This is a genomic window from Micromonospora sp. H61 (assembly GCF_018070325.1).
Lineage (GTDB): Bacteria > Actinomycetota > Actinomycetes > Mycobacteriales > Micromonosporaceae > Micromonospora > Micromonospora salmantinae.
Window position 1 is genome coordinate 1 of sequence record NZ_JAGPXY010000035.1, and the last position, 57,240, is coordinate 57,240.

A 57,240-nucleotide genomic window follows, 5' to 3' on the forward strand; every position below is an offset into this window, starting at 1 on the left:
GGTGGTGGAGTTCGGCTCACCGGCGCAGGTGCTCCCGTCCTGGCAGGCGGAGCTGGCGGTGGGCGCCCTGCGCGGCCTGTCCCTGCGGATGCTGGCGATCGCCGGGGTGGGGGTGGTCGCCGGTGATCTGACCTGGCGGGGGTCGAGCTGGAGCGGCGGCCCACGTCCCCCGGCCGGCTACCTGCTGCTCTCCAACTCGGTCGACTGGATCTGGATGAGCGCGCTGGTGCTCTCGGTGGCCGGTCTGCTGGTGGTCTGGGCGACCGCGCGGGCGCCCCGGCCCGGCCTGGCCCTGGCCCAACGCGCGGTGGGCACCGGTCTGACCGGTGTGCTGGCGCTCGGCATAGTGACCGGCAGCGCCCTCTTCACCTGGTCGCTCAACCTCTGGGACGCGGCGGCGCACTGGCCCCCGATGATCATCGGTGCCGTGTTGGTGGGCGGCGCCTACTTCTCGCTGACCCGCGCGGCGCGCGGCTGGCTGCTGGCCACCGCCCGCTGATCGGCGGCGGATCCGAGCGGGTCAGGCCGGGTTGGGCGGGCTGCCGGGATCGAGGAACCGGCCGACGGTCAGTTGGAACTCACGCCAGCCGGCCCGCTCCCCGGCCAGCGCCCGCCGGCCGGAGTCGGTGAGCTCGTACGTCCGCCGTTCCCGGCCGCTGACAGTGCTCCAGGTGCTCGCCACGTGACCGGCGCGTTCCAGGCGACGGAGCGCCGGATAGATGGTGCCGGTGGGCAGATCCAGACTGCCGTCACTGCGGGCGCGCAGCGCCTCGATGATCGCGTAGCCGTGCAGCGCGCCCTGTTCGAGCACGGCGAGCAGCAGAGCGTCGAGATGGCCGTGCAGTTCCTGGGCCTTCATACGTAGCTACGCTACTTGTCGAACCGCCGCTTCGCCAGCGGTGACGACCAGCAGGTCGGACCAGTGCGCCAACCGGCCACCGGGGTGCGGGCATCGGTCACCCAGGGCTGCCGACTAGGGTATGTGCCCAGAGTCACTCGCCGGTCAGAGACCCCGGTGGGTGGGCAACCCGAAGCACACGGAGGTCAGCGTGGCCCGCCAGTCGCCCCAACGGCCCGACGCCGACGAGCCCGAGCTCGACGACACCACCGGCGCGGCCGAGCCAGACGAGACCGAGACCGACCGCCCGTCGGCGTCGATCGACCGCTCACTCTGGGACGAGCTGCGCATCGACCCAGTGGAGATCGCCCTGCCCGCCGGCACCGGCTTCACGCTCCGGGCGTACCGACCGGCCAGTTCGCTGACTCCGACCGACGTGACCGAGCGCGACCAGGACGACCCGTTCCTCGCCCGCCGCCAGGCGATCGAGGAGGAGGAGGACGACGAGACCGTCGTCATCCTCGACGAGGAGTTGGCCCAGGAGTTCGCCGACGAGGACGACGAGTCGAAGCGCCGCCGGGACGGCGCCGCCACCGACACCGAGACCGACGACGAGTCGGACGAGGCCGTCACGGACGAGGCGGACGACGAGGAGGTGCCGGTCTTCCTCAGCAACCGAGGCAAGCTGCTGCTGTTCAAGACCCCCGAGTCGCTTGTCAGTTTCATCCGATCCGGTGCGCCAAACGATCTGTCCCAACTGGACAGCTGGAATGAATTGTCCGAACGGGTGGAGCCGGCAGACATCGCTCCGCTCGACGAGGACACCTACGAGCTCGACCTGGTCGTGGAGAACCTGCGCGGCGGGCACGACACGTGGGATTCGACCCTGCTGATCGAGGCGGGTGAGGCCGCGCGTGACCTCTCGTACGCATTGCGGCTGCCTGCGGTACTCGACATGCTCTCCGCCGGCTCCAGCCTCGACGACCTGGACGAGGCTCTGCGTGGCACCGCCAACGGTGGGATCGGCGCGTTCATGGCGCGGCGACGGCTGAAGAAGATCGGGGCGCAGACCGCAAGTTTGGGTTGGCGCACCATTGTCGGCAAGATCTCTGCGGTGGTGGACTGGCGCGACTGACCCGTACCGGGGAGCATCAGTTGCTGGCAGAGGAAAGACCTGTCCCGGGAGGAGGACGACGCCGTGGCGCTCGTGCGCGTTTACTGCGGTCTGGCCTCGGCGGATCCGGCTGACCGACCGGCCTCCGCCGGTTCGACGCTGACGTCCGCTGTGGTCGACGACGCAGGCCGTCTGCTGCATGTCTGCGAGATCAGCGATGACGCCGCTGGCTACGCCCAGCTCGTCGCGCTGCTCGTGGAGCGGTCGGGCGGGCCGAGCGGTGCGGCCATCGCCGCCGACAGCGACGACCACACGGTCACCTCGCTGCTGAGCGCCGCGGGGCGACCCCTGGCCATCGCTGACGACGACTCGGTGGACGACTTCGCCGAGCGATTCGCCGATGACGACTCCCTTGAGGAGATGCAGTCGCCTCCGGCCGAACGACGGGCGGTCGGCCTCGCCCGCGCGTTGCAGGCGGGGGCGCTCTCCGCTGTCACCCTGCCGGCACCTCGGGACCTCGCCGGTTACAAGCAGGTGCTCTCCGCGCACGCCGCGCTGGCCAGTGGTCGACACTCCGCCGCCGTGGCGCTGCGCGAGGTTCTGCGTGAGCTCTACCCGGCGGCCCTGCGCGCATACCCGGACCCGGCCGAGCCGGTCTCTCTGGCCGTGCTGGACGCGCTGCCCGAGCCGGGCATGCTCGGCGGCACCGTGGCCCGGGGCCGCGAGGTCTCGGTCGCGGCGGATGCCATCGCCGCGCACCTCGCCGCGGACGGGGTCGCCGATGCCGAGGAGATCAACGAGGCGGTCACCGCCCTGCGGGTCGCCATCTCCGAGACACCCCGACGTGCCGCTGTCAACCGGGCGCTCACGTCCGCGGTGGCCGAGACGGTCCGCCAGGCCGTCGCCTCCGTACGGGCCTGCGACGCCGGTTGTGAGGCGCTGGTCAGCGCGCTCAGCTCACGGGTCACCACTCCTGTCCAGGCACCCGGCCGCCGGGCCGCGGCCCGCCGTGGCGAGTCCGTCGGCGAGTTGACCGGCCTGGCCGGCGCCAACGCCGGGTTGACCGGTCGGGCCGGCACCAACGCCGGGTTGCGGTCGGTTCGACCCACTCCGCCGGCCGCCGACCCGGCACCCGCTGTCGGGCGGCGCAGCCGCCCCGAGCCGGTCCCCGGTAACGCGCCGTTGGCGTCGCCCCGCCCGCTCGGGCCACCGCCGGTCGCCCCCGCGCCGGTCACGCCGCCGCCGGTAGCACCCGCGCCGATGACTCCGGCGGCGATGGCTGGTCCGCCTGCGTCCACGCTGCCCAGTCGCAGCGAGCCGCTCCCCAGCCGGATCGACGGCCCGACCAACCGGCCCGTCTCCTCGCCGCCGCCTCCGCCGCCCGGGATCACCCCGATCGCGCCGGCGCAGCGCGGCATGGTGCCGCCGGCCGAGGCCGGTGAGCCGTTCCGGCCGACGCTGACCACTGCCGCGATCAACAACGCGCGGGCCGAGCGGCAGCGGACCGTCATTCCGCCCCGCCCCAAGACCAACGGCGAGCCCCGGCCGAGCCACCAGCAACGCCCGGTCGACGAGCCACCCACCGGCGGGTTCAGCGCCACCGATCTCAGCATTCCGGTGCCGACCCCCCGGCCGGGTCAGGAGACCGCACCGCCCGGCTCCCGTGCCAACTGGCCGCTGGTCAACAACCCGGAGGACCCGTCCGACAGCTCACCGAACAACCCGGTGGCCTACTCGTACGGCGGCAGCCGCGGTGTCGACGCCCCGACCGACCCGGGTCGGGCCGACGGTCGGGTCACCCCGCCGTGGTTGGCGGACGACCTGCCACCGGAGCCGCCGATGCTGCGGCTGGTGGAGCCGCCGCCGCTGGCCGACCGGGCGCTGCGCGAGGGGCTCAACCCTCCCGCGGACCAGCACCTGGAGACGCCGCCGCTGCGCCTGGTCGACCGCGAGCAGGCCGCTCGCAACGGTCGGGCGGCCGCCCGTACGGAGCGCGCCCCCGAGCACCGGCCGCCGCCCCCGGTCGAGCACCGGCCACCGCCGAGGGAGCACCGGCCGCCGCCGGTCGCCGACGAGGGCGACGGCGATCTGCTGATCTTCGCGCAGGCCAAGTCGGCCTGGTTCGTGGGGCAGCCCGAGGAGTCCGACCTGGACTGGTCGACCACGGCCGACACCGGTTGGCAGGCCGCGGAGCAGGCCGCCCGCCCGGCGGTGGGCGCCGAGACCAACGCCGGGCTGCCGAAGCGCGTGCCGCAGGCCAACCTGGTGCCGGGTTCGCCGCTGCGCGAGGAGCGCCCATTGCGGATAGTGCGTGATGCGGCAAGTCTCGCGGAGAACACGACCGGCTACTTCCGTGGCTGGCGTCGCGGCCAGGAAATCGGCGGTTTCGCTGTGGGTGGTCGGCCCGGTCGCGAGGCGGCCGGCGGTTGGGACTTCAGCCGCGACCACGGTGACCGCGACGACGACCGGGAGTACGAGTACCGCTCGGCGGGCTACCAGTCCTGATCCGTCAGCACATGCGGGAGCGCCCCCAGCCGGCTGGCTGGGGGCGCTCCCGCGTCAGCAGGGCGGTTCCCCGGGTACGCAGAAGCCGCCTCGTGAGGACCATGGGTGAGCTCGTGCCCCGGACAGGGGCGGACAGCTTCCAGGTCACCAGGAGGCGGCTTGGCGGCGCGCCGGCTCGTCCAGGCGACGAGCCAGCGCGGTGGGACTCACCGGGGCGGCTGGCAGCGCCCGGTGGCGGCCGGAGCCACCACCGGGGCGTGGAGCGCCGCGATCAGGCCGGGGCGACGGCGCGCGTACGGCGCATGGTGAGCACGTACTCGACCAGCGAGATCAGCACGTGCTTCGTCGACTCCCGGTTACGGGCGTCACAGGCCACCACCGGCACGTCGCTCGAGATCGCCAAGGCGTCCCGGACGTCCTGCGGGTCGTGGTACTGCATCCCGTCGAAGCAGTTGATCGCCACCAGGTACGGCAGGCGTCGGTGCTCGAAGAAGTCGATCGCCGCGAAGCAGTCGGCCAGCCGGCGAGTGTCCACCAGCACGACCGCACCGATCGCACCCCGCACCAGTTCGTCCCACATGAACCAGAAACGGGTCTGACCCGGCGTACCGAACAGGTACAGGATCAGGTCACGGTCGATCGAGATCCGGCCGAAGTCCATGGCCACCGTGGTCGTCGTCTTGCCCGGCACCTGCCGGGTGTCGTCGACGCCCACGCCAGCGGAGGTCATGATGGCCTCGGTGGTCAGCGGCGTGATCTCCGAGACCGAGCCGACCAGCGTCGTCTTACCGACGCCGAATCCACCGGCGATAACGATCTTCGCCGACGTCACGCGGCCGCTCGGGTTCGGCGGGCGGTGCGACATGTCAGAGCCTGCGAAGTCCACTCAGCACCCTCTCCAGCAGTTCAGTGCCCACCGCGTCGTCGGAGTCGTCCAAAATGGTCGGCTCGTGGACCGCGACCAGGCCGTCCGTCGCCATGTCGGCGATGAGCACCCGGGCCACACCGAGCGGGAGCTGCATCCGCGCCGCGATCTCCGCGAGCGATTGCACGCGACCGTCACACAGCGCGGCGATGTACTGGTGTTCGCGGCCACCACCGTTGCCATTGGCAGCGGTACGGCCGCGCACCGTCGTCTCGACGAGCGCCTCCAGCGCGATGTCGAGCCGGGGACGGGTGCGACCACGGGTCACGGCGTATGGACGGACCAACGCTCCGGTCGGTTCGTCACGATCGGCCATCTCGCCGCTCACCTCCTTCGCACCCGTTACCGGCTCCCACCGGTGAAACCCGTCGTTGTCGTTGTTGCAGTCGTGCCGACCTCACGATCGGCTAGACGTCAGCCCAGCATGCCCGCAGCCGCGCGCGGCTGCGGGGTCAGTGCGTCGCCCACCCGGTCGACCAGCAGCGCCATCTCGTAGCCAACCTGGCCCACGTCGGAGCTGCGGGCTGCCAGCACGGCGAAGGACGAGCCGTCCGAGATGGACATCAGGAACAGGAAGCCATTGTCCATCTCCACGACGGTCTGCAACACCGCGCCTCCCTCGAAGCAGCGTGCTGCCCCCTGGGTCAGGCTGACCAGACCCGACGAGATCGCGGCGAGCTGGTCTGCCCGGTCGCGCGGCAGATCCCGTGACGACGCGAGGAGTAGGCCGTCCGCCGATACGGCGACCGCATGCGCGACGCCGGGCACCCGGTCGGCGAAGTTGGCCAGCAGCCAACCAAGATCCTGCGTAGTTGTCATCCTTCTTGCTCCTTCTGCCCGCTCCCGGCCACCGGGCCTGAGCCAGACTGCGAGGATTGCCCTCCCGGAGTCGCCTCCGGGCTGGTCGGGTTGTCCGAGGTGCTACGCCCTCGCTGCACGCCCCGGTGGTAGGCGGAGAGCAGGCCACGAACCGCCTCCGGGGAGCGCCGCTGGACCGAGGTGGTGGGCTTCTCTACCGCACCGGGTACCAGCTGCGCCATCGGCTTGCGCTTCGGCAGACCGGTCGTGGTGGTCTCGCTCACCGGCGCCGCGCCGGCCGCCGCGGAGGCAGCACGCCAGCCGTCGTCGGCAGCGGTCTGCCAGCCGTTGCTCTGCGGTTGGGGCCGGCGGTTCGGCAGGCTCTCGGCGAGGCTGGGGCGGGTGCCCTCGTTCGCTGTGGAGCCGTTGTCCCGCGGCGCTCCTCCGACCGTCGGAGTGTCTGCCATCGGTGTGTTACCTGTCGTCCCGGGTGGTGTCTTGTGGACTGCCCGACCGGTGGCCTCGACCGTGGCGAACTGCTGGGTCGCGGAGTCGCCGTTCGTCGCTGGCTGGGCGCCGGCCGCGGTCTCCTCGGAGCCCGGGCGACGGGTACGGAACCAGGCCGACTCGAGCTCCCGGAAGATCGGCAGCTCCATCGTCTCATCCGCGTACCGCTGACGGTTCTGCGCCTGCGGCTGCTGCGGCGTTGGCCGAGTCTGCGGCGTTGGCCGAGTCTGCGGAGCCGGGGTCGGCGCAGGAGCCGGAGGCTGGGCTGCGGCCGGCTGCTCGCCCGGTCGCGGCACCCGCGGCAACTCCGTCGTCATGTCCAGCGCGGCGGCGAGCCGCTCGGGCACCGGCGGGGTGGCCGTGTCCCGGTCGCTACCCGGCACTGGCGGCCAGGCCGGCGGCGCCGGGGCGTTGGGTGCCTGCGCGGGCGGGGCGGATCGGGGCGCGAAGCCGCTGAACGACTGGCTGGACGCCGGCGGCGCCGAGTACGGCTGGTTCGAGTACGGCTGCCCGGACGCCGGCGAGGCCGAGACCGGCGCCGCGGACACCGGCGGACCGGCGTACGGCTGCCCGGAGGCCGGAGCGGCGGACACCGGCGCGCCGCCGTACGGCGCACCCGAGTAGGGCTGCCCGGAGTACGGCTGGCCGGATGCCGGCGAGGCGGAGACCGGCGCACCGGAGTAGGGCTGCGCGGAGACCGGCGGCGCCGAGTACGGGTGCGCCTCGGGGCTGCTCGGCAGCTGACGCGGAATGGCCGGCTGCTGGCCGGTGGTCGGGGTCTCGTCCCCGGCCCGGCGCTGCGGCAGCGGGTCGGTGCCCTGGCCGTTGGCCGACCGGGGGGTGAACCCGTCACCGCCGTTCGTCCCGGCCGCGCCGGTCAGGTCGGACCAGGCCGGCATCGACCGGTACGCGCCACCGTTGGCCGGGGCGCCGGCACCGTTGCGCGTGGCGGGGTCGAACGGGCGACCGCCCAGGGTGACCTGGTTTCCGGACTCGCTCGGGCGAGGGCCGTTGCCCAGCGCGGGCAGCGCGCCGAACACCGGTGCGGGCCCACCGGACTGCGGACCACCGAACTGGGGAGCGCCGGCCGCCGGCAGCGCCGGAGGCTGCTGCACCCGACCGGAGAGCGCCCGGGGCACCAGCACCGAGGTGGGCAGGGTCACGTCGGCGACCGTGCCGCGATCGTTGCCGGGGCGGAGTTCGACCCGGACACCGTGCCGGGACGCCAGTCGGGCGACCACGACCAGGCCCATCATCCGGGACACGGCCACGTCGACCTGCGGTGGCGTCGCGAGCCGCTCGTTGAGGTCGTGCAGCTGCTCGGCGCTGATGCCGATACCGCGGTCCTCGACGTACAGCGAGGCGCGGTCGCCGACACGCCGGGCCTCGACCATGACCTGCGAGTCGGGCGGGGAGAACGCGGTGGCGTTGTCGAACAGTTCCGCGACGAGGTGCACCAGGTCGTTGACCGCGTGCGCGGCGACCTCGATGTCGCGGTCGATGACACCGAAATCGATCCGGGTGTAGTGCTCGACCTCGGACTGCGCGGCGCGCAGCACGTCGATGAGGGCGGCCGGCTCACGCTGCACGCGGGTGGAGTCGGCACCGGCGAGCACCAGCAGGTTCTCGTCGTTACGGCGCATCCGGGTGGCCAGGTGGTCCAGCTGGAACAGCTCGGCCAGCCGGTCCGGGTCCTCCTCGCCGCGCTCCAGCCGGTCGAGGTGCCCGATGAGGCGGTCGACCAGGATCTGGGAACGACGGGCGAGGTTGACGAACATGGTCGCGACGGAGGCACGCAGTGCCGCCTGCTCGGCGGCCGTGCGGACGGCTTCCAGGTGGACGGCGTTGAACGCCTCGGTCACCTGGCCGAACTCGTCCTTGCTGCGCACCGGCAGTGGTTCGGCGATCTGGTTGGCCAGCTGCACCGGGGAGAGCTGCCCGACGACCTGCGGGTCGCGCAGACGGGCCACCGCCTGTGGCAGGCCGTACTGGGCCACGGAGAGCGCGCCCTGCCGCAGCTCACGGAGTGAGCGGGCCATCGAGCGGGCCACCAGGTAGGCGAAGAGGATGGCCAGCAGCAGCATGCTGAGCAGTAGGCCGGTCTCCAGGAAGACCTGGCGCTGGACGTCCGAGCGGAGGGTGTCGGCCTGGTTGACCACTTCACTGTCGAGCTTCCGCTCGACGGTGCGGATCAGCTTGGCGTTGGCCGTCATGGCGGCTTCCCACTGGTCCGGGCCGAACGGCGCACCGCGCATGTCGCCGGTGGTGTTGCCGTCGATCCAGCCGGTGTAGTTCTGTGCCTGCCGGCGGTCGCCGCCCGCGACCGTCTGGTCGTGGAACTTCGCGTCGTCCGGGGTGGCGACGGCCTTGAAGCTCTGCAGGGCCTGCTGCTGGCCGGTGTCACTGGCGACGTAGTCCCTGCGCAGTGCCGGGGTCAGGCGCTGTCGGCCCTGAACGCCCAGTGCGCGGTGCACGACGACCCGGCGTACGGCCAGGAACTCCTTCTCCCGGGCGACCGCCGCGGCGGCGCGCATCCGGTCGCTCAGTTGGTTGTCACCGGCGAGCTGCGTGGACGAGTCGCGGATGGCGAGCAGGTCACTGATCAGACCCTCGTACGCCTGCACGGTCTCGGTGAGCGCGAGCTTTCCGTTGAACACCTGGCTGCGGACGCCCGCCAGGTCCTGCAGGTTCTGGTCGATGCTGTCGAGCAGACCCTCGAGGCTGCTCGGCAGGTCCTCGATCTCGGCCCGCTGCTGCCGGTAGGGGGCCGCGTCCTGGTCCACCCGGGAGTTCACCCGGTTGTAGGCCTCCTGGTACTGCGCCGTCGGCTGCGTCCCGTTCGCGCCCAGCAGCAGCACGGCGGCGGTCCGCTCGTCCTGCAGGCTGTCGACCAGGTCACCCGAATAGCTCGACAGATTCGCCAGGTCGCCAGCTCGGTTGGCATTGTTGAGCGTCTCCACGTGGTCGATAAGACCACTGGTGCCCACCACGACCGTGGCGATGGTCGGCACGATCATGATGAGACCGAGCTTGGACCAGATCGGCATGTCCCGGAGCCGGCTGGCCGGCCGGCGCAGCCGCGACAGGAAGGAGCCCGCCGTCTTTGGCCGTTTGCTCACGTCACCGCCCTCGCGATTACAGCTTGAACGCGTTGCCCCGGGCAACGCCCAGCGACCGACCCGGCGGGTCGGACCCCCGAGATTCCATCACGCCGGTCGACAAGAAGAAAGCCCAGGTTGTCCCGGACCGAAGGTGTGATGAGATGTTGATGCGATTTGATAGCAGTCTGTCTGGCCGGAGTAACTGAAGGTAATGGAACATCCGCACCGTGTTGTCCTACTAGCCGGCCCATCGGGGTCCGGAAAGTCGTACATAGCGCAGCAAACCGGCTTGCCGGTGCTGTGCTTGGACGACTTCTACAAAGACGGCGATGACCCTACGTTGCCGAGACGAAACGGCCAGGTGGATTGGGAATCGCCGCACTCCTGGGACGCCCCCAGTGCGGTGGAAATCATTGCCCAACTTGCCCGCGAGGGCCGAGCCGATGTGCCGGTTTATGCGATCGGTGCCGATCGACGGGTAGCCACCCGGCCATTTGATGTCGCCGGATCGCCACTTTTCGTGGCCGAAGGGATCTTCGCCGCCGAGATCGTCGAGGAGTGCCGTCGCCGTGGCCTGCTCGCCGGGGCGTACGCGCTGCGCCGCCCGCGCGGGGCCACCTTCCTGCGCCGACTCGCCCGCGACCTGTCCGAGCAGCGCAAGGCGCCTCGGGTGCTGATTCGGCGCGGGGTGACGCTGCTACGGGCCGAGCCCGCGGTGCTGCGTCGGCAGATGGGCCTCGGCGCGGAGGCGGCCCGGGCCCGGGAGGTGCTGCGCCGGGTGGCCGGGCTGCTCGCCGGCCACCCACATGGTTGAGCTCAGGCCATCAACTTCGCGTACGCCGGCTTGATCACGTCGTCGATGATCCGCAGCCGCTCGTCGAACGGGATGAAGGCGCTCTTCATCGCGTTGATGGTGAACCACTGCAACTCTTTCCAGCCGTAGCCGAACGTCTCCACCAGCAGCGACATCTCCCGCGACATCGAGGTGCCGCTCATCAACCGGTTGTCGGTGTTGACGGTGGCCCGGAAACGCAGGTCGCGCAGCAGGCCGATCGGGTGGTCCGCGATCGAGGCCACCGCGCCGGTCTGCACGTTCGACGAGGGGCACAGCTCCAGGGGGATTCGCTTGTCCCGGACGTACGCGGCCAGCCGGCCGAGTGAGCCGTCGGGCGCGATGTCGTCGACGATCCGCACCCCGTGGCCGAGCCGGTCCGCCCCGCACCACTGGATCGCCTGCCAGATCGACGGCAGACCGAACGCCTCGCCGGCGTGGATGGTGAAGTGGAAGTTCTCCCGTTGCAGGTACTCGAAGGCGTCCAGGTGCCGGGTGGGCGGGAAGCCCGCCTCGGCGCCGGCGATGTCGAAGCCGACCACCCCGGCGTCCCGGTGCCGCACGGCCAGCTCGGCGATCTCCTGGGAACGGGCGGCGTGCCGCATGGCGGTGAGCAGGGTGCCCACCCGGATGGTCAGGCCCGCCTCGACCGCCTGGGCGGTGCCCTCGGCGAACCCGGCCAGCACCGCCTCGACCACCTCGTCCAGGCTGAGGTCCCGTTCCAGGTGCTGCTCCGGGGCGAACCGCACCTCGGCGTAGACCACGCCGTCGGCGGCCAGGTCGAGGGCGCACTCGCGGGCCACCCGACGCAGCGCGGGCGCGGTCTGCATGACCGCCACTGTGTGCGCGAACGTCTCGAGGTAGCGCTCCAGCGAACCGGAGTCCGCCGCGTCCGCGAACCAGCGTCCGAGCGCCTCCGGATCCGTGGTGGGCAGTCCGTGGCCCACCTCGGCAGCCAGGTCGACGATCGTCGCCGGCCTCAGCCCGCCGTCGAGGTGGTCGTGCAGCAGCGCCTTCGGGACCTTGACGATGTCCTCGTACCGGATAGTTGCGACCATGCTCAGACCCTAGTCAGCGGCCTGGCCGGACCGGTACGGGACCGGCCGGGGCGTCACGGCCGCCAGCCGTACACCCGGTGCACGTCGAGCCGGATCACGAGCCGCCCGTCGGCGACCATGGCGGCCCGGTAGTCCGCCCAGTCCGGGTGGTCGCCGCGAATCCGGCGGTAGACCTCGACCAGTTCGTCGACCGTCTCGTCGGTGGTGGCCACTGCCGGTTCGCTGAGCGTCACGGTCCCGTCCGCGACCGCGTACGCGCCGCCGTCCGGCGTGGTCACGTGGAAGCTGGCCCGGGGGTCGCGGCGCAGGTTGCGCACCTTTGCCCGGTCCCCGGTGGTGGAGCAGCGGATCAACCCCGGCTCGGCCAGGTAGTCGAGGTTGGACAGCTGGGGCCGCCCGTCCCGGCGCAGGGTGACCAGCACTCCGCGCCCGCGCTGGCCGAACAGCTCCCACAGTCGGTCGCCCGCGGCGGCGGTCGGCGCGCTCCGCCGCTGGAGAGGATTGGTTGACATGTCATCGAATCTAAGACCAAGTCGATGACATGTCAACGACAGCGTTAGACTCGACGGATGGACGTACCCCGGTGGCTGGACGAACGGGAGGACCGCGCCTGGCGCGGCTACCGCCGGATGCGTCGACTGCTCGACCTGGAGCTGGCCCGGGAGCTGACCCAGGACGCCGGCCTCTCCGAGGCCGACTACGACGTGCTGTCCGACCTCTCCGAGACACCGCAGGGGCGGCTGCGCCTGCGGGAGCTGGCAGACCGCATGCTCTGGTCGCGCAGCCGGCTCTCCCACCACCTGACCCGGATGCAGCAGCGCGGCCTGGTGACCCGAGAGGAGTGCGCCGACGACGCCCGGGGCTCGGTCGTCGTCCTCACCCCCGCCGGTCGGCGGGCCATCGAGTCCGCCGCCCCCGGTCACGTGGCCGCCGTCCGCCGGCACCTGATCGACCTGCTGACCCCCGCGGAGGTCGACGCCCTCGGCGCGCTCACCCACCGGGTGGTCGACCACCTCGGTGGGCGGGCGCCCCAGCCACGCCACGATGCGGAGCTCTGACGTGGACCCCCGCATCCTCGACCGGCTGCGCTGCCCGGTCTGCGGCGAGCCGCTGGCCGAGGCCACCGCCGGCACCTCCAACGCGCTGCGCTGCCCGCGCCGGCACAGCTTCGACATCGCCAGACAGGGGTACGTCAACCTGCTCGCCGGGCGCGCCCCACACGCCGGCGACAGCGCCGAGATGGTCGCCGCCCGGGCGGACGTCCTCACCGCCGGGCACTACGACCTCATCTCGGCCGCCCTCTCCGATGCCGCGACGGAAGCCGCCGGTCGGCCCCGCGCGACGCCCGACCTCGAGGCGTACCCCCTGGTGGTGGATGCCGGCGCCGGCACCGGCCGGTACCTCGGCGCGGTGCTGGCGGCGCTGCCGGACGCCGTGGGTCTGGCCCTGGACGTGTCCAAGCCGGCGCTGCGCCGCGCGGCCCGCGCGCATCCCCGGGCCGCCGCCGCGCTCGCCGACACCTGGCAGCGACTGCCGCTCGCGGACGCCTCGACCGCCGTGCTGCTGAACGTCTTCGCCCCGCGCAACGGCCCGGAGTTCCACCGGGTGCTCGACCCGGCCGGCGTGTTGCTGGTGGTCACGCCCGACACCGACCACCTCGCCGAGCTGGTGGACGTCCTCGACCTGCTGCGGGTGGACCCGGACAAGGCCGACCGGGTGGCCGCCAGCCTGGGCGGGCACTTCACGCCGGTCAGCTCGGCCGTGCACCGGGCCGAGCTGGCGCTGACCCGGCCGGAGGTCGCCACCCTCGTGGGGATGGGCCCCAGCGCCTGGCACACCGACCCGGCCGCGCTCGCCACCCGGCTGGCCGCGCTGCCCGAACCGGCCCGGGTCACAGTGGCGGTCCGGCTCGACGTCCTGCGACCTCGCTGACCTCAGGTGGAGAGGTCGACCTCTTCCCAACCGGGCGGCTCGTCGTGGTACGGCCCGCGCAGAATGACCGCCCACTCCAGCGCCCACCGCCGCTGCCCGATCGCGTTCGCGTCGACCAGGCCGGGCGCCCGCCGGCCGCCGCGCTCGGTCTCCAGGTACGCCCAGTCCAGGCAGTAGTGCAGGTCGAGCAGGGCGGCCGCGTCGGCCGGGTGCTGCGGCGCGGTGAGGATCCGGGAGCGCCAGTGCGGGAAGGTCTCCCCCTCGGCGATGTGCGGCAGCCGCTCGACCAGCCGCTCGTCGACGGCCAACGTCGGGTCGAGCTGTTTGCTCAGCCCGAGTACCCAGGCCAGCGCGAAGAGAGCGTCGTGATGCAGCACGAACGACCGGTGGTCGCCCTTGCCGCCCATCACGAACTGCCACTCCGGCGGGGTGACCATGTCGACCAGGTGCGAGCCGAGCAGCCAGCTCATCGCCGCCTGTGGGGGCATCCCGAAACAGCGGGCCAGGATCAGGTGCAGCACCGCGATCCGCGCCTCGATCTCCGCGGTCGGGCGCAGGTCGATGTGGTCACCCGGCTCCCACACGAGGGGAAACTGGGCCGGCGGCAACGGCAGGCCGAGCCGGGACAGCTCGTCCAGGCTCGCCTCGCGCACCTCACGTGGGTCGGGGGCAGCAACGGTCACGGCGGATCTTCCTGTCTGCTCGCGCCGGCTCAAGGCCGGTTGTCCCCCCTTGGCCTGCGACAATAGCGCTCCCAGGTGACCGGCACCACGCCAGGGCGACGCCGGTTCGATCAGCCGATGCGTTCGATGACCAACGACGTCGCCGCCGGGGCCGTCGGCGCGATCCGCACCGCGTTTGCGGCCTCGGTCAGCGCGGCCGGAATCCGCGTCGCATCGTCGGCGCGCAGCTCGTAGAGCGGGTCACCGGCCCGCACCTCGTCACCCGGCCGCTTGTGCAACACCACACCGGCCGGCACGCTGACCGGGTCCTCCTTGCGCGCCCGACCCGCGCCGAGCCGCCACGCCGCAACCCCCATGGCGTACGCGTCGACGGCCGCGACGTACCCGTCACGCTCGGCGCGGACCACCTCCACCTCGGCAGCCGTTGGCAGCGGCGCGTCCGGGTCACCGCCCTGCGCCCGAATCATCGCCCGCCAGGAGTCCATGGCCCGGCCGTCGCGCAGCGCAGCAGCCGGATCGGCGTCCGGCAGACCGGCGGCGTCGAGCATCTCCCGGGCCAGTGCGAGGGTCAGCTCCACCACGTCGGCCGGTCCACCACCGGCCAACACCTCGACCGACTCGGTCACCTCGACCGCGTTGCCGATCGCCAGACCGAGCGGGGTGGACATGTCGGTGAGCAGGGCTACCGTCCGCACCCCGTGCGCACCGCCCAGCTCGACCATGGTGCGCGCCAACTCGCGGGCCTGGTCGACGGACTTCATGAAGGCGCCCGAGCCGACCTTGACGTCGAGGACCAGCGCCCCGGTACCCTCGGCGATCTTCTTGCTCATGATCGAGCTGGCGATCAGCGGGATCGCCTCCACGGTGCCGGTCACGTCGCGCAACGCGTACAGCTTGCGGTCGGCGGGGGCGAGCCCGGCACCGGCCGCGCAGATCACCGCACCGACCTCGTCCAGCTGGGCGATGAACTCGTCGTTGCTCACCGTGGCCCGCCAGCCCGGGATGGACTCCAACTTGTCCAACGTGCCGCCGGTGTGCCCGAGACCCCGGCCGCTCAGCTGCGGCACTGCCGCGCCACACGCCGCCACCAGCGGGGTGAGCGGCAGAGTGATCTTGTCACCGACGCCGCCGGTGGAGTGCTTGTCGACAGTCGGCCGGCGTACCGCCGACAGGTCCAACCGCTCACCGCTGGCGATCATCGCGGCGGTCCACCGAGCGATCTCCGGCCCGGTCATGCCGTTGAGCAGGATCGCCATGGCCAGCGCGGACATCTGCTCGTCGGCGACAACCCCCCGGGTGTACGCGTCGACCACCCAGTCGATCTGCGCGTCCGACAGCACACCCCCGTCCCGCTTGGCCCGAATAACGTCAACAGCAGTAAAAGCACTCACCGTGTGGTTCCTTCTCACGTCGTTGCGTTCAGGGCTGCGCCGCCGTGCAGTGCCCTCATGGTCGCGCTCGAACCATGAAGTAGTCCCCTGGCGCGTTGAGGTGGGCACTACTTCCAGGACAACGCCGTTGCGTTATGCGTTAGGGCTGCGGCCGGCAGGTCAATCCTCTGCTGGAGAACGGACTCGTGGTAGATCAACGTGAGCCGAGCAAGAGGACCGCGCCGATCTTGCAGTTTCTGTTGTTGATATGGGTGGATGCGCCCCTTGCGTCGGGACAGGAAGTGCAAGATCGCGGAGCAGGCAGGGCAGCCCTCGCAGTGGCTCACGGCCCTGAGATGTGATGGCTGCGGCCTTGGGATCAACCAGCAGCCCAGCGCACCGGGATCTCCGCAGGCGGTTCACCCTCGCCGGCCCAGAAGATGGTGCCGGTCGCGTCGACCACCACCACCCGTGGTGTCCGGGCCAGGCCCCAGGTAATCGCCTCGGCCGGCTCGTCCCAGCTCGGCGCCTCCTCCAGCACCCCGGTCTCGGCGCCGACGTCGTCTCCGGCCGACCGCTCCCAGTACGCGGTCCAGACCTGCTGCCCGGCGGACATGTCCGGGTGCACGAAGACGGTGCCGCGCCCCCGCCAGGCGGCCAGTCGCTCCGGCACGACCGGCACCGGCGTCTCCCCGGTGACGGCTTCCAGGTCCTCCACGCCGAAGGCGTGCGGCAGCAGCTCGGCCATCCGCAGCGGGCGGGTCCTGCTCTCGATCAGGCACTCCGGCCCGCCGTGTTCCCAGAGCAGCTGCCGGCAGCGACCACACGGCATCAGCGGCTCACCAGTGGCGTCGACGCAGGAGAGCGCGACGAGCCGACCGCCGCCGGTGGCGTGCAGGCTGGAAACCACTCCGCACTCGGCGCACAGCGTCACCCCGTACGCGGCGTTCTCCACGTTGCAGCCGACCACGATGCGGCCGTCGTCGACCAGCGCGGCCGCGCCGACCGGAAACGTCGAGTACGGCGCGTACGCGTGCCGCATCGCGTCGGTGGCAGCGGCGCGCAGCCGCGCCCAGTCAATGTCGGTCATGCCACCATTCTGCCCAAGTAGCCCAGGTCAGAAGTGGGCAGGGCCGGATGCACGGGCAGCCTTCGGAAACTCGGCCGCGCCACCGCACCCGCTCCGGTGATTTAGTTCGGGTCCCGGCTCCGAACCGCGCGGTGCCGAGGCGCCGCCGGGAAGCATCTCGACGAGACCGCGCACTTCACACGCTGCTAAGGACCGGACTATCTTCGATACGCACTCACGCTGAATAACTTGCCGCACACTTTCGGTGAGCAGCGCTGGGCAACCCCGAGAAGCATGCCGATGAGATTAAGCAGGGAATGAGGAGCCATGGGCAGCGTGATTGCAGGGCGGGTTCATCCTGGCTACCCAGACTGATGGCTCGGTGGTCGCCCACCTTGACCACCAGGTGCGAGCACAGATAGTCAACAGCGCCGATGACCTTGCTACCCTCCAGGCGACGTGGGAGGTGGTCAGAGGCGAGGCCCTCTCCCGCCGGCAGTCACTCGAGCTGATCAAGGAAGCGGCGCAGACATGGACATGACCGGTGCCAGGTGGCACAAGTCAACTCGCTCCGGCTCCAATGGCGGGTCGTGCGTAGAGGTGGCCGACAACCTGCCGGACGTCGTGCTCGTGCGCGACACCAAGGACCGCGATGGCGGCGTCCTTCTCTTCAACCCGCAGACGTGGCAGTCGTTCGTCGGCCTGGCCAAGCAGATCGGGCCGCTCGGCTGACCCTGCAACAGCCGGGAGGAGGCTCGCCAGCCGACGGTCACTGGTGGTCTTCGTTGTCTGCACAGCTGCGTTCACCGTGCGCCACGTTCAGGCGTACCCCTGGGAAGGGCTGGATGGGCGCGAAGCGTGCCCGGCGGGAGGCCCGCCGGGCACGGCTCAGGCGTCAGCCCTTGATGTACGGCTTGCCGTCGGCGGCCGGTGCCCGGACCCGGCCGACCAGCCCGGCGACCGCCAGGATGGTCGCCAGGTACGGCAGCATGGCCAGGAACTGGCTGGGGATCGAGCTGCTGATCGCGCCCAGGTAGGTGGCGAGCTGGTCGGCGAATCCGAAAAAGAGCGCGGCGAGCAGCGCGCCGGTCGGGTTCCACCGGCCGAAGATCAGCGCGGCCAGGGCGATGAAGCCCTTACCACCGATCATGTTCTTGGTGAACGAGTAGAGCGCCAGCGTGTAGGACGCGCCGCCGATGCCGGCGACCACGCCGGCCAGCAGCACGTTGCGGTAGCGGACCCGCAGCACCTTGACGCCGAGCGTGTCGGCGGCGATCGGGTGTTCGCCGACCGAGCGGGTCCGCAGCCCCCACCGGGTGCGGAACAGCCCGATGTGGATCACGAGCACCAGGAGCAGCCCGAGGTAGAGGAAGATGTTGCCGCGGAACAACGCCGGACCGAGCACCGGGATGTCCTTCAGCAGCGGGATCTCCCAGTTGCTGAAGCGGGGCGCGCTGTTGTACTTCGCGGCGTCGGTCTGCATCAGCCGCTCGTAGAGGAAGCCGGTGACGCCGACGGCCAGCAGGTTCAGCACGATGCCCATGACGACCTGGTCGACCAGGTAGCGGATGGCGAAGACGGCCAGCAGCAGCGAGATGAACGCGCCGCCGATGGCGGCGGCGACCAGACCCACCCACACACTGCCGGAGATGCTGCCGAACAGGGCCCCGCTGAACGCGCCCATCAGCAGTTGGCCCTCGATGGCCACGTTGACCACGCCGGACCGTTCGCAGAGCACCCCGGCGAGCGCGCCGAAGATCAGCGGCAGGGCCAGGATGAACGTGCCCCTGATGATGTTGACCAGCGGCATGAAGTTCTGCCCGGCCGGCGCGGCGGAGACCTGCCAGCAGAGGAACGACAGCACGAAGGCGACCAGCCCGACGCCGAGCACGGGAAGGAACCACCGCTTCGGCACCCCGGCGAGCAGCGCCGCGCCGGCGGCGATCGTGATGATCCCGAACAGGATCGCCCCGATCGTGCCGTTGATCTCCAGTGCGGCGCCGGCCGCGTCGTCGCTGAGCGTGAACCGGGCCTGCTGGTCGGTGGCGAGCGCGCCGAAGAGCACCGCGGACAGCAGGCCGAGCGCCAGCAGCGTGAGACCGACCTTCCGGCTGCGGGTCCAGAAGCCCTCGTCGACCGGGGCGACCGCGATGTCGGGGACAGCCATGGTGGACATGAGTTACCAGCCCTTCGCCAGGCTCGTCTGCAACCGGGCGGCACGCGCGGCCCGGAGCTGGAAGATCGCCTTCACCAGGGCCGGTGCGGCGATGAAGATGACGATCAGCGCCTGGAGCACTGTCACCAGCTCCAGCGAGATCCCGGAGTACGACTGCATCCGGTTACCACCGGCCTGCAGCGCACCGAACAGCAGCGCGGCCAGCAGCACCCCCCAGGGCTTCACCCGCCCGAGCAGCGCCACCAGGATGCCGTCGAAGCCGATCTGCGCGACCACCAGCGGGGTCAACGCGCTGGCTGTGGAGCCGAGCACCATGTTCGAGCCGCCGAGGCCGGCCAGGATTCCGGCGAAGACCATGATCAGGATGTACGTCCGGGTGACGCTGATGCCGGCGGTCCGGGCGGCGTCCGGGTTGGCGCCGACCGCGCGCAGCTCGAAGCCGAGCGTCGAGCGGTTGAGCAGCCAGGCGACCGCCCAGGTGGCCAGCACGGCGAGCAGGATGCCGGCGTGCACCCGCAGGTTGTCGCCGAGCAGTCGGGGCAGCTGGGCGGAGGTGTCCACCGCCTTGCTGATCGCGTCGGTGCGGTTCGGGTCCTGCACGCCGTTCTGCACGATCAACCAGGTGAGGAAGTACGTGGCGACGTAGTTGAGCATGATCGTGTTGATCACCTCGTGCGCGCCGGCACGGGCCTTGAGGATGCCGGGGATGAAACCCCAGATCGCTCCACCCAGCGCGCCGGCCAGCACCGCAACCAGCAGGTGCAGGCCGGGCGGCAGCGGCAGCAGGAAGCCGGCCAGCGCCGCCATGATCACGCCGATGGTGGCCTGGCCCTGGGCGCCGATGTTGAACAGGCCGCCCCGGAAGGCCAGCGCCACCGACAGACCGGTGAAGACCAGCGGCGCCGCGTAGGTCAGCGTCTCCGAGATCGGCGCGAGCACTGCCTGCCAGCCGTTGGCGCCGTCCAACCAGCCGGAGAACGCCTCGGGGTCGAAGATCGAGCCCTTGAACAGGTTCGCGTACGCCTCGCTGACGAGCGTCCAGCTGGAGTTGATCGCGTCGGACGGGCGCGAGGTGATGTACGAGTAGGTGGAGAGGACATCGGGATCAGAGATGATCATCAGCACCGCGCCGACCACTATCGCCAGCACCAACGACAAGAGGGTCACAGTGAAGGTGTTTGCCGCCCAGAGGTTGTCCAGGAAGAACCGGCCCAGACTCGGCTTCGGCTCAGGCTCGGGGCCCGGCTTCGCCGCCGAGCGGTCCGGCTCGGTCGCCACCTCGGCGCGTTCGGTGTTGCCGAGCGCGTTCTGCGCGGCCTGCGCCTCGCTCGCCGGCTCCTTGTCCGGGGAGCCCGACTGCGGGTTGGGGTTGGTCATGCCTCGTCCTCGCTCGCGGGGCCTGCATCGCTCGCCGGGCCCCCGTCGGCCGCTGCGGGCTTGTCGGCGGCGGTCGCCGCACCGGGCTTGTCGGCGGCGGGTGCTGCGACGGCGTCGTGGGCCTCGTCCGGGCTGATGCCGGCCATCAGCAGGCCGATCTCCTCACGCGGGGTGTCCGGGCCGACGATGCCGATGATCCGGCCGCGGTACATCACAGCGATCCGGTCAGCCAACCCGATCACCTCGTCGAGTTCGCTGGAGACCACCAGAACGGCGGTGCCGATGTCCCGTTCGCGGATGACCTGGCTGTGGATGAACTCGATCGACCCGACGTCGACGCCACGGGTCGGCTGGGCGGCGATGAAGAGCTTCAGCGGCCGGGACAGCTCCCGGGCCACGATCACCTTCTGCTGATTGCCGCCGGAGAGGGTGCCCACCGCCGCGTCGGCCGATGAGGTGCGAACGTCGAACTGCTCGATCCGCTCCTTCGCGGAGGCGGCGATCGCGTCCGGCTTCAGCGCGAGCCCGGCACCGAACGGCGGCCGGTCGTAGATGTCCAGCACCAGGTTCTCCGCGACGCTGAACTCCTTGATCAGGCCGTCCACGCTGCGGTCCTCGGGCACGTAACCGACGCCCGCCCGGAGCACCTTCTTGGGCTTCCAGCCGTTGATCCGGTCGCCGGCCAGGCTGATCGTGCCGGCGAGCGCCGGGCGCAGGCCCATGATCGCCTCGATCAGCTCGGTCTGACCGTTGCCCTGTACGCCCGCCACGCCGAGCACCTCGCCCGCGCGTACGGTCAGGTCGACGCCGTCGACAGCGCGGATCTGCCGGTCGTCGTCGACGACCAGCCCGGACACCTCCAGCACCGGGTCGCCCGGCGTGGCCGGGGTCTTGTCCACTGTGAGCCGGACGTTGCGCCCGACCATCAACGCGGCCAACTCGTCCCGGCTGGCCTCCGGCGAGGCGGTGCCGACGGTCTTTCCGCGTCGGATCACGGTGATCCGGTCGGCGATGGCCTTGACCTCGCCGAGCTTGTGGGTGATGAAGACGATCGACTTGCCGGCCGCCTTGAGCGACCGCATGACCGTCAGCAACTCCTCGGTCTCCTGAGGGGTGAGCACGGCGGTCGGCTCGTCCAGGATGAGCAGGTCGACGTCGCGGGTGAGCGCCTTGACGATCTCGACGCGTTGCTGGATGCCGACCGGCAGGTCCTCGATCACCGCGTCCGGGTCGACCCGCAGGTTGTAGCGCTCGGACACCTCGGTGACCTCGCGCCGGGCCCGCCGCCGGTCCAGGAAGCCGGCGATGCCGCCCCTGATCTGTTCGGCGCCGAGCATGATGTTTTCGGTGACGGTGAAGACCGGCACCAGCATGAAGTGCTGGTGCACCATGCCGATCCCGGCCCCGATGGCGTCGGACGGGCCCTTCAGCTTGAGCGGCTTGCCATCGACCAGGATCTCGCCCTCGTCGGGCTGGTAGAGCCCGTAGAGCACGTTCATCAGGGTCGACTTGCCCGCGCCGTTCTCGCCGAGGAGGGCGTGAATCTCTCCAGGCTCCACCGTCAGGTCGATGTGATCGTTGGCGACCAGATCACCGAACCGCTTGGTGATGCCGCGCAGTTCGAGTCTCAGCGCAACCTCCTGGAGTGCGAGCGATGGTGCAGCCTAGCTGCCGTCGTACCGGCCGGACCGGACCGGCCGCCGTGGTGCGCGATCGGCCGCTCCGACCCCGCGGGGTGTCCGCAGAGCCAGAGCGGCCGATCGGTTCGTACTGTCCCCCGCCGGCCCTCCGATGATCTCACCGGAGCGGCCGGCCGGTTGTCACTTGGTCGGCTGGGCCTTCGAGGTGACGGTGATGGTGCCGGCGGCGATGTCCGCCTTGATCTTGTCGACCTCGGCCTTCAGCTCGGCCGGAACCTTGCTGTCGAAGTCGTGGTACGGGGCGATCGAGACACCGTTGTTGGCCAGGGTGCCGACGAAGCCCGGCTTGGCCTCCAGCTTCTCGCCACCGGCGGCCTTGACCACGGCCTCCTTGACGGCCTCCGGGATGTTCTTGACGACCGTGGTCACGATCGCCGAGCAGTCCGGAGTGCTCTCGCAGCCGTCGACGTCCACCCAGATGGTGCTGTACTTGCCGCCCGAGGCCTTGGCCGCGGCGGTGGTGCCGAGGCCGGAGCCGCCGGCGACCGGCATGATGATGTCCGCGCCCTGGGCGACCAGCGCGTCGGAGACCTTCTTGCCCTCGTCCTGCTTGTCGAAGGCGTTGGAGAAGGAGCCCTTCTGGGTCTCCTTGTTCCAACCCAGCGCCTGGACGTTCTTGCCCTTGGCGGTGTTGTAGTGCTTCACGCCGTCGACGAAGCCGTCCATGAAGATGGTCACCGGCGGGATCGGCACGGCGCCGTAGGTGCCCACCTTGCCGCTCTTGGTCATCCCCGCAGCCAGGTAACCGGCCTGGAAGGCGGCCTGGGCGGTGTCGAACTGCATCGGGTAGACGTTGGCGTCACCCGGGTTGGCGTCGACGATGCCGAACTGCTGGTTCGGGTTCGCCTTGGCGATCTTTGAGGTGGCGTCGCCCATCAGGCCACCGACCGCCAGGATGAAGTCGCACTTCTGGTTGACGAACTGCGTCAGGTTCGGCTCGTAGTCGGCCTCGGCCTTCGACGCGACGTACTTGATGTCGATGTTGTCGTTGGCGGCCTTGGCCTCCTGCAGACCCTTCCAGGCCGAGGCGTTGAACGACTTGTCGTCGATGCCGCCAACGTCGGTCACCATGCAGGCGCTGAACTTCTTGGCGCCACTGCCGGCGTTGTTGTCATCCTTGGGGGCCTCGCCACAAGCGGCGGCGGTGAGCGCGAGCCCACCCACCGCGAAGATCGAGGCGATCCGCATCCCACGCACCGAGCGCAAGACGTCTCCTTCCCATTGCACACCGCGCCTTGTGCGGTGGCAGCCCATCAGCCGACCTGCGGGTGTGCCGCCGGCTGTCCCACGTTACGGACGGGAGCGTACGCCCGCGTCCACCCACCGGCCGACAATCGTGCACGACTGTTGAGCGCCTGTTACCCGGGTGTAACCCTTGCGTGGGGCAAGTCACTCTTCGTGCTGGTAATCAAGCGCCACGGCGTCCGCAACGTCCGTTTTCTGGAGGCGTTTTCCTCCTCGGACGTTACCGCCAAAAGACCGCGACCGCCGCGTTGACCAGGGTCAGACCGACGATCGCGAGGAAATGACCGCGGTTGACCACGTCCCGCTTCCGGGAGAAGAAGACCATGACGAAGATCAGCAGGGCGATCACCAACTTCGTCACAAGTTTTGCCGGTGCCGGCTCGTCGCCGTCGCGCAGCGGCGCGGCGAGGCCGAGCCCGGTCAGCAACTGGATCACCGCGCCCCACAGCATGGCCGGGTTGATCCGCAGCCGACCGCTGGCGTACTGGGCGATCGAGCCACCGAGCAGCAGGGCGAACCCGATCAGATGGACGTAGAGAAGGATGAGTCTGAGAGCTTCCACGCTCGCCATACTTCCCTATGAACGACGGATTGTAGTAGAGGGAACCGCCGACGAGCGCGGATCAGTCGATCAACCGGCCGCTGCAGGTCGGCTCGTCTCAACCCTTGACGGCTCCCGAGGTCAGCCCGGAGACGATGTAGCGCTGGAGGAACTGGAAGACCAGCACCGTCGGGATCGCGGTCAACAGGGTGCCGGCCGCGAAGATGCCGAAGTTGGTGTTCCGCTCGCCGCCCTGCAACATGCCTCGCATGCCGACCGCGAGGGTCTTGGCGTCCGTGTCGGTGAGGAAGACGCTCGCCATCAGGAACTCGTTGATGGTGTTGATGAAGGCGAGCAGCCCGGTCACCGCGAGGATCGGCGCCACCAACGGCAGCATGATCCGGAAGAAGACCTGGGCGTGTGAGGCGCCGTCCACGGTGGCCGACTCGTCCAGCTCCCGGGGCAGGGTGTCGAAGAAGCCCTTCATCAGCCAGGTGTTCACGCCCAGCGCGCCACCCAGGTAGAGCAGCATCAGACCCCACGGGGTGTTGAAGCCGATGGCCGGCCACAGGTCGGTGATCGTGCCGAAGATCAGGAAGATCGCAACGATCGCCAGGAACTGCGGGAACATCTGGATCAACAGCAGTGACAGCAACCCCACCCGTCGCCCCTGAAACCGCATCCGGGAGAAGGCGTACGCCGCGAGCGCGGAGAGGAAGACCGAGGCGAACGCGGCCCCACCGGCGATGAGCAGCGAGTTCAGAAACCAGTCAGCGAACCCGGTGTGCGCGAACAGATTCCCGAAGTTCTCCAACGACACCCCGCCGGTCGGCACCAACTCGGTGGACGACAGGGTGCCGAGCGGATTGAGCGCCGCCGAGACGACGAACACGAGTGGAAAGAGACTGAACAGCACGCCGAGCAGGCCGACCAGGTGCCGCCAGCCGACCTCGGCGAACCATCGCTTCTTCCGCTTGCCCGCGTTGCGGTCGACCGCCGCCGGGCCGTTCGCGCCGCCCGTGACGGCGGCGCCGGTGAGCATGGTCATGCGTACACCTCCTCCTGTTGGCGGGTCCGCCGGAAGCTGACCGCCGACACCACCGCGACGATGGCGAAGATGAACAGTGAGATGGCCGCGGCGAAGCCGAACTGTGCGGCCTGCCCACCGAACGCCAGCCGGTAGGTGTAGGTGATCAGCAGGTCGGTGGCGCCGTTGCTGGGGTTGTCCGCCGGGAACGGCGCGCCCTCGGTGGTCAGGTAGATCGCGTTGAAGTTGTTGAAGTTGAACGCGAACGACGAGATCAGCAGCGGCGAGAGCGCGACCAGCAGCAGCGGCAGGGTGACCGCCCGGAACGACTGCCAGCGCGACGCCCCGTCGACCGAGGTGGCCTCTGTCAACTCCCGTGGGATGGCCTGTAGCGCGCCGGTGGCCACCAGGAACATGTACGGGTAGCCGAGCCAGAGCTGCACCAGGATCACCGCGGCGCGGGCCGACCAGTCCTGCCCGAACCAGTCGACGCTGAGCCCGAACAGATTGTTGATCAGCCCGAAGTCGGTGTTGAACATGTCCCGCCAGACCAACAGCATCGCGAAGGACGGCATGGCGTACGGCAGGATCAGCAACATCCGGTAGAGGTTGGTGCCCCGCATTCGGGGCGAGTGCAGCGCCAGGGCGATCAGCATGCCGAGGATGAACGTGCCGCCGGTGGAGCCGATGGCGAAGGCGAAGTTCCAGATCAGCGTGGCGAGGAACGGCCCGGAGATCCGCTCGTCGGTGAGCACCCGGGTGAAGTTGGACAGCCCGACGTTCACCTTCCAGCCCTGGGCCAGCCGCTCGCCGTCGGCGGCGACGAACGCGCCGACCTCGCCGTCCGCGGTCCAGGTCTTGCCACTGTCGCTGTCCTTGACGCAGTCGCAGCCGGCCTCGTACGCCCGGACGGCCTTGCCCTCGTACGCCCGGGACAGGCCGGACGAGCGCAGCGCGCCTCCGGCGGTCGGCACCACCAGGTCCGTGATGTCCTTGCTGCGGGCGCTGGCCTGGCCGAAGTTCAGCACGGTGTAGCCGTCGGCCGCGGTGACCTTTCCGCCGGGGCCGACGGTGGCCGCGCCCGGATCGAGCGGACGCAGGCCCCCGGCGTCGCCGACGGAGACCGTGTCGGTTCCTGGCTTGGTGATCAGGAAGACCAGGGCGCCGGTGGCCGGGTCGCCCTTGGTGGCGACCGACAACGGGTACTGGGTGGACCCCGGGACCTGCTTGACCGACGAACTCTGGATCGCGACGATCGCGTCGTCCTTGCTGCCGCGGTGGCCGTCGCCGAAGTTGGTGAAGGCCGTGCTCGCGGTGTAGAGCACCGGCACGACCTGGAAGGCGATCAGGAAGAGCGTGCCGGGGATGAGGTACTTCGCCGGGACGTGCCGGCGGCCCAGGTACAGATAGAACAGTGCGGCGGTGGTCAGCACCAGCACCGCCAGCCCGACCCACTTCTCGGCCGCCACGAGCGGGAAGGCCGCCCAGATCGCGATCCCGGCCACCAGGCCGAGCAGGATCACCTTCGCGGCGAGGCCGGCCGCGGTGATCGGCGCGTGGTTCCGCGCGGTACGGGAGGTGCGCGGGGACCCGGTGCGGACGGGCCCCCGGCCCGGGGCCTGCTGGGCAGGCCCCGGGCCGGACAGCGGTGTGCTCATTACTTGATCGAACCGGCGATCGTCTTGCCGGCCGCGGTAACCGTGCTGGTCGGGTCGGCGCCGCCGATGACGGCGGCCTCGGCCTTGCCGAACGGGTCCCAGATCGCGGCCATGGCCGGGATGGCCGGGAGCACCTGGCCGTTCTTCCCGGCCTCGATGAACTTGGCCAGGTCCGGGTCGCTGCTCTTGACCTGGTCCAGCGCGGCGGTCAGCGCCGGCGGGCGCGGGTCGGCCTGGTAGAGCGCCACGGCCAGGTCCGGCGTGGTGACGTAGTTGGCGACGAACTCCTGGGCGAGAGCCTTGTTCTTGCCCTTGGCCGCCACGTAGAACGACTGGACGCCCACGAACGGCGCGGCCGTCTTGCCGCCGGCGAAGCCGGGAACGGCGGAGACGTCGTACTTGATGCCGGCCTTCTTCACGTCGGCGGTGGCCCAGGGCCCGGAGACCAGGAAGGCGCACTTCTTGCCGGTGAAGGTGGCGGTCGAGTTGGTGTCGGCGATCGAGCGCTTCAGCACGCCCTCGCCCTTCTCGCCGAGCGCGGCGATCTTCTTGAACGCGGCGATCGACTCCGGCTTGCCCACGCCCAGGTCCTTCGGGTCGTAGTCGCCGTTCGCGGTGGTGCCGAAGAGGTAACCGCCGGCCGAGGTGTACAGCGGGTAGATGTGGTACGCGTCGCCCTTCTGGCCGACCTGGAGGCAGAGCGTCTCGGTGACCTTCTTCTGCGCCTTGAGCTGCTTGCCGGTGGCGACCAGGTCCTCGATTGTCTTCGGTGCCTCGGGGGCCAGTTCGGTGTTGCGGATCAGCGCCAGGTTCTCCTGGGCGTAGGGCACGCCGTAGAGCTGGCCGTTGAACGTGACGGCCTTGACGGCGGTCTCGTTGAAGGCGGCCTTCTGCTCGTCGGACAGCTGCACCGGGTCGATGGCGCCGTTCTGGACCAGGTTGCCGATCCAGTCGTGCGCGCCGATCACCACGTCCGGGCCGCCGCCCTGGCTCGACACGGTCACGAAGTTGTTCTGGAGGTCCTCGTTCGGGACGGCCTGGACCTCGACGGTGACGCCGTTCTCCTGGCCGAACTTCTCGGTGAACGGCTTGAGGGCGGCGGTCCGCTTGTCGTCCGCCCAGATCACCAGTTTGCCGCCGGCGGCCTTGGGGGTGTCCTTCGCGGCCGGCTCGTCGCTGTCGCCGCCGCAGCCTGAGGCGGCGAGCGCCAGGGCGAAGAGGGCGACCACACCCGCGGTACGGATGCGCATCGGTGCTCCTGTCGTCATGGCGGGTCGCCGGGGGAAGGGCGGGCCCGCCAGTGGAAACCTCTGGAAGTTCTTGCCAACCGGCGCATGGATGCTGCGCCGCTGCTCTCGCATGTTGCGGGGACGTTAGCAAGACGTTGCAAGTTATGGAAGGGCTTGCAGAGCACTCCGCAAGAACTTGCCGGTGGGCTAAAGTGCCGCCATGCGCGCTCGACTGTCCGACATCGCCCAGCAGGCCGAAGTCAGCGAGGCCACGGTGTCGCGGGTGCTCAACGACCGCCCCGGCGTGGCCCCGGAGACCCGGCAGGCCGTCCTCACCGCCCTCGACGTGCTCGGGTACGAGCGCCCGGCCCGGCTGCGTAAGCGCAGCGCAGGTCTGGTCGGCCTGGTGGTGCCGGAGCTGGACAACCCGATCTTCCCCGCCTTCGCCCAGGTCATCGAGTCCACACTGGCGCAGAGCGGTTTCACCCCGGTGCTCTGCACTCAGACCGCCGGCGGCGTGACCGAGGACGAGTACGTGGAGATGCTGCTGGACCGGCAGGTTTCCGGGATCGTCTTCGTCTCCGGCCTGCACGCCGACACGGCCGCCAACCACGACCGCTACCGGGCGCTGCTCGCCCGGCCGTTGCCGGTCGTGATGATCAACGGGTACGTGCCCGGCATCGGCGCGCCCTTCGTCTCCTGCGACGACCGGGAGGCGGCCGAACTGGCCGTCGCCCACCTGGTCGCGCTCGGGCACCGCCGGATCGGCCTGATCACCGGCCCGGACCGGTTCGTCCCGGTGCAGCGCAAGGTGGCTGGCTGGCGCTCCGCGATGACCCGGCTGGCCGGCGTCGCCGAAGCCGACCTGGGCCCGCTGGCCGAGCTGTCACTGTTCGGGGTGGAGGGTGGCGAAGCGGCGGCCGGCCGCCTGTTGGACCGCGGCGTCACCGGCGTGGTCTGCGGCTCCGACCTGATGGCGCTCGGCGCGATCCGGGCCGCCCGTCAACGCGGCCTCGACGTCCCCGACGACCTCTCCGTGGTCGGCTATGACGACTCCCCACTGATGGCCTTCACCGATCCGCCGCTGACCACCATGCGGCAGCCGGTCACCGCGATGGCGGTGGCCGCCGTCCGCGCCCTGGTGGACGAGATCAACGGGCACGGCGCCCCGCACTCGGAGTACCTGTTCCGCCCGGAGCTGGTGGTGCGCGGCTCCACAGCTGTCGCGCCGACCTCCGCACGCCTCTCTTACGCAAGATCTGCTTGACTCTTGCAGCGCCGGGCCGGCATATTGCTCGAATGATCAGCACCGCCACCCCGCCGCACGCCACCGACGACGACTGGTGGCGCTCCGCGGTCGTCTACCAGGTGTACGTCCGCAGCTTCGCCGACAGCGACGGCGACGGCACCGGCGACCTCCAGGGCATCCGGCAGCGCCTGCCGTACCTGCGCGAGCTCGGGGTGGACGCGCTGTGGCTCACACCCTTCTACACGTCGCCGATGATCGACGGCGGGTACGACGTGGCCGACTACCGGGACGTCGACCCGATGTTCGGCACCCTCGCCGACTTCGACGCGATGATCACCGACGCGCACGCCCACGGCCTGCGGATCATCGTCGACCTGGTGCCCAACCACACCTCCAGCGCGCACCGCTGGTTCACCGCCGCGCTCGCCGCCGGCCCCGGCTCACCGGAGCGGGCCCGTTACCTCTTCGCCGACGGCAAGGGCACCCACGGCGAGTTGCCCCCGAACGACTGGGAGAGCATCTTCGGCGGCCCCGCCTGGACCCGGATCGCTGACGGTCAGTGGTATTTGCACCTGTTCGACCCGTCGCAGCCGGACCTGAACTGGCGTCACCCGGAGGTCCGCACCGAGTTCGAGGACGTGCTGCGGTTCTGGCTGGACCGGGGCGTCGACGGATTCCGCGTCGACGTGGCGCACGGCATGATCAAGGCGGAAGGGCTGCCGGACGTCGGCTTCAGCACGGCGACCACCGGCCAGCGCCAGGTCGAACTGCTCGGCAAGGGCCGGCTGCCGTACTTCGACCAGGACGAGGTGCACGAGATCTACCGGGCCTGGCGGCCCATCCTGGACAGCTACCCGGGTGGCCGGATGGCGGTCGCCGAAGCGTGGGCCGAGACACCACAGCGCCTGGCCCGCTACATCGGTCCGGACGAGTTGCACCAGGCGTTCAGCTTCGACTTCCTCGACGCCACCTGGTCGGCCGACTCGTTCCGCAAGGTGATCGACACCGCGTTGGCCGAGGCGACAGTGGTCGGGGCGCCGACCACCTGGGTGCTGTCCAACCACGACAAGCAGCGGCACGTCACCCGGTACGGCGACGGCGTCGAAGGGCTGCGCCGAGCCCGGGCCGCCAGCCTGCTGATGCTCGCCCTGCCCGGCTGCGCCTACCTCTACCAGGGCGAGGAACTGGGCCTGCCGGAGGTCCTCGACCTCCCCGACGAGCTGCGCCAGGATCCGGCGTTCCTGCGCACCGGCGAGAGCCGCGACGGCTGCCGGGTGCCCATCCCGTGGAGCGGCGAGCTGGCCCCGTACGGCTTCGGACCGGCCGGCAGTGAGCTGAGCTGGCTACCCGCCCCGGCGCTCTGGCAGGCGCTGTCCGTCGCGGCGCAGACCGGCGTGTCCGGCTCGACCCTGGAGCTGTACCGGACCGCGCTGCGGATCCGCCACGTTCATCCCGCGCTCGCCCTCGACGCCGACGGGTTGACCTGGCGGGAGAGCGAGCCGGGCGTGCTGGCCTTCTCCCGCTCAGCCGGCGCCTCAGTGCTGACCTGCGTGGTCAACTTCAGCGGCGCGCCGGTCCTGATCGACGGGTACGGTCAGCCGCTCGTCGCCAGCGACGAGCTCACCGAACAGGGCTCCGGCCAGCTGCTGCCAATTGACGCGGCAGTCTGGTTGGAACGGCGCTGAACGGGTAACTCGTTCTCGACCTGGTCGTTCGTCGTGCCCCGCGCCGGCGGGCGACTGGGCTACCGGCCCCTTGTGGTGGGGGGTGAGGTGCCACCGGCGCCGCGCGGAGTCCGCTCCGCGTGGCGCCGGTGTCCGTGTGCCGCCGGTGGTTAGACCCGCAGATGTCACGGGTACCGCATTGGGCACCATTACTACGGAGGTGACCCCATGGTGGTACGGATCGCCCAGTGCACGCTCGACGTCGAGGACCTGGACCTGATGGTCTCGTTCTGGTCCGCGGCGCTCGGCTACGAGGTCGAGAAGGGCGACGACGGCAGCGCCAAGCTCTGGCCGCCGGGGCAGCCGTCCGCCGCCGCGCCCACCGTGTGGTTGCAGGGCTCGGGCACCGCCAAGCGGGGCAAGAACCGGCTGCACCTCGACCTGGTCGCGGACACGGACCCCCAGTCCGAGGTACGGCGGCTGGTGGGCCTCGGCGCGCGGCAGGTCGACGTCGGGCAGACCGGAGCCGAACAGTTCACGGTGCTCGCCGATCCCGAGGGCAACGAGTTCTGCGTACTGGACCGCGCGCCGACCCGCTGACGTCTCACTTCGCGGTGAGCAACGCCGCGATCCGGGTGAAGCCGGCGCGTACCTCGGCCTCGTCCGGCGCTTCGGCGGGCTCACCGTGGCCGGCCTCGTCGGCTGCCGCGTCCAACTCCTCGTCGATCACGTCCTCGAAGTCCCCGTACAGGTCGGCCCCCTCCACCTGACGGGCCTCGTCCTCGGCGGCGACCTGCGCGGCGGCGATCTCACTGCGGATCTCGTCGGCGGACAGCGCCGGCAGCAACGGCTCCACCACGGCCATCAGCTGCTCCTCGGCCACCACCGCCTCGGCCAGGGCCAACGCGTGCGGTCGCTCGTACGGCCCGCAGACCACCGGCTCCCACTCGTCGAGATCGCCGAGCGGACCGAAAGTGATGATCCATGGCAGGCCGAGGAGCGGTGAGTCCGCCGGCAGGTCCAGTGTCATGAGTGCGCCCACCGGCTCATCATGGTCCGCGAACGCGAGCGACGACGCCGTTCTGCTCAGTTATCGCCCGTCCGACGGTCGATCGGCGGCCGGTCAGCCGGGGCGGACCGCGTCCAGGGCGGCGCGGACCAGGGCGAGCGCGGTGGCCGGCGGCACGCCGAGCCGGGCGGCCTCCGCCGCGTAGCCGGCCGCCGCCCGCTGCAACCGGTCGACGGCGTCGTTCCGCCCGGGGGCGACGAAGGTGCCGTTGCGCCCCCGGGTCTTCAACAGCCCGGCCGCCTCCAACTCCCGATAGGCGCGGGCCACCGTGTTCGCGGCCAACCGCAGGTCGGCGGCGAGCTGCCGGACGGTGGGCAGTCGGCTGCCCACCGGCAACCGGCCGTCGCCGATCAGCTCGGCAAGCTGCACGCGCACCTGCTCGTACGGGGGCACCGACGAATCCGGGTCGACCGAGATCAGCACCTGCGCGCCTTCCGTCATCAGCCCGCACCGCCCGGCGCACCGGGGTCGATGCCCTCGTCGACATCCTTCGGTGGGGCGGGGGTTTCCGCCAGGTCCACCACTCGGCCGTTGGTGCTGGTCGCCAGGAGCGCCGCGCCGAACAGCACCAACTGGTTGAGCAGGTAGAGGTACAGCAGCAGACCAACGGCGCCGGCCACCACGGTGTACGCCGGGTTCCGCTCGGTCCGCACCACGTAGTATCGCCCGACGGTGTTCAGCAGCGTGATGCCGACAGCCACCAGTACCACCACCGGGCGCAGCCGGGACCGGCTCATCCGCAGCCGGGGCACTGCCAGCAGCAACGCGGTGGCGAGCACTGTGTTGACCAGCACGCTGAGCACCGCGCTGATGGTGGTCAGACCCACCGACCCGGTGCTGCGCAGCAGGAAACGCAGCAGCGACTCCAACGCGTCCACCGCCGCGACCGAGACGCCGAGCAGCACGAAGATGCCGATCATCACGCCCAGGTCGACGAGCCGCCGCACCACCAGATTGCCCGGCTGCTGGTTGAGCTGGTACATCAACCGCTGCGAGGACCGGATGGCCTCGACCCAACCGATCCCGGTGAAGACCAGGATGACCAGGCCGACCACACCGACAGTGCCGCTGGAGTTGGCGATCTGCTCGGCGTCCAGGAACGGCAGATTCTCCTTGAGGAAGTCGGCCGCCGCCGCGCTGACCTCGTCGTTGTCCTCCAGGATCGCCCCGAAGATGGAGAACGCGACAAGGGCGAGGGCGAACACGGCGAAGAAGCCGTAGTAGGCGATGGCGGCGGCCAATCGGCCGGCCAGCACCTCGCCGTACAGCACCCCGGCCCGCCACACGTGATCGAAGAGCCCCGACCGGTGGCGCGCGGCGCTCACCCAGCGGTCGATGCCCGCCTCGATCTGGCCGATCACGTTCACGCGATCATCCTCGCCGATCTCCCACCGCTGTAGTGGCAACCGGCTCCCGATGCTCGCCGGCCGGCGCGTCGCAGATGCTTCAGGTGCTGACGGTTCGGTTGCCGGCGCTTCAGTTGCCGAGGCAGAAGTCCCGACGCGGCTGCCACCTGGCCTGCCCGCTGTGCGAGAAGAGGGTGAACCCGTCGACCTCGAACATCGCGGAGAAGTCGGCCAGATCCTCGTACACCTTGTCCAGGGCCTCCGGTGCGACGTCCTGAGCCACTGTGACGTGCGGATGGTACGGGAACCGGAGTTCGCGGTGCAGGCCCGGCGCCGCGGCGATGGCCGCGGCCAGCAGCTCGCACTCACTGATCCCGGCGGCCACCGCGACGAACACCACCTGGGTGACCGGACGGAACGTGCCGGTGCCCCGCAGGTGCAGCGTGAACGGCAGGTGCGCGGCGGCTACGGCGGCCAGGTGCCGCTCGACCGCCGGCAGGTTGGCCGTCCGGATCTCAGTGGGCCCGAGCAACGTCACGTGCGCGGGCACCGCCAGCGGATCACCGGCCTCGACCCGCCGCCGGGTGAGCAGGGCACCCCACGGCTCGGGGATGTCCACCGCGATGCCGATCTGGATGGTGTCGCCGGCCGGCGGCACCCCGCCACTGCGATCCACGCTTCGCGCCGCCCCTCCGACCACCGAGCCGTCCACCTGTACCGCGGAGCTACTCGCCGCGCACGGGCGGGAAGAACCCGACCCGCTCGTACGCGGACCGCAGGGTCGTCGCGGCCACCGCACGGGCCTTCTCCGCGCCGGCCGCGAGCAGCTTGTCCAGCTGCGCCGGATCGTCGAGGTAGGCGCGGGTGCGCTCCTGGATCGGCCGGACGAAGTCCGTCACCACCTCGGCCAGCTCCTTCTTCAGATCGCCGTAGCCACGGCCCGCGTACGCGGCCACCAGCTCGTCGATGCCGCGGCCGCTGAGCGCCGAGTAGATGGTCAACAGGTTGGACACACCCGGCTTGGTCTCGGCGTCGAAGACGATCTCCCGACCGGTGTCGGTCACCGCCGAACGGATCTTCTTCGCGGACCGGGCCGGATCGTCGAGCAGGTCGATGATGCCGGCCGGCGAGGACGACGACTTCGACATCTTCGCGGTCGGGTCCTGCAGGTCGGTGATCTTCGCAGTGTCCTTGACGATGTGCGGAGCGGGCACCGTGAACGTCGCGCCGAACAGCGAGTTGAATCGCTGCGCCAGATCCCGGGAGAGCTCCAGGTGCTGGCGCTGGTCCTCGCCGACCGGGACCGCGTTGGCCTGGTAGAGCAGGATGTCGGCGGCCTGGAGGACCGGATAGGTGAACAGCCCGACGCTGGCCCGCTCGTTACCCTGCTTCTGCGACTTGTCCTTGAACTGGGTCATCCGGCTGGCCTCGCCGAAGCCCGTGATGCAGCCGAGCACCCAGGCCAGCTGCGGGTGCTCGGGCACCTGCGACTGGACGAACAGGGTGCTGCGTTCCGGGTCGAGCCCGACCGCGAAGAGCTGGGCGGCGGCCACCCGGGTCCGCTGGCGCAGCAGCGCCGGATCGTGCCCCGCGGTGATGGCGTGCAGGTCCACCACGCAGTAGAACGCGTCGTGGGTGTCCTGTAGCGCCACCCAGTGCCGCACCGCGCCGAGATAGTTGCCGAGGTGGAACGAGTCGGCTGTCGGCTGGATGCCGGAGAAGACGCGGGGCCGGGCGGGAACGTCGGACATGGCGATAATTCTGTCAGCAAGCAACCCGGTCCGTCATGACGGGCCGGCGGGTCGGCTCCGGCCCGCCGGTGCCGGGGTGCTGACCTCGCGTGGTTCGCCCGCGCCGACCCGGCGAGTCGGCCCGACCGCGACCCGGCGGCGCTGCCCCGCCACCACCTCCCGGGCCGGCTCGGGGCCGCCCGCCGGGACCGACCCGGACTCGCGGCGCCGCTCGGTGCTCTGCTCGGTGGTGCGGGCGGCGGAGACGGCGAGTCGGGCCACTCGGCGGCCGTCCAACGTGAGCACCCGCAGCAGCCAGCCGGCCGGCAGCTCGGCCGGATCGGGTGCGCCGACCTCGGCGGGCTCATCCGGCACCGGCACCTCGTCGCCGGTGACCGGGAGCCGGCCCAGCGCGGCCATGACGAACCCGCCCACCGTCTCGTACGGTCCGGCGGGTAGTGCCACCCCGGTCCGCTCCGCGAAGTCAGCGAGGTTGAGGCGGCCGTCCACCACGGCGGGCAGGCCGGCGTGCACCGGGTCCGGGGTGGCGTCGTACTCGTCGTGGATCTCGCCGATCAACTCCTCGATGAGGTCCTCCAGGGTGATGATCCCGGCCGTGCCGCCGTACTCGTCGACCACCACCGCGAGGTGCTGGCCCTCCCGGCGCATCTCGGTCAGCGCGGCGAGCACCCGTTTGCTGCCCGGGAGCCGCTTCACCTCGCGGGCCAACTCGCCGACGGTGACGCACGGGTCGGTGTCCGGGCGCAGCAGTACGTCACGGAGGTGCACGAAGCCGACCACGTCGTCGTGCGTGCCGTCGGTGACCGGATAACGGGTGTGCGTTTCGGCGCGGACCAGTCGGGCGGCTTCGACGATTGTCAGCCGCGCCGGGAGGAAGACCACCTCGGTACGCGGCATCATCACCTCGCGGATCAGACTGGCACCGGCCACCAGGACCTCGTCGATGATCCGCCGCTCGTCCGGGTCGAGCACCGTGTTCGCCGCGACCAGGTCCCGCAGATCGGCCTCGGAGATGTGCTCCCGGCCGGCCGTCGGACCGGTCCCGAGCAGATCGGTGACGAGTCGGGTGGCGCCATCCGCGGCGCGCACCAGCACCCGGGCGACGGCCCGGGCGAGCGGGCCAGGGTCGCGGCGGGGATGTGCCCGCGCGTGTCGCCGGAGCCCGGTACGGGCCGCTTCCCGCATGACAGAGATGGTAGACACCGTGGGCCCACCACGCCGGGGATCACGCGGAGCGGCGGAGAGATGTTCGGCTCTGTTTAATCATGAGAGATTATGATGGAATGGGCTTGACGGTGGCGACGGCGAGAGCGCCGGCCACCGCCCTAGTGTGATCACCGAGGGCCACGTCCCGGGCGGGCCAGGCAGGAGGCAACGACGTGAAACTGCTCGTCACCGGGGGCGCCGGCTTCATCGGGAGCGTGGTGACCCGGATGCTGCTCGACGCCGGTCACCAGGTGGTCATCCTGGACGACCTGCGCACCGGCCACCGCGAAGCCCTCGCCCCGGACGCCACCCACGTGGAGGCGTCAATCCACGACGCCGCCCAGGTCATCACCGCGGACGCCGGGTTCGACGGGGTGCTGCACTTCGCCGCCCTGATCGCCGCCGGCGAGTCGATGGTCAAGCCGGAGCTGTACTGGCAGAACAACACCATCGGCACGCTCGCCCTGATCGACGCGGTCCGGGCCGCCGGGGTGCCCCGGATGGTCTTCTCCTCCACCGCCGCCGTCTACGGCAACCCCACCGAGCTGCCCATCACCGAGAACGCGGTAAAGGCACCCACCAACACGTACGGCGCCACCAAACTCGCCGTCGACATGGCACTCACCTCCGAGGCGATCGCGCACGGGCTGGCCGCCGTGTCGCTGCGCTATTTCAACGTGGCCGGCGCCCACCTCGACGGCGACATCACGCTCGGCGAGCGGCACGACCCGGAGACGCACCTGATCCCGATCGCGCTGGACGTCGCCGCCGGCCGGCGGGAGAAGCTCCAACTCTTCGGGGACGACTACCCCACTGTGGACGGCACCTGCGTCCGCGACTACATCCACGTCGCCGACCTGGCCCGCGCGCATCTGCTGGCGCTTGACGCGGCCACCGGCGGCCAGCACCGGATCTACAACCTGGGCAACGGCAACGGCTTCACCAACCGGCAGGTCGTCGACGTGGTCCGCGAGGTCACCGGGCACCAGCTGCCCGTCGAGGTCGCGCCGCGCCGGGAGGGCGACCCGGCCGAGTTGGTGGCGTCGTCCGCACTGGCCCGCGACGAGTTGGGCTGGGTGCCGCAGAAGCCGACCCTGCACGACATGGTCGGGGATGCCTGGGCGTTCTACCGCACGCACATCCTGGGCCAGTCATGACCCACCCGAGCAGTGACGTCGCCGAGCGGGCCGCGGCCGGCTTCTCCGCGCAGTTCGGTGCCGAGGCTGCCGGCCGGTGGGCAGCCCCGGGCCGGGTCAACCTGATCGGTGAGCACACCGACTACAACGAAGGCTTCGTGCTGCCGTTCGCCCTGCCGATGCGCACCGTCGTAGCGGCCGACCGGCAGGACGGGGAGCACTGGACGGTCTGGTCCGAGCTGTCCGGCGAGGCGATCACCTTCGGCGCGGACGACGTCGCCGAGGCGGGTCGAGTCACCGGCTGGGGCGCGTACGTCGCGGGTGTGGTCTGGGCGTTGCGCGAGGCCGGTCACCCGGTGCCGGGCGCCCGGCTGGCGATCGCCTCCGACGTGCCGCTGGGCGCCGGGCTCTCCTCCTCGGCCGCGCTGGAGTCGGCAGTGCTGGCTGCCCTGCTCGACCTCGGCGGGCTGAAGCTCGCCCCGGAACTGCAGCCGCGGCTGGCGCAACGGGCGGAGAACGTCTACGTGGGCGCGCCGACCGGCATCATGGACCAGTCGGCCGCGATCCGTTGCCGCGCTGGGCACGCCCTCTTCCTGGACTGCCGCGACGAGTCGGTCGAGCACATCCCGTTCGACCTGGACGCCGACGGGCTGGCTGTGCTGGTCATCGACAGCCGGGCGCCGCACCGCCACGCCGACGGGGAGTACGCGGCCCGCCGTCGCTCCTGCGAGGCCGGGGCCAGCGCGCTCGGCGTTGCCGCCCTGCGCGACGTGGGCGTCGACCAGCTCGACGTCGCACTGGCGCGGCTCGACGACGAGGAGACCCGGCGACGGGTCCGGCACGTGGTGACCGAGGACCAGCGTGTCCTGGACACTGTGGCACTGCTGCGCGCCGCCCGGGTCCGCGACATCGGCCCGCTGCTGACCGCCTCCCACGTCTCGATGCGCGACGACTTCGAGATCACCGTGCCGGAGATCGACACCGCGGTCGAGGCAGCGTTGGCGGCCGGTGCGCTGGGCGCGCGGATGACCGGCGGCGGCTTCGGCGGCTGTGTGCTCGCGCTGATCGAGGCCGGAAGTGCCGACGCGGTAGCGGCCGCCGTGACCGACGCGTACGCGCAACGAGGTTTCACCGCCCCCGGCACCGTGACGGTCCTCCCCTCCCCCGGCGCCACCCGCCTGCTGCCCTAACCCCACCCGAGCCGGTGCGGGGTGAGTTAGGGCTGTTCGGCGGGAGAGGCCCCTGCCGCGCCGATCTTGCAGTTTCCGTTGTCGACATGGGTTGGTGTGCCCCTTATGCCGGGGCAGAAAGTGCAAGATCGCGGGGCAGGGGTTAGGTGGCTTCGACGATCATGGCGGCGCCTACCGTGCGGTTGGTCGCCTCGTCGATGATGACGAAGCCGCCGGTGGTGCGGTTACGGCGGTACTCGTCGGCCAGCAGCGGCACCGTCGTGCGCAGTCGCACCCGGCCGATCTCGTTGAGCCGCAGTTCGTCGGCGGACTCGTCCCGGTGCAGGGAGTTGATGTCCAGCCGGTAGTGCAGCCCGCGCACGATCGCCCGGGCCGACCGGGTGGTGTGCTTGATCGCGTACCGGCCGCCGACCCGCAGCGGGGCCGTCTCGTCCATCCAGCAGACCATCGCCTCGATGTCCTGGGCCACCGCCGGCGCGTTGTTCGGCCGGCAGATCAGGTCACCCCGCGAGATGTCGATCTCGTCGGCCAGTCGTACCGTCACCGACATCGGCGGGAACGCCTCCGGGACCGGCCCGTCGGCGGTCTCCACGGCGGCGATCCGGCTGGTGAAGCCGGAGGGCAGCACCATCACCTCGTCGCCCGGCTTCAGCACGCCGGAGGCGACCTGGCCGGCGTAGCCGCGGTAGTCGGTGACAGTGGTGGACTGCGGACGGATCACGTACTGCACCGGGAACCGGACGTCGACCAGGTTGCGGTCGCTGGCGATGTGCACCCGCTCCAGGTGGTGCAGCAGCGACGGGCCCTCGTACCACTGCATGTTGTCCGACCGGGTGACGATGTTGTCGCCGCGCAACGCGGAGACCGGCACCACTGTCAGGTCCGGTACGTCGAGCTTCGCCGCGAACGCTGTGAACTCGTCGGCGATCCGCTCGTAGACCTCCTGCGACCAGTCGACCAGGTCCATCTTGTTGACACAGAGGACCAGGTGCGGCACCCGCAGCAGGGAGCAGAGGAACGCGTGCCGACGGGACTGCTCGACGAGGCCCTTGCGCGCGTCCACCAGGATCAGCGCCAGGTCCGCTGTCGATGCGCCGGTGACCATGTTGCGGGTGTACTGGGTGTGGCCCGGGGTGTCGGCGATGATGAACTTGCGCCGGGGGGTGGCGAAGTACCGGTACGCCACGTCGATGGTGATGCCCTGCTCCCGCTCGGCCCGCAGACCGTCGGTGAGCAACGCCAGGTTGGTGTATTCGTCACCGCGGGCCGCGCTGACCGCCTCCACGGCGGCCAACTGGTCGGTGAAGAGCGACTTGGTGTCGTAGAGCAGCCGCCCGATCAGGGTCGACTTCCCGTCGTCCACGCTGCCGGCGGTGGCGAACCGCAGCAGGTCCATCGGCCGGGCCTCCGGCCCGGCCCCGGTAACAGCCCGTGCCTCCGCGCTCGCGGCGGCCACGATCTCGGTGCTCATCAGAAGTAGCCCTCCCGCTTGCGGTCCTCCATGGCGGCCTCGCTGACCCGATCGTCACCACGGGTGGCGCCGCGCTCGGTGATCCGGGTGGCCGCCACCTCCTCGATGACCTTCTCCACGGTGTCCGCCTCGGAACGGACCGCGGCGGTGCAGGAGGCGTCGCCGACGGTGCGGTAGCGCACCTGCGCCTTGAACCGCTCCTCACCCGCGCGGGGGCGGAAGAACTCGTTGACGGCGTAGAACATGCCGTCCCGCTCGATCACCTCACGCTCGTGCGCGTAGTAGATCGACGGCAGCGGGATGCGTTCCCGGGCGATGTAGTGCCACACGTCCAGCTCGGTCCAGTTGGACAGCGGGAAGACTCGGATCGACTCGCCCGGGTGGTGCCGGCCGTTGTAGAGCGACCACAGCTCCGGCCGCTGGTTCTTCGGGTCCCACTGACCGAACTCGTCGCGGAAGCTGAACACCCGCTCTTTCGCCCGGGCCTTCTCCTCGTCCCGGCGGGCGCCTCCGAACAGCGCGTCGAAGCGGTGCTTCTCCACCGCGTCCAGCAGGACCGGTGTCTGGATCCGGTTGCGCATGCCGTCACCGGACTCCCGGACCATGCCGCTGGCCAGGGCCTCCGGCACGCTCGCCACCACGAGTTGCAACCCCAGCTCGGCGACCCGTTGGTCGCGGTATTCCAGGACCTCGGGGAAGTTGTGCCCGGTGTCGACGTGCATCACCGGGAAGGGGACGTTGGCCGGGGCGAACGCCTTCTGCGCGAGCCGCAGCATGACGATCGAGTCCTTGCCACCGGAGAAGAGCATCACCGGGCGTTCCATCTCGGCGACCACCTCGCGCATCACGAAGATGCTCTCCGCTTCCAAGGCGTCCAGGTGGGAGACCTGGTACGCCGCGGGGGTGGTCATGACAGCGACTCGATTCGCTCGCTCATCCGATTTCCAGACCTTTCCGGTCGGGCATGTCAAGAAAGTTTGCTCAGGCTACCCGGAATGTTTCTGCAGCGCTGCAAGCAACCGGGTGGCGAGATCCTTGCGGCAGACCAGGAGGTCGGGCAGCCGCGGATCCGCCTCGTTGTATTTCAGCGCAGAACCGTCGATCCGGGAAGCGTGCAGTCCGGTGGCCGTCGCCACAGCGATCGGGGCCGCCGAGTCCCACTCGTACTGCCCACCTGCGTGGATGTACGCGTCCACCTCGCCGGTGACCACTGCGGCGATTTTCGCTCCGGCCGAGCCCATCGGCACCAGGTGCGCCCCGACGTCCTCGGCCAGATCGGTCAGGAAGACCGGCGGTCGGCTCCGGCTCGCGGCCAGGCGGATCTTCCGCTCGCCGGCTGTCGCCGCCTCCACAGTCATCGGCGGGTACGCCGGCGGGTAGTCAGTGCCCAGCACCCGGTGCTGCGCCGGCAGCCCCACCGCCCCGGCGACCAGCCCGTGCGGGCTCGGCGCGTTGCGCGCCCAGAGCGCCACGTGCACAGCCCAGTCCGAGCGGCCCTCCTCGGAGAACTCCCGGGTGCCGTCCAACGGGTCGACGATCCACACCCGGTCCGCGTTCAGCCGTGACACCGCTCCGGTGTTCACCTCCGCGGCCCAGGCCAACCGCGACCCCTCGTCCTCCTCGGAGAGCACCGCGTCACCCGGACGCCACTTTGCCAACTCCGTGCGGATCAGGTCGTGCGACACCTTGTCCCCGGCCGACTTCAGCGCACCGGCGTCGGCGAAACCCATCTCCGTGCGCAGGTCGAGCAGCGCCTGCCCGGCCCGGGACGCCAACCATCGGGCAAACGCGCCATCGATCATCGGAGGACTGCTCATCTGTCCGCTCCCGTCGCCTCGCCACGCTGCCCGCACGGGCCGATCCGCCGCGACTCGCGTCGCCGGTCGCGGCACGCTGAAAGGCGCAGACTACCGGCCCGCCGTTTCCGATTCGGCTACGCCCCGCCCGGCTCAGCCGCCGTGGTAGAGGTTCTGGGTCGGCTCCACGCCCTTGATGATCACCGACTCCACCACGTCGGCGGCCCGGTCCACCAGGAAATCCAACTCCTTGCGCTCGGCCGCGCCAAAATCCGACAGCACATAGTCCGCCGGATCCTGCCGCCCCGGCGGTCGGCCGACGCCGAACCGCACCCGGGCGTAGTCCTTGGTCCCCAACGACTTCGACATCGAACGCAGGCCGTTGTGCCCGCCCTCGCCGCCGCCGAACTTGACCCGCACCTGGCCGAAGCCGATGTCCAGCTCGTCATGCACCGCGATCACCTGTGTCGTCGGCACCTTGTAGAACTGTGCCAACGCCGCGACCGGCCCGCCGGAGAGGTTCATGTACGTCAGTGGTTTGACCAGCACCAGCTTCGGCCCACCGAACCCCAGCCGCGCCTCGGCCACCTCGGCCACCGCTCGCTTGTGCCGGCCGAAACGCGCACTCACCCGCCCGGCCAGCAGCTCGGCCACCATGAACCCGACGTTGTGCCGGTTGCCGGCGTACTCCCGACCCGGGTTGCCCAGGCCGACCACCAGCCACGGCCCCGTCTCGTCCGTCACGACCCGTCCCTTCCGACGCCCATCCCACCGACTCCCGATATGCCGACAGGCGCCCCCGAACATCCGGGGACGCCTGTCGCACAGTACGAACCGATCAGGCCTCGGTGCGCGCCTCGGTCGTCTCGGCGCCCTCGGCCGGGGCGGCGTCCGCGCCCTCGGAGCCCTCGGTGGTCTCGCCGACCTCGGCCTCGGCCTCGTCGGTGGCAACCTCGACCTCGGGCAGCGTCGCCTCGAGCTGCTCGGCGGTCGGGGCGGCGGTGATCGACGCGACGGTCAGCTCCGAGTCGACGGCCAGCTCGACGCCGGTCGGCAGCTCGACATCGCCGGCGGTCACCAGGGTGCCCGCCTCCAGGCCCTCGATCGACGCCTCGAGGTGGTCCGGATCCTTGGTGGCGTCCGCGGTCACCGAGAGGGTGTCGTGGTCGTGCACGATCAGGGTGTCCCGGGCGGCCTCGCCGGTCAGCTGGACCGGGACCTCGACGGTGACCTTCTCGCCCCGGCGGACCAGGATCAGGTCGACGTGCTCGAAGGTGTCGCGGATCGGGTCACGCTGGATCGCCTTCGGCAGCGCCAGCACCTGGGTGCCGTCGGCGATGTCGATCGCGAAGAGCTGGTTGGCACCGCCCTTGCGGATCGCGGCGGCGAACTCCCGCGACGGCAGCGCGATGTGCTTGGGCTTCTCGCCGTGGCCGTACAGCACGGCGGGCACCTTGCCGGCCCGGCGGGTACGGCGGGCACCACCCTTGCCGAACTCGGTACGGGGCTCGGCGCTGATCTTTACCTCGGACACGGGGAAACTCCTGATGCTTTTCGCTGCGGCGGCTTGTCGTCTAACGGTGCTGGGGCGAGGGGCTCGCTGGGGCTCATGCGTCATGAACGACTGCCCGGAGCACCGCGTCGATGACGGTGCCTCCGTGCGGCGCTTTTCAGCGGCCCGCCGGGCACCCTCGCCGTGGCAACCGCACCAGTCTACCCGAGCTGTTTCCAGGGTTTCCGGCAGTCCCCGATCACGGCTCAAGACCGGCGCGTCGGTGGTGCTCCCACCAGCGTGCCGGCCCCGTTTCCACCAGTTTGCCAGCCCCGCGCCCGCCAGCGTGTCGACTGGCGGAAACGGGGCTCAGGGTCAGCTCAGGCCACCGAAGAGGGTGGTCACCGAGCCGTCGTCGAAGACCTCCCGGATCGCCCGCGCCAGCAGCGGCGCGATCGACAGCACTGTGAGCTTGTCCAACTGCTTCTCCGGCGGGAGCGGCAGGGTGTTCGTCACCACGATCTCGCTGATCGAGCTGTTCTTCAGCCGCTCGGTGGCGGGGTCGGACAGCAGCGCGTGGGTGGACGCGACCACGATCTCCGCCGCGCCCGACTCCTTGAGGATGTCGGCGGCCTTGGCGATGGTGCCACCGGTGTCGATCATGTCGTCGACGATCAGGCAGACCCGGCCCTCCACCTCGCCGACCACCCGGTTGGCCACGACCTGGTTCGGCTTCATCGGGTCACGGGTCTTGTGGATGAACGCCAGGGGGCAGCCGCCCAACCGGTCGGTCCACCGCTCGGCCACCCGCACCCGGCCCGAATCCGGTGCCACCACTGTCATCGGCCGGCCGGCGTACTTGTGCTCCACGTACTCGGCCAGGATGTCCATCGCGAAGAGGTGGTCCACCGGGCCGTCGAAGAAGCCCTGGATCTGCGCGGTGTGCAGGTCGACGGTGAGGATGCGGTTCGCGCCGGCGGTCTTCAACAGGTCGGCGACCAGTCGGGCGGAGATCGGCTCCCGACCACGGTGCTTCTTGTCCTGGCGGGCGTACGGGTAGAACGGCAGCACCACTGTGATCCGCTTGGCCGACCCCCGCTTCAGCGCGTCCACCATGATCAGGGTCTCCATGACCCAGGTGTTCACCCCGTGCGTGACGGACTGCACCACGAAGGCGTCCGAACCACGTACCGAGTCCTTGAACCGTACGAAGATCTCGCCGTTGGCGAACTCGTACGCGTCGGCCGGCGTCGGCGCGACGCCGAGCACCTCGCCGATCTCCTTGGCCAACTCCGGAAAGCCACGTCCGGAAAAGAGCATCAGGCTTTTGCGGTTTTCGGCGACGATGCTGCCCATGGGCCCGTCTGCTCCCGTTATGTCGGCGGTACCCGACCCGGTGTTGGTGGGTCAGGGACTATTCGGTTGCAGTATCTCCCGCGCCGGATGCGCCGCCCACCGTCTCGGTCGCCCCGTGGATTGCCTCACTGTGGCTTGCGGCACCAGTCGTCCCGGACGCACCCTTGGCGTCGCCGCCAGGCTGCGCATCCTTCGCGTCGCGGGCCCGCTGCGCCGCCTCCGCCGCGGCAGTGCCGGCGCGCCGCTTGACCACCCAGCCCTCGATGTTGCGCTGGCGCGCCCGGGCGACGCCCATCGCCCCGGCAGGCACGTCGTCGATGATCACCGAACCGGCCGCCGTGTACGCCCCGTCACCCACCTCGACCGGTGCCACGAACATGTTGTCCGCACCGGTCCGCGCGTGGCTGCCGATCACAGTGCGGTGCTTGTTGACCCCGTCGTAGTTCACGAAGACCGACGCGGCGCCGATGTTCGTCTGCTCGCCGATCGTCGCGTCGCCGACGTACGTCAGGTGCGGCACCTTCGCGCCGGCGCCGATCTGCGAGTTCTTCACCTCGACGAACGTGCCGACCTTCGCCTTCTCGGCCAGCTGGGCGGCCGGCCGCAGGTACGCGTAGGGCCCGACGGTCGCGCCCGCGCCCACCTCGGCACCGACGGCGTGGCTGCGGACCACCGACGCGGCGGGGCCGACGATCGTGTCGATCAGGGTGACGTCCGGCCCGATCAGCGCGCCCGAGCCGACCACGGTGCCGCCGCGCAACTGGGTGTTCTGGTCGACCACCGCGTCCCGGTCCAGCGCGACAGTCACGTCGATCCAGGTGGTGGCGGGGTCGAGCAGGCTCACCCCGGTGCGCATCCACGCCTCGTTGATCCGGTCGCGCAGCAGCCGACGCAGCGTGGACAGCTCCACCCGGTCGTTGCAGCCCAACGTCTCGACGTGGTCCACGGCGACGTGCACCGCCACCGGCTCACCGGCGGAACGGAGCAGACCGAACACGTCGGTCAGGTACTCCTCGCCCTGGTCGTTGTCGGTGGAGAGCTTGCCCAGCGCCTCGCGCAGCCGCACCGCGTCGAACGCGTAGATGCCGGCGTTGATCTCCCGGATCGCGCGCTGCGTCGGGTCGGCGTCGCGCTCCTCGACGATCTGCTGCAGGCGGCCGTCGACGTCCCGCACGATCCGCCCGAGGCCGGTCGGGTCGGGCACCTCGGCGGCCAGCACGGTGGCCGCCGCGGCGGCCTCCTCGTGCGCGGTCACCAGCGCGCCCACCGTCTCCGGCCGCAGCAGGGGAACGTCACCGTTGATCACCACGACGGTGCCGGCACCGTCCGGTACGGCCTCCAGCGCGATCCGTACGGCATGCCCGGTGCCGAGCTGCTCGGCCTGGAGCACCGGAGTGGCGTCCGGGGCGACCTCGGACAGGTGCGCCCGCACCTGGTCGGCGCCGTGCCCCACCACGACGACTGTGCGGTCCGCGCCCAACGGGGCGGCGGCGCTCAGCACGTGACCGAGGAGCGTCCGACCGAGCAGGGGGTGCAGCACCTTTGGCAGTGTCGACTTCATCCGCTTGCCCTCACCGGCGGCAAGTACGACGACGGTACGGAGGTGGGGCTGGGGCACGACGTGGCTCCCGTCGGGACGGCGGACACTCTCGCGGCCATGCTAGCCGCGGGGCCCGGCGCGTTCCCCTCTTACCCCCACCAGATCCTAAAACGGACGTAGGTGGGCAGCTCGGCCGCCAGGGTTCGAACCTGAAATACGGGTACCAAAGACCCGGGTGTTGCCAATTACACCACGGCCGATCAGCGACGCGAGGACGTCGCAGGAGGGATGGACATCCCGCCGCTACACCTTAGCGCCCCGGCCGTCGGATGCCAGCGCTCATCCCGTCTCACGGCGGGCGGTCGATGCCGTCGACCTTCTGGGGATGGTCGGCCCGCAGCTCGACCGCCCGGCTTCCCGGGTCGGTCAGGTACCCGCCGCCGGGCCGACTGACCTGCGACTTCGAGCAGTTACGCGAAGGCGATTCGAAACTTCCCCGTGCGATCTACGGTGCCGTAAGTTACGGTGACGTAGGCGTAGCTTCGTGATCGTTACCATCCCCCTGCGAGGTCCCATGTCCACTGCTCTGCTCGATTCCAACACCGCCGGACCCGGCCCCAAACCACTCACCGACGGCAGCCAGTCCCCCGGCATCCTGGCCGCCCTCTGGGCCTTCGTGGTGATCCCCTTCGTCGCCCTGCTGGTCGCCGTACCGGTGGCGTGGGGCGGCTGGCTGGGCTGGACCGACGTGATCATCGGCCTGGTCTGGTACGTCGTCTCCGGGCTCGGCATCACCGTCGGCTTCCACCGCTACTTCACGCACGGCTCGTTCAAGGCCAAGCGGTGGCTGCGGGTGACTCTGGCGGTCGCGGGTTCGCTGGCGGTGCAGGGCGAGATCATTCAGTGGGTCGCCGACCACCGGCGCCACCACGCGTTCTCCGACCTGGAGGGCGACCCGCACTCGCCGTGGCGCTTCGGCACCAGCTTCTGGGCGTTGACCCGGGGCCTGTTCCACGCACACGTGGGCTGGCTCTTCCGCCGGGAGCTGTCCAACCGCGGCCGTTTCGCACCGGACCTCATCGCCGACCGGGACATCAGCCGGGTCGACCGGCTCTTCCCCGCGCTGGTGGCCATCTCGCTGCTCGGCCCGGCGCTGATCGGCGGCCTGGTGACCTGGTCCTGGCAGGGCGCACTGACCGCGTTCTTCTGGGCCGGGCTGGTCCGGATCGGCCTTCTGCACCACGTCACCTGGGCGATCAACTCGGTGTGCCACGTCTACGGTGAGCGTCCGTTCGCGATGCGCCAGGGCGACCGCGCGTCGAACTTCTGGCCGCTGGCGATCCTGTCGTTCGGCGAGAGCTGGCACAACCTGCACCACGCCGACCCGACCAGCGCCCGGCACGGCGTGTTGCGCGGTCAGGTGGACATCTCCGCCCGGGTGATCTGGTTGTTCGAGAAGACCGGCGCGGCAACGCAGGTGCGCTGGCCAAAGCCCGAGCGCCTCGCCGCCAAGCTGGTGAAGCCGGTCGCACCCCACTGAAACCGGGCGGTGCACGACGATGCCGCCTGGCAGGATGGCCGGGTGACCGAGCCATGCGGGGGGACCAGGCGGCTCGGCGGACGGGAAGCCGAGCCCGAGCCGGGTACGGTCGAACGGCGCGTCAGGGCGGTCGGACCGCCCGACAGTGAGGCGACGACGTGAACGGGCACAGCGGAGGAACCATTCCACGGCAGGGCGTCACCGAGCGCCAGCGAGGCGGCGACATGCCCGAGGCCAGCGACGAGGCGGCGGCAGCTGTCGGCGGCCGACGGGCGACGCCGACGGCGGCACCGAAAGCCAAAGCTCCCTCCCGGGTCCGCATGTCGGCGGCCCAACGCCGGGAGCAGTTGATCGCGACCGGCCGGCAACTCTTCGCCGAGCGCGGTTTCGACGCCACCTCCATCGAGGAGGTGGCGGCCCGCGCCAAGGTCTCCAAGCCGGTGGTGTACGAGCACTTCGGTGGCAAGGAAGGGCTCTACGCGGTGGTGGTGGACCGCGAGGTCCGGGCCCTGTTGGACCGGATCACCACGGCGTTGACCGCCGGGCACCCGCGGGAGCTGCTCGAGCAGGCGGCGTTGGCCCTGCTGACCTACATCGAGGAGGAGGCGAGCGGTTTCCGGGTGCTGGTCCGCGAGTCGCCGCTGATGTCCGGCACGGCCACCTTCAGCAGCGTCATGAACGACGTGGCGCACCAGGTCGAGCACATCCTGGGCGCCGAGTACAAGAGCCGCGGGTACGACCCGAAGCTCGCCGAGCTGTACTCGCAGGCGCTGGTCGGCATGGTGGCGTTGACCGGTCGCTGGTGGTTGGAGGTGCGTAAGCCGCGCAAGGAGACGGTGGCGGCGCACCTCGTCAACCTGGCCTGGAACGGGTTGTCGCACCTGGAGGCGAAGCCGACGCTGATCACCGCGCGGCGCAACTGACCCCGATCAGCGGCGGTGCACGTCGGCCACCGGGTGCTTGCGGTGTTCCAACTCCGCCTCGGCGGATTCCGGTGGACCGACCTTGTCGTAGAGGCCGGTGCCGAGCAGGATCAGGCCGAACAGCATCGACACCACCACTGTCGACATCGAGAAGTTGAGAAAGTTCGCTCCGGTCTGCAGCACCGACATCATCAGGATGCTGGTCACCAGGAACACCACGCCCGCGGTGAGGTTCATGTAGTGGCCGAGGTTGGTACGCCGCGAGGCCCCGATGATCAGGACGATCCCGAAGATCACCGAGGCGAGCGAGAAGGCCAGGTTGGTCCGGAGCCCGAGGGCCCAGGTGCTGGTGCGGGCGAAGAGCGGGTCCCCGATCGTCTCGGCGACGCCCCAGACGCCGAAGACCAGGATGTAGACGCCGATCAGCCCGGAGAGGACCCGGTAGAGCGGCCGTGCCGGATGGTTGACCGGAAAATGCGGCATGCCCAGACCCCCTGATGCGACCGTTTCAGGGGAATTGTCGCCCAGGCAAGCACTAACTGTCCGCAGAACCCCAAAGCCGAAGGGGTCCGCCGACAGGCTGGACCGAGTCAGGTTTTCGCCGGAGCCCGAGCAAGCCTGACCGCCCGGAGCAGCTCGGGCTCCGGCGAAAACCCACGGCCGCGACCAAAGGGATTCAGAGAACGAGACGAGCCTTCTGGAACGCCTCCGCCTCGTCCTCCGTGCCGACCTTGCCGTACATGCCGACCATGAGCAGCACCAGCGCGGCCGTCATCACCACGACCACTGTGGTGATGCTGAAGTTGAAGATGTTGGCGTCGGTCCGGATGAACGCGAGACCGGCCAGGCTGACCACCATGAGGGTGTACGCCAGCCACTGGTTGATCGCCACGTCGATGTTGCGGCCGAGCGCGGTGCCGACCAGCACGATGATCCCGAGCAGCACGCTGAGCAGCGAGAAGCCGAGGTTGGTGCCCTGACCGAGGACCCGGGTGTCGTCCTGGGCGAGGATCTCGTTGCCGGTGCTCGCGATGATGCCGAGCACACCGAAGACGACCAGGTACAGACCGGTCAGCCCGCCGATCGCCCGGTAGATCGGCCGCGCGGGGTGGTTGACGGGGGTGTGTGCCATGTCTGTGTCTCCAACGCCGTGGGGTAGGTGTCGCCGACGATTGTCTCGCATGTGGTGGTGTGACGCCGCACACGGGGCCCAGGCCGGCGCGCCCGGCCGGTCAGCTCTCGGGCAGGTCCTCGGCGAGGGTCATCCAGCTCTCCTCGATCCGCTCCCGTTCGGCGCGCAGATCCTTGAGCTGGGTGTCCAACTCGGCGACCCGGGCGTAGTCGGTGGCGTCCGCCGCGAGCTGATCGAGCAGCGTGGTCTCGCGCTGGTCGAGCTTGCTGAGCTGCCGCTCCAGCCGGGTCAGCTCCTTGCGGGCCTGACGGACCTCGGCGGCGGACATGCCACCTCCCGAGGGGGTGCCGGGCGCGGAGGTCGAGGTGACGCCCACCCGAGGAGAGCCGGCCCGCTCGGCGGTCCGCGCGAGGTATTCGTCCACACCGCCCGGCAGGTGCACCAGTCGACCGTCGCCGAACATCCCGTACGCCGTGTCGGTGACCCGCTCGATCAGGTACCGGTCATGGCTGGCCACGATGATCGTGCCGGGCCACGAGTCGAGCAGGTCCTCCAGCGAGGCGAGGGTGTCCGTGTCCAGGTCGTTGGTGGGCTCGTCGAAGAGCAGCACGTTGGGCTCGCCGGCCAGCAGCCGCAGCATCTGCAACCGGCGGCGTTCCCCACCGGAGAGGTCACTGACCGGGGTCCAGAGGCGGCGGTCGTCGAAGCCGAACACCTCGGCGAGCTGCGCGGCGGAGACCTCCCGGTCGCCGAGCTGAACCCGGCGGGCGACCTCCTCCACCGCCTCCAGCACCCGCAGGTGCCCGGGCAGCTCGGTGAGCTCCTGGGAGAGGAACGCCGGCCGCACTGTGGAGCCGGTGCCGAGGCGACCGCCATCGGGGCGGGTGATGCCGGCGAGCATCCGCAGCAGCGTGGTCTTGCCAGCGCCGTTGGCACCGAGGATGGCGATCCGGTCGCCGGGGCCGACCAGCCAGGTGACGTCGCGGAGGATCTCCTTCGGGCCGGCGTGCAGCTCGACGTTCTCCAGGTCGTACACCTGCTTGCCCAGCCGGGAGGTGGCCATGCGCTGCAACGACATGGTGTCGCGGGCCGGCGGCACGTCGGCGATCAACGCGTTCGCGGCGTCGATGCGGAACTGCGGCTTGGAGGTCCGCGCGGGCGGGCCACGGCGCAGCCAGGCGATCTCCTTGCGGAGCAGGTTCTGCCGGCGGGCCTCGGTGGCGGCGGCGACCCGCTCGCGCTCGGCGCGGGCGAGGGTCCAGGCGGCGAAGCCACCCTCGTAGGCGCGGACGGTCTGGTCGGCGACCTCCCAGGTGTTGGTGCAGACCGCGTCCAGGAACCACCGGTCGTGGGTGACCACGACCAGGGCGCCCTTACGGCCGACCAGGTGCCGGGCCAGCCAGTCGACCCCGCCGACGTCCAGGTGGTTGGTGGGCTCGTCGAGGATGAGCAGGTCGGAGTCGCGCACGAGCAGCGCGGCGAGCGCCACCCGGCGACGTTCGCCACCGGACATCGGGCCGACCGGCTGGTCGAGGCCGAGGTGCGGCATGCCGAGGCCGTCGAGGATGCCTCGCACCCCGGCGTCGCCAGCCCACTCGTGCTCGGCGCCCATGCCCTCGGCGAGCCAGGCGGTGCCGAGCACCACGTCCCGGACGGTGGCCTCGGGAGCGAGGGTGAGCTGCTGCGGCAGCCACAGCACACGCAGGTCACGGCGGTGGGTCACCCGACCGTCGTCGGGGTCCTCCTGCTTGGTGAGCAGTCGCAACAGGGTGGACTTGCCGGCACCGTTGAGGCCGACCACGCCGATCCGGTCGGCGTCGTCCAGGCCGAGCGAGACGTCCGTGAGCAGCCGCCCGGCGGCGCCGTACCCCTTGGACACCCGGTCCAGATTGACGATGTTCGCCACGTTCCACCCTTCATGATCAAGGCGTCCCGATGCCGGCGGGCACCTGGACGCCTGTCCCAAGGGTACGCGGAAGCCCCGAACGCCCGCGCCGCGCGCCAGCAGCTCCGGTGGAACGCGTCGTCAGCCGACGCGGGCGCCGGCTACCGGACCGTGCGCGACGCGCGCCTCCCGGCAGACGCCCGCTGCGGTCAACTCGGCGGCGATGCGCTCCGCGTCGGCCGCGTTGGTGGCGAGAAACACGCAGGTCGGGCCCGAGCCGGAGACGATGCCGGTGAGCGCGCCGGCCGCCTCGCCGGCCTTCAGGGTGTCGGCCAGCGCCGGGCGCATGGCCAGCGCGGCGTCCTGGAGGTCGTTGCCGAGCGTGCGGGCGAGCACCCGGGGGTCACGCTGGCGCAGCGCGCCCAGCAGCGCGTCGGTGCTGCCCAGCGGGGCACCGGCTGCGCCGGTGTCGCGCAGCCGATCCAGCTCCCGGTACGCGGTCGGGGTGGAGAGACCGGCGTCGGCGATCGCCACCACCCAGTGCCAGGAGGTGGGGCGGGCCAGCACGGGGCTGATCGCCTCACCCCGGCCGGTGCCCAGCGCGGTGCCACCGTAGATCAGGAACGGCACGTCGGAGCCGAGGTCGGCGGCGATGCCGGCCAGCTCGTCGCGGGACAGCCCGGTGCCCCAGAGCGCGTCGCAGGCCACCAGCGCGGCGGCTGCGTCGGCGCTGCCACCGGCCAACCCACCGGCGAGCGGGATCTGCTTGCGCAGGTGCAGTCGGGCGTGCGGCAGCACCCCCGCGTACCCGGCGAGGGCGTGCGCGGCGCGGATCACCAGGTTGGTGTCGTCCAGGGCCAGCTCGCCGGTGCCCTCACCCTCCATGGTCAGCGCGAGGGTGTCGCCCCGACGGGCCGTCAGCTCGTCGTAGATCGAGATGGCGTGGTAGACCGTGTTCAGCTCGTGGTAGCCGTCCCGGCGCAGTGGGCCCACCCCGAGGTGCAGGTTGACCTTCGCGGGCACCCGAACCCGCACCGGGCCGATGGCCCCGCGTGGCTCGTCGTCGTCCGGTCGCCAGGCCTCGGTCACGGGGTGATGTCCCGCATGCGCAGGCGGATGTCGAACGGCTTGGCCACGATCAGCTCCTCAGCGTCCTGGGCGGGCACCGCGTCAGCCTACTTCGCGGCCGGCGTACCGACCGGAGCCGACGCGGCGATGGCGGCGAACTGCTCGACGGTCAGTGACTCCCCCCGGGCGCCGGGGTCGACGCCGGCGGCGGTGAGCGCCGCGGCGGCCCGGTCCGCGCCACCGGCCCAGCCGGCCAGCGCGGCGCGCAGCGTCTTGCGCCGCTGCGCGAACGCCGCGTCCACCACTGCGAAGACCCGCTGCCGCGGTACGTCGGTGCGGGGCGGCTCGTGGCAGGTGAAGGAGACCAGGCCGGAGTCGACGTTGGGCACCGGCCAGAACACGTTCGGCGGCACCTTGCCGGCGCCCCGGGCCTGGGCGTACCAGGCGAGCTTCACCGACGGAATGCCGTACACCTTGGAGCCGGGGCCGGCGACGAGCCGGTCGGCGACCTCCTTCTGCACCATCACCAGACCGTGTCGCAGGGTGGGCAGCACGGCGAGCAGGTGCAGCACCACGGGCACTGCGACGTTGTAGGGCAGGTTCGCCACCAGCGCTGTCGGTGCCGGGTCGGCCAGTTCGGCGGCGGCGATGCGCAGCGCGTCCGCGCGGTGCACTGTGAGCCGGGCGGCGTCGGCCCCGGCGTGCCGCGCGACGGTCTCCGGTAGCGCTCCGGCGAGCACCGGGTCGATCTCCACGGCGTGCACGTGCCCGGCGACCGGCAGCAGCCCCAGGGTCAGCGAGCCGAGCCCGGGCCCCACCTCCAGGGCCACGTCGTCGGGGGTGAGGCCGGCGGCGGTCACGATCCGGCGCACTGTGTTCGGGTCGTGCACGAAGTTCTGGCCCAGCTTCTTGGTGGGCGCGACGCCCAGCCGGGCGGCGAGTTCCCGGATCTCCGCCGGGCCGAGGAGACCGGTCATGGCTGGCAGCGTAGCGACGGGGTCGGTGCCGACCGTCGGGCCGGGCTCACCATGGGCCGAACGCCCGGTCGCCGGTGGCGGAGATGGCCGCGCACAGCTCGTCCAGGTCGCTGCCGGTGGTCGCGGCGAGCGCGCGAACGGTGAGCGGGATCAGGTACGAGGCGTTCGGCCGGCCGCGGTACGGCATCGGGGTGAGGTACGGGGCGTCGGTCTCCACCAGTATCTGATCCACCGGGGTGAGCGCGGCGGCCTCGCGCAGCGCCGTCGCGCTGCCGAAGGTGACGGTGCCGGCGAAGCTCAGCAGGTAGCCGCGGCGGACGCACTCGCGGGCGAAGTCGGCGTCGCCGGAGAAGCAGTGCAGCACCACCCGGTCGGGAGCACCCTCGTCGTCGAGGATCCGCAGCACGTCGGCGTGCGCGTCGCGGTCGTGGATGACCAGCGTCTTGCCGTACCGCTTGGCGATGGCGATGTGCGCCCGGAAACTCTGCTCCTGCGCGGCACGCCCCTCGTCGCCGGTCCGGAAGAAGTCCATTCCGGTCTCGCCGATCCCCCGGACCCGATCGCGGGCGGCGAGTGACTCGATCTCCCGCAACGCCTCGTCGAGGTCGCTGAGCCGGGGTGCCTCGTTGGGGTGCAACGCCACGGTGGCCAGCACGGCGGGGTACCGGTCGGCGGTGTCCGCGCCCCACCGGGAGGAGGCGACGTCCACGCCCACCTGGACCAGCCGGTCCACGCCGACCTTCGTGGCCAACGCGATGGCCACGGCAACCGGGTCGTCGGCCGGCCCGCCGCCGGGCACGCCGGCCTCGCTGACCGTGATGTCCAGGTGGGTGTGGCTGTCCAGTACCGCCCGGGGCAACGACTCGGGGGCGGGCGGAAACTCTCCGGCCCGCCGGGCGGCACGCTCGCGACGGGATTCAGTGGGCTCGCTCATCAGCGACAGCATCACACACCGGGCCTGTCCATCTGCCCGCCACCCGACGTTCACCCCGGCTACGCCGCGCGACTCTACGGTCGCTCACGAGCGGACGCGACAGCGTGCGGACCCCATCCCACCGAGCAGCGAGGCGACGGCATGAGCGTCACCCCCCAGGCCGGTGGCAGCGCCGGCGAACGGACCGGACTGCACGTGGCGTTCGGCGGCGGCCTGTACCCGGCCGAGGAGATCGCCCGAGGCGCCGCGTACGAGTTGTTCAGCGCCGACGAGGTGGCCGGCTTCGAGTGGGCACCCCGCCCGGGTAGCGCCCTGCCGTGGCACCGGTTCGTGCACGTCACCGAGGTGACCGCTGTGCACGGGGCCACCGAGCCGGCCGACGAGCCGGAGACGCCGCTGCTGATGCCCGCTCACCGCGAGCGGGGTTGGGCGTACCTGCACCAGCTCAGCCAGCAGCCGGCGGCGGCGGACGACCCGATGCTGGCGGCGGCGCGCGCAACGGCGGTGGTCCGGCGGGGCACCCGGATGATGAAGGTGCTCTCGGCCCAGCAGCTCGCCGGCTACGTACGGGGTTGGCTGCCGCACGGCTTCTGCTACCGCGAGCACGATGTGGCGCACCTGCGTACGCCGGCGACGACGACGGTGCTACGTACCGATGGTGACGCTGGCCGGGACGGCCCGGACGTGGCGTACGCGCTGCGCTGGCGCGCGTCCGACCCGGGCGACTACGACGTGCCGGTGGGCCCGGCACACAGCGGCCTGACCGCGCTGGCCTCCCGGGACCGGCTCGGCGCCCCGGTGCTCGGCACCGGCTTCGTGCCCAGCAACGGTCAGCTCGTCCCGGAGTTCATCACCCGGGACTTCGCCGACCTGCCGATGCCGGCGAACGCCGCTCTCATCGCGTACCCGGCGGAGGGGGTGGAGGTGGTGCTGTACACCTACCAGGCCGAGCAGCGCGGGTGGCTGCGGATGGTGGGCCCGCAGTGGCGGCACCTGCTGGCCGCGGTGCCGGGCCTCTCACCGGACCAGGAGTACGTGCCGAACGCCGACACTCCCCGCTCCACCCAGCTGGTCGGCATGTACGGCGACAGCGAGTACGAGGCGGTCGCCGACCTACCCGGTGGGTTCCGGGTGCTGGCGATGACCCGCGCGGCCCGTTACCCGGTGGACGCGGTGGCCCGCCGGCTCCGGTTCGCCCAGTGGCGGGGGGCGCCGTGCCTGGTGCTGCGGGAGGAGGCCGGCTGGCTGCGGGTGCGCCTGCGCTACCCGAACCCGGACACCGTGGTCACGACCGGCGCGCAGTGTCAGGAACGCGGCGTCTACGAGGCCTGGGCGCCGGGCGCCGAGGTGACCGACGACCAGGTGATGGACACCCGGTACGCGATGTGACGGCGCGCGGCGGCGGGGCACCCGCCGCCGCGCGTCGTGCGTTCAGTCGGCGAGCCGGGCCAGTTCCTCGTCGACGATCGACGGGTCGAGCTTGCGGAACACCGGCTTCGGCGCGGCCAGTGGGCGACCCGCCTCGATCGACACCGACTCCCAGCGCGCGCCGACGGTGTAGTCCCCGGTGAGCACCGGGTACGCCGGGCCGCCGTCCAGGTCGTCGACCTGCTCGATCACCGGCATCGGCGCGTGCACACCGGTGCCCCCGAGCAGCTCGTGCACCTGCTGCGCGGAGTGCGGCAGGAACGGGGTGAGCAGCGTGTTGGCATCGCTGATCACCTGAAGGGCGACGTGCAGGACGGTGCCCATCCGGGGCTTGTCCGCCTCGTCCTTGAGCTTCCAGGGCGCCTGCTCGGAGAGGTACCTGTTGGCCTCGGCGACCACCTTCATGGCCTCACCGATCGCCTGCTTCTGCCGGTGCCGGCCGATCAGGTCGCCGACAGTGGTGAACCCGCTCCGGGCGACGGCGAGCAGCGCCTCGTCGGCCTCGGTGAGCCCGGCCGGGTCGACCGGCGGGATCGCCCCGAAGTTCTTCGCGGCCATCGAGACGCACCGGTTGACCAGGTTGCCCCAACCGGCGACCAACTCGTCGTTGTTGCGGCGCAGGAACTCGGCCCAGGTGAAGTCGGTGTCGTTGCTCTCCGGGCCGGCGGCGGCGATGAAGTAGCGCAGCGCGTCGGCGTCGTAGCGCTCCAGGAAGTCGCGAACGTAGATGACCACCTTGCGGGACGAGGAGAACTTGCGCCCCTCCATGGTCAGGTACTCGCTCGAGACCACCTCGGTGGGCAGGTTGAGCCGACCCAGCTCGCCCGGCTCACCGTCGCGGGAGCCCTCGCCGGAGTAGCCGGAGAGCAGCGCCGGCCAGATCACCGAGTGGAAGACGATGTTGTCCTTGCCCATGAAGTAGTAGGACTGGGCGTCCTTCCCCGCGCCGTCGGCGGACCAGTACTTGCGCCACGCGTCCGGGTCGCCGGAACGACGGGCCCACTCGATCGAGGCGGACAGGTAGCCGATCACGGCGTCGAACCACACGTAGATCCGCTTGTCCGACCTGTCGCGCCAGCCGTCGAGCGGGATCGGTACGCCCCACTCCAGGTCACGGGTGATCGCCCGGGGCTGGAGGTCGTCGAGCAGGTTGCGGGAGAACCGCAGCACGTTGGGCCGCCACCCCTCACGGGTGTCCAGCCACTGCCGCAGCACCTCGGCCAGGGCCGGCAGGTCCAGGAAGAAGTGCTCGGTCTCGACGAACTTCGGAGTCTCCCCGTTGATCCGCGACTTCGGGTTGATCAGGTCGATCGGGTCCAGCTGGTTGCCGCAGTTGTCGCACTGGTCGCCGCGGGCGCTGTCGTACCCGCAGATCGGGCAGGTGCCCTCGATGTAGCGGTCG

The 57,240-nt window shown here is 70.9% G+C and carries 53 protein-coding genes, 1 tRNA gene and 1 pseudogene (1 of these 55 only partly in view); 16 read left to right on the forward strand and 39 right to left on the reverse strand.

All coding sequences use genetic code 11. The features are described 5' to 3' along the window. Positions 1-499 (forward strand): hypothetical protein (locus KBX08_RS18645; protein WP_210784747.1); only part of this gene is annotated, 499 nt, incomplete at its 5' end. 21 nt (positions 500-520) lie between these two features. Here KBX08_RS18645 and KBX08_RS18650 read toward each other — a convergent pair. After that, positions 521-859, reverse strand: coding sequence for a PadR family transcriptional regulator (locus KBX08_RS18650; RefSeq protein WP_210784748.1), 339 nt, complete (start codon positions 857-859; stop codon positions 521-523). A gap of 160 nt (positions 860-1,019) precedes the next feature. On the opposite strand from KBX08_RS18650, the gene KBX08_RS18655 reads away from it, so the two are divergent. Both KBX08_RS18655 and KBX08_RS18660 read left to right on the forward strand, forming a co-directional pair. Continuing rightward, positions 1,020-1,973, forward strand: a complete 954-nt coding sequence (locus KBX08_RS18655) for a DNA primase (RefSeq protein WP_210784749.1) — start codon at positions 1,020-1,022, stop codon at positions 1,971-1,973. Between the two features lie 39 nt (positions 1,974-2,012). After that, complete coding sequence (locus tag KBX08_RS18660; RefSeq protein ID WP_210784789.1) at positions 2,013-4,457, forward strand: transposase; 2,445 nt, start codon at positions 2,013-2,015, stop codon at positions 4,455-4,457. Positions 4,458-4,728: 271 nt separating this feature from the next. Here KBX08_RS18660 and KBX08_RS18665 read toward each other — a convergent pair whose 3' ends face one another. The 4 genes from KBX08_RS18665 to KBX08_RS18680 all read right to left on the reverse strand — a co-directional run bounded on the left by KBX08_RS18665 (position 4,729) and on the right by KBX08_RS18680 (position 9,806). Continuing rightward, the gene (locus tag KBX08_RS18665) at positions 4,729-5,322 is read right to left on the reverse strand and encodes an ATP/GTP-binding protein (protein WP_007455465.1); all 594 of its coding nucleotides are present in this window, start codon (positions 5,320-5,322) and stop codon (positions 4,729-4,731) included. Between the two features lies 1 nt (position 5,323). Then, on the reverse strand, positions 5,324-5,698 hold the full coding sequence (locus tag KBX08_RS18670; protein WP_124820399.1) for a DUF742 domain-containing protein: 375 nt from the start codon (positions 5,696-5,698) through the stop codon (positions 5,324-5,326). Between the two features lie 98 nt (positions 5,699-5,796). Further along, entirely contained in the window at positions 5,797-6,201 is a 405-nt protein-coding gene (locus tag KBX08_RS18675; RefSeq protein WP_030329023.1) for a roadblock/LC7 domain-containing protein, read from the reverse strand. Continuing rightward, positions 6,198-9,806, reverse strand: a complete 3,609-nt coding sequence (locus KBX08_RS18680; RefSeq protein ID WP_210784750.1) for a nitrate- and nitrite sensing domain-containing protein — start codon at positions 9,804-9,806, stop codon at positions 6,198-6,200. Before KBX08_RS18680 ends, KBX08_RS18675 begins: the two co-directional genes overlap by 4 nt. 502 nt (positions 9,807-10,308) lie before the next feature. On the opposite strand from KBX08_RS18680, the gene KBX08_RS33890 reads away from it, so the two are divergent. Next, complete coding sequence (locus tag KBX08_RS33890; protein ID WP_238690831.1) at positions 10,309-10,602, forward strand: hypothetical protein; 294 nt, start codon at positions 10,309-10,311, stop codon at positions 10,600-10,602. 2 nt (positions 10,603-10,604) lie between these two features. Here the strand turns inward: KBX08_RS33890 and KBX08_RS18690 are convergent, their stop codons facing one another. Next, positions 10,605-11,678, reverse strand: a complete 1,074-nt coding sequence (locus KBX08_RS18690; RefSeq protein ID WP_210784751.1) for an adenosine deaminase — start codon at positions 11,676-11,678, stop codon at positions 10,605-10,607. 53 nt (positions 11,679-11,731) lie between these two features. Further along, complete coding sequence (locus tag KBX08_RS18695; protein ID WP_210784752.1) at positions 11,732-12,190, reverse strand: PPOX class F420-dependent oxidoreductase; 459 nt, start codon at positions 12,188-12,190, stop codon at positions 11,732-11,734. Between the two features lie 57 nt (positions 12,191-12,247). Between KBX08_RS18695 and KBX08_RS18700 the strand changes: the two genes are divergently transcribed. Continuing rightward, positions 12,248-12,736: a MarR family winged helix-turn-helix transcriptional regulator gene (locus tag KBX08_RS18700; protein ID WP_210784753.1), complete on the forward strand. Its 489-nt coding sequence runs from the start codon at positions 12,248-12,250 to the stop codon at positions 12,734-12,736. A gap of 1 nt (position 12,737) precedes the next feature. Next, positions 12,738-13,610 carry a putative RNA methyltransferase gene (locus KBX08_RS18705; RefSeq protein WP_210784790.1) on the forward strand — a complete coding sequence of 291 codons (873 nt, stop codon included), beginning with the start codon at positions 12,738-12,740 and terminating at the stop codon, positions 13,608-13,610. A gap of 2 nt (positions 13,611-13,612) precedes the next feature. On the opposite strand, the gene KBX08_RS18710 is transcribed toward KBX08_RS18705, so the two are convergent. From KBX08_RS18710 to KBX08_RS18720, 3 genes are all read right to left on the reverse strand, one after another. Next, the gene (locus tag KBX08_RS18710) at positions 13,613-14,293 is read right to left on the reverse strand and encodes a DUF4272 domain-containing protein (protein ID WP_210784754.1); all 681 of its coding nucleotides are present in this window, start codon (positions 14,291-14,293) and stop codon (positions 13,613-13,615) included. A 110-nt stretch (positions 14,294-14,403) separates the two neighbouring features. After that, positions 14,404-15,684 carry a thymidine phosphorylase gene (locus KBX08_RS18715; RefSeq protein ID WP_210784755.1) on the reverse strand — a complete coding sequence of 427 codons (1,281 nt, stop codon included), beginning with the start codon at positions 15,682-15,684 and terminating at the stop codon, positions 14,404-14,406. Between the two features lie 358 nt (positions 15,685-16,042). Then, a complete protein-coding gene (locus tag KBX08_RS18720) occupies positions 16,043-16,753 on the reverse strand; it encodes a cytidine deaminase (RefSeq protein ID WP_210784756.1) in 711 nt (236 codons plus the stop codon). A gap of 319 nt (positions 16,754-17,072) precedes the next feature. Here KBX08_RS18720 and KBX08_RS18725 point away from each other — a divergent pair. Together KBX08_RS18725 and KBX08_RS18730 are read left to right on the forward strand one after the other, a co-directional pair. Continuing rightward, positions 17,073-17,273 (forward strand): annotated as a pseudogene (locus tag KBX08_RS18725) (Scr1 family TA system antitoxin-like transcriptional regulator); the annotation flags it as partial. Then, a complete protein-coding gene (locus KBX08_RS18730) occupies positions 17,270-17,464 on the forward strand; it encodes a DUF397 domain-containing protein (protein WP_210784791.1) in 195 nt (64 codons plus the stop codon). The pseudogene KBX08_RS18725 and the gene KBX08_RS18730, both read left to right, overlap by 4 nt. Positions 17,465-17,627: 163 nt before the next feature. Here KBX08_RS18730 and KBX08_RS18735 read toward each other — a convergent pair whose 3' ends face one another. The 8 genes from KBX08_RS18735 to KBX08_RS18770 all read right to left on the reverse strand — a co-directional run bounded on the left by KBX08_RS18735 (position 17,628) and on the right by KBX08_RS18770 (position 27,706). After that, a complete protein-coding gene (locus tag KBX08_RS18735; protein ID WP_210784757.1) occupies positions 17,628-18,908 on the reverse strand; it encodes an ABC transporter permease in 1,281 nt (426 codons plus the stop codon). Positions 18,909-18,911: 3 nt separating this feature from the next. After that, on the reverse strand, positions 18,912-20,285 hold the full coding sequence (locus KBX08_RS18740; RefSeq protein WP_210784758.1) for an ABC transporter permease: 1,374 nt from the start codon (positions 20,283-20,285) through the stop codon (positions 18,912-18,914). Then, positions 20,282-21,916, reverse strand: a complete 1,635-nt coding sequence (locus KBX08_RS18745; RefSeq protein WP_210784792.1) for an ABC transporter ATP-binding protein — start codon at positions 21,914-21,916, stop codon at positions 20,282-20,284. The genes KBX08_RS18740 and KBX08_RS18745 overlap by 4 nt, the downstream gene beginning before the upstream one ends. Positions 21,917-22,105: 189 nt before the next feature. Beyond that, positions 22,106-23,173, reverse strand: coding sequence for a BMP family protein (locus KBX08_RS18750; protein WP_210784793.1), 1,068 nt, complete (start codon positions 23,171-23,173; stop codon positions 22,106-22,108). 277 nt (positions 23,174-23,450) lie between these two features. Beyond that, the gene (locus KBX08_RS18755) at positions 23,451-23,792 is read right to left on the reverse strand and encodes a hypothetical protein (RefSeq protein WP_210784759.1); all 342 of its coding nucleotides are present in this window, start codon (positions 23,790-23,792) and stop codon (positions 23,451-23,453) included. A 97-nt stretch (positions 23,793-23,889) separates the two neighbouring features. Then, complete coding sequence (locus KBX08_RS18760; protein WP_210784760.1) at positions 23,890-24,819, reverse strand: sugar ABC transporter permease; 930 nt, start codon at positions 24,817-24,819, stop codon at positions 23,890-23,892. Beyond that, positions 24,816-26,456, reverse strand: a complete 1,641-nt coding sequence (locus KBX08_RS18765) for an ABC transporter permease subunit (RefSeq protein ID WP_210784761.1) — start codon at positions 26,454-26,456, stop codon at positions 24,816-24,818. Before KBX08_RS18765 ends, KBX08_RS18760 begins: the two co-directional genes overlap by 4 nt. Beyond that, positions 26,456-27,706, reverse strand: a complete 1,251-nt coding sequence (locus KBX08_RS18770; RefSeq protein ID WP_210784762.1) for a maltose ABC transporter substrate-binding protein — start codon at positions 27,704-27,706, stop codon at positions 26,456-26,458. The genes KBX08_RS18765 and KBX08_RS18770 overlap by 1 nt, the downstream gene beginning before the upstream one ends. Before the next feature lie 199 nt (positions 27,707-27,905). On the opposite strand from KBX08_RS18770, the gene KBX08_RS18775 reads away from it, so the two are divergent. From KBX08_RS18775 to KBX08_RS18785, 3 genes are all read left to right on the forward strand, one after another. Further along, entirely contained in the window at positions 27,906-28,952 is a 1,047-nt protein-coding gene (locus KBX08_RS18775) for a LacI family DNA-binding transcriptional regulator (protein ID WP_210784763.1), read from the forward strand. Between the two features lie 32 nt (positions 28,953-28,984). Then, positions 28,985-30,619, forward strand: a complete 1,635-nt coding sequence (locus KBX08_RS18780) for a glycoside hydrolase family 13 protein (protein WP_210784764.1) — start codon at positions 28,985-28,987, stop codon at positions 30,617-30,619. Positions 30,620-30,826: 207 nt separating this feature from the next. Next, positions 30,827-31,198 carry a VOC family protein gene (locus KBX08_RS18785; RefSeq protein ID WP_210784765.1) on the forward strand — a complete coding sequence of 124 codons (372 nt, stop codon included), beginning with the start codon at positions 30,827-30,829 and terminating at the stop codon, positions 31,196-31,198. 4 nt (positions 31,199-31,202) lie between these two features. Here KBX08_RS18785 and KBX08_RS18790 read toward each other — a convergent pair whose 3' ends face one another. From KBX08_RS18790 to KBX08_RS18815, 6 genes are all read right to left on the reverse strand, one after another. Beyond that, positions 31,203-31,640 (reverse strand): hypothetical protein, encoded by a 438-nt coding sequence (locus KBX08_RS18790; protein WP_210784766.1) that lies wholly within the window; start codon positions 31,638-31,640, stop codon positions 31,203-31,205. A gap of 81 nt (positions 31,641-31,721) precedes the next feature. Then, positions 31,722-32,108, reverse strand: coding sequence for a GntR family transcriptional regulator (locus KBX08_RS18795; RefSeq protein ID WP_210784767.1), 387 nt, complete (start codon positions 32,106-32,108; stop codon positions 31,722-31,724). Further along, on the reverse strand, positions 32,108-33,034 hold the full coding sequence (locus KBX08_RS18800; protein ID WP_210784768.1) for a YhjD/YihY/BrkB family envelope integrity protein: 927 nt from the start codon (positions 33,032-33,034) through the stop codon (positions 32,108-32,110). Before KBX08_RS18800 ends, KBX08_RS18795 begins: the two co-directional genes overlap by 1 nt. A gap of 109 nt (positions 33,035-33,143) precedes the next feature. After that, entirely contained in the window at positions 33,144-33,725 is a 582-nt protein-coding gene (locus KBX08_RS18805; RefSeq protein ID WP_374101953.1) for a 2'-5' RNA ligase family protein, read from the reverse strand. Between the two features lie 13 nt (positions 33,726-33,738). Continuing rightward, on the reverse strand, positions 33,739-34,764 hold the full coding sequence (trpS, locus tag KBX08_RS18810) for a tryptophan--tRNA ligase (RefSeq protein WP_210784770.1): 1,026 nt from the start codon (positions 34,762-34,764) through the stop codon (positions 33,739-33,741). Positions 34,765-34,797: 33 nt separating this feature from the next. Further along, positions 34,798-35,856 (reverse strand): hemolysin family protein, encoded by a 1,059-nt coding sequence (locus tag KBX08_RS18815; RefSeq protein ID WP_374101955.1) that lies wholly within the window; start codon positions 35,854-35,856, stop codon positions 34,798-34,800. A 287-nt stretch (positions 35,857-36,143) separates the two neighbouring features. On the opposite strand from KBX08_RS18815, the gene galE reads away from it, so the two are divergent. Beyond that, a complete protein-coding gene (galE, locus tag KBX08_RS18820) occupies positions 36,144-37,127 on the forward strand; it encodes a UDP-glucose 4-epimerase GalE (RefSeq protein ID WP_210784772.1) in 984 nt (327 codons plus the stop codon). Then, on the forward strand, positions 37,124-38,296 hold the full coding sequence (gene galK / locus KBX08_RS18825; RefSeq protein ID WP_210784773.1) for a galactokinase: 1,173 nt from the start codon (positions 37,124-37,126) through the stop codon (positions 38,294-38,296). The genes galE and galK overlap by 4 nt, the downstream gene beginning before the upstream one ends. A gap of 142 nt (positions 38,297-38,438) precedes the next feature. On the opposite strand, the gene KBX08_RS18830 is transcribed toward galK, so the two are convergent. From KBX08_RS18830 to KBX08_RS18865, 8 genes are all read right to left on the reverse strand, one after another. Further along, positions 38,439-39,692: a sulfate adenylyltransferase subunit 1 gene (locus KBX08_RS18830; RefSeq protein ID WP_210784794.1), complete on the reverse strand. Its 1,254-nt coding sequence runs from the start codon at positions 39,690-39,692 to the stop codon at positions 38,439-38,441. 74 nt (positions 39,693-39,766) lie between these two features. Then, positions 39,767-40,678, reverse strand: coding sequence for a sulfate adenylyltransferase subunit CysD (gene cysD, locus KBX08_RS18835; RefSeq protein WP_210784774.1), 912 nt, complete (start codon positions 40,676-40,678; stop codon positions 39,767-39,769). 75 nt (positions 40,679-40,753) lie between these two features. Next, on the reverse strand, positions 40,754-41,584 hold the full coding sequence (locus KBX08_RS18840; protein WP_091394622.1) for a 3'(2'),5'-bisphosphate nucleotidase CysQ: 831 nt from the start codon (positions 41,582-41,584) through the stop codon (positions 40,754-40,756). A gap of 132 nt (positions 41,585-41,716) precedes the next feature. Then, on the reverse strand, positions 41,717-42,307 hold the full coding sequence (pth, locus tag KBX08_RS18845) for an aminoacyl-tRNA hydrolase (protein ID WP_210784775.1): 591 nt from the start codon (positions 42,305-42,307) through the stop codon (positions 41,717-41,719). Between the two features lie 94 nt (positions 42,308-42,401). Beyond that, entirely contained in the window at positions 42,402-43,097 is a 696-nt protein-coding gene (locus tag KBX08_RS18850; protein ID WP_210784776.1) for a 50S ribosomal protein L25/general stress protein Ctc, read from the reverse strand. A gap of 333 nt (positions 43,098-43,430) precedes the next feature. Next, a complete protein-coding gene (locus KBX08_RS18855; RefSeq protein ID WP_030329105.1) occupies positions 43,431-44,411 on the reverse strand; it encodes a ribose-phosphate diphosphokinase in 981 nt (326 codons plus the stop codon). 58 nt (positions 44,412-44,469) lie between these two features. Beyond that, the gene (gene glmU / locus KBX08_RS18860) at positions 44,470-46,029 is read right to left on the reverse strand and encodes a bifunctional UDP-N-acetylglucosamine diphosphorylase/glucosamine-1-phosphate N-acetyltransferase GlmU (protein WP_210784777.1); all 1,560 of its coding nucleotides are present in this window, start codon (positions 46,027-46,029) and stop codon (positions 44,470-44,472) included. A gap of 110 nt (positions 46,030-46,139) precedes the next feature. Continuing rightward, positions 46,140-46,211: transfer RNA gene (locus KBX08_RS18865), tRNA-Gln, on the reverse strand. Between the two features lie 314 nt (positions 46,212-46,525). Between KBX08_RS18865 and KBX08_RS18870 the strand changes: the two genes are divergently transcribed. Together KBX08_RS18870 and KBX08_RS18875 are read left to right on the forward strand one after the other, a co-directional pair. After that, positions 46,526-47,491 carry an acyl-CoA desaturase gene (locus KBX08_RS18870; RefSeq protein ID WP_210784778.1) on the forward strand — a complete coding sequence of 322 codons (966 nt, stop codon included), beginning with the start codon at positions 46,526-46,528 and terminating at the stop codon, positions 47,489-47,491. Between the two features lie 224 nt (positions 47,492-47,715). After that, a complete protein-coding gene (locus KBX08_RS18875; RefSeq protein ID WP_210784779.1) occupies positions 47,716-48,414 on the forward strand; it encodes a TetR/AcrR family transcriptional regulator in 699 nt (232 codons plus the stop codon). Between the two features lie 6 nt (positions 48,415-48,420). Here KBX08_RS18875 and KBX08_RS18880 read toward each other — a convergent pair whose 3' ends face one another. The 6 genes from KBX08_RS18880 to KBX08_RS18905 all read right to left on the reverse strand — a co-directional run bounded on the left by KBX08_RS18880 (position 48,421) and on the right by KBX08_RS18905 (position 54,422). Further along, positions 48,421-48,897, reverse strand: coding sequence for a DUF4383 domain-containing protein (locus KBX08_RS18880; RefSeq protein WP_210784780.1), 477 nt, complete (start codon positions 48,895-48,897; stop codon positions 48,421-48,423). A gap of 193 nt (positions 48,898-49,090) precedes the next feature. Continuing rightward, on the reverse strand, positions 49,091-49,546 hold the full coding sequence (locus tag KBX08_RS18885; protein ID WP_210784781.1) for a DUF4383 domain-containing protein: 456 nt from the start codon (positions 49,544-49,546) through the stop codon (positions 49,091-49,093). Between the two features lie 100 nt (positions 49,547-49,646). Then, complete coding sequence (locus tag KBX08_RS18890; protein WP_210784782.1) at positions 49,647-51,452, reverse strand: ABC-F family ATP-binding cassette domain-containing protein; 1,806 nt, start codon at positions 51,450-51,452, stop codon at positions 49,647-49,649. Positions 51,453-51,572: 120 nt separating this feature from the next. Further along, positions 51,573-52,520 (reverse strand): 4-(cytidine 5'-diphospho)-2-C-methyl-D-erythritol kinase, encoded by a 948-nt coding sequence (locus KBX08_RS18895; RefSeq protein ID WP_210784783.1) that lies wholly within the window; start codon positions 52,518-52,520, stop codon positions 51,573-51,575. Between the two features lie 86 nt (positions 52,521-52,606). Continuing rightward, positions 52,607-53,476, reverse strand: coding sequence for a 16S rRNA (adenine(1518)-N(6)/adenine(1519)-N(6))-dimethyltransferase RsmA (rsmA, locus tag KBX08_RS18900; protein ID WP_210784784.1), 870 nt, complete (start codon positions 53,474-53,476; stop codon positions 52,607-52,609). A gap of 46 nt (positions 53,477-53,522) precedes the next feature. After that, positions 53,523-54,422, reverse strand: a complete 900-nt coding sequence (locus KBX08_RS18905) for a TatD family hydrolase (RefSeq protein ID WP_210784785.1) — start codon at positions 54,420-54,422, stop codon at positions 53,523-53,525. A 129-nt stretch (positions 54,423-54,551) separates the two neighbouring features. Here KBX08_RS18905 and KBX08_RS18910 point away from each other — a divergent pair, with 129 nt between their 5' ends. Beyond that, positions 54,552-55,799: a hypothetical protein gene (locus tag KBX08_RS18910; RefSeq protein WP_210784786.1), complete on the forward strand. Its 1,248-nt coding sequence runs from the start codon at positions 54,552-54,554 to the stop codon at positions 55,797-55,799. Between the two features lie 42 nt (positions 55,800-55,841). Here KBX08_RS18910 and metG read toward each other — a convergent pair whose 3' ends face one another. After that, positions 55,842-57,240, reverse strand: partial view of a methionine--tRNA ligase gene (gene metG, locus KBX08_RS18915; RefSeq protein ID WP_210784787.1) — the 3' portion only. Its footprint extends 404 nt past the window's final position; the window shows 1,399 of its 1,803 coding nt (coding positions 405-1,803); its start codon lies beyond the right edge, outside the window — the gene reads right to left on this strand; the stop codon is at positions 55,842-55,844.

Coding starts and splice junctions, on each gene's coding strand:
- KBX08_RS18650 (WP_210784748.1), bottom strand. CDS start 859: ATGAAGGCCCAGGAACTGCACGGCCATCTCGACGCTCTGCTGCTCGCC.
- KBX08_RS18665 (WP_007455465.1), bottom strand. CDS start 5,322: ATGTCGCACCGCCCGCCGAACCCGAGCGGCCGCGTGACGTCGGCGAAG.
- KBX08_RS18670 (WP_124820399.1), bottom strand. CDS start 5,698: ATGGCCGATCGTGACGAACCGACCGGAGCGTTGGTCCGTCCATACGCC.
- KBX08_RS18675 (WP_030329023.1), bottom strand. CDS start 6,201: ATGACAACTACGCAGGATCTTGGTTGGCTGCTGGCCAACTTCGCCGAC.
- KBX08_RS18690 (WP_210784751.1), bottom strand. CDS start 11,678: ATGGTCGCAACTATCCGGTACGAGGACATCGTCAAGGTCCCGAAGGCG.
- KBX08_RS18695 (WP_210784752.1), bottom strand. CDS start 12,190: ATGTCAACCAATCCTCTCCAGCGGCGGAGCGCGCCGACCGCCGCCGCG.
- KBX08_RS18700 (WP_210784753.1), top strand. CDS start 12,248: ATGGACGTACCCCGGTGGCTGGACGAACGGGAGGACCGCGCCTGGCGC.
- KBX08_RS18720 (WP_210784756.1), bottom strand. CDS start 16,753: ATGACCGACATTGACTGGGCGCGGCTGCGCGCCGCTGCCACCGACGCG.
- KBX08_RS18730 (WP_210784791.1), top strand. CDS start 17,270: ATGACCGGTGCCAGGTGGCACAAGTCAACTCGCTCCGGCTCCAATGGC.
- KBX08_RS18735 (WP_210784757.1), bottom strand. CDS start 18,908: ATGTCCACCATGGCTGTCCCCGACATCGCGGTCGCCCCGGTCGACGAG.
- KBX08_RS18740 (WP_210784758.1), bottom strand. CDS start 20,285: ATGACCAACCCCAACCCGCAGTCGGGCTCCCCGGACAAGGAGCCGGCG.
- KBX08_RS18750 (WP_210784793.1), bottom strand. CDS start 23,173: ATGCGGATCGCCTCGATCTTCGCGGTGGGTGGGCTCGCGCTCACCGCC.
- KBX08_RS18760 (WP_210784760.1), bottom strand. CDS start 24,819: ATGACCATGCTCACCGGCGCCGCCGTCACGGGCGGCGCGAACGGCCCG.
- KBX08_RS18765 (WP_210784761.1), bottom strand. CDS start 26,456: ATGAGCACACCGCTGTCCGGCCCGGGGCCTGCCCAGCAGGCCCCGGGC.
- KBX08_RS18770 (WP_210784762.1), bottom strand. CDS start 27,706: ATGCGCATCCGTACCGCGGGTGTGGTCGCCCTCTTCGCCCTGGCGCTC.
- KBX08_RS18775 (WP_210784763.1), top strand. CDS start 27,906: ATGCGCGCTCGACTGTCCGACATCGCCCAGCAGGCCGAAGTCAGCGAG.
- KBX08_RS18780 (WP_210784764.1), top strand. CDS start 28,985: ATGATCAGCACCGCCACCCCGCCGCACGCCACCGACGACGACTGGTGG.
- KBX08_RS18785 (WP_210784765.1), top strand. CDS start 30,827: ATGGTGGTACGGATCGCCCAGTGCACGCTCGACGTCGAGGACCTGGAC.
- KBX08_RS18795 (WP_210784767.1), bottom strand. CDS start 32,108: ATGACGGAAGGCGCGCAGGTGCTGATCTCGGTCGACCCGGATTCGTCG.
- trpS (WP_210784770.1), bottom strand. CDS start 34,764: ATGTCCGACGTTCCCGCCCGGCCCCGCGTCTTCTCCGGCATCCAGCCG.
- galK (WP_210784773.1), top strand. CDS start 37,124: ATGACCCACCCGAGCAGTGACGTCGCCGAGCGGGCCGCGGCCGGCTTC.
- KBX08_RS18830 (WP_210784794.1), bottom strand. CDS start 39,692: ATGGACCTGCTGCGGTTCGCCACCGCCGGCAGCGTGGACGACGGGAAG.
- cysD (WP_210784774.1), bottom strand. CDS start 40,678: ATGACCACCCCCGCGGCGTACCAGGTCTCCCACCTGGACGCCTTGGAA.
- KBX08_RS18840 (WP_091394622.1), bottom strand. CDS start 41,584: ATGAGCAGTCCTCCGATGATCGATGGCGCGTTTGCCCGATGGTTGGCG.
- KBX08_RS18855 (WP_030329105.1), bottom strand. CDS start 44,411: ATGGGCAGCATCGTCGCCGAAAACCGCAAAAGCCTGATGCTCTTTTCC.
- KBX08_RS18870 (WP_210784778.1), top strand. CDS start 46,526: ATGTCCACTGCTCTGCTCGATTCCAACACCGCCGGACCCGGCCCCAAA.
- KBX08_RS18875 (WP_210784779.1), top strand. CDS start 47,716: ATGCCCGAGGCCAGCGACGAGGCGGCGGCAGCTGTCGGCGGCCGACGG.
- KBX08_RS18880 (WP_210784780.1), bottom strand. CDS start 48,897: ATGCCGCATTTTCCGGTCAACCATCCGGCACGGCCGCTCTACCGGGTC.
- KBX08_RS18885 (WP_210784781.1), bottom strand. CDS start 49,546: ATGGCACACACCCCCGTCAACCACCCCGCGCGGCCGATCTACCGGGCG.
- rsmA (WP_210784784.1), bottom strand. CDS start 53,476: ATGACCGGTCTCCTCGGCCCGGCGGAGATCCGGGAACTCGCCGCCCGG.
- KBX08_RS18905 (WP_210784785.1), bottom strand. CDS start 54,422: ATGCTGTCGCTGATGAGCGAGCCCACTGAATCCCGTCGCGAGCGTGCC.
- KBX08_RS18910 (WP_210784786.1), top strand. CDS start 54,552: ATGAGCGTCACCCCCCAGGCCGGTGGCAGCGCCGGCGAACGGACCGGA.